At 71.6% G+C, this 55596-nt stretch carries 51 protein-coding genes, 1 tRNA gene and 1 pseudogene (1 of these 53 only partly in view); 24 read left to right on the top strand and 29 right to left on the bottom strand.

The genetic code is table 11. The features are described from left to right. From GTW43_RS25555 to GTW43_RS38245, 7 genes are all read right to left on the bottom strand, one after another. On the bottom strand, nucleotides 1-1614 hold the 5' portion of the coding sequence (locus GTW43_RS25555) for an FAD-binding dehydrogenase (protein ID WP_161300604.1). 72 nt of this gene lie to the left of the window's left edge; 1614 of the gene's 1686 nt are visible here — the first part of the coding sequence; the start codon lies at nucleotides 1612-1614; its stop codon lies off the left edge, out of view. Continuing rightward, the gene (locus tag GTW43_RS25550; RefSeq protein ID WP_161300605.1) at nucleotides 1611-2249 is read right to left on the bottom strand and encodes a TetR/AcrR family transcriptional regulator; all 639 of its coding nucleotides are present in this window, start codon (nucleotides 2247-2249) and stop codon (nucleotides 1611-1613) included. Before GTW43_RS25550 ends, GTW43_RS25555 begins: the two co-directional genes overlap by 4 nt. A 135-nt stretch (nucleotides 2250-2384) precedes the next feature. After that, complete coding sequence (locus GTW43_RS25545; RefSeq protein WP_161300606.1) at nucleotides 2385-2972, bottom strand: TMEM165/GDT1 family protein; 588 nt, start codon at nucleotides 2970-2972, stop codon at nucleotides 2385-2387. A 244-nt stretch (nucleotides 2973-3216) separates the two neighbouring features. Beyond that, a complete protein-coding gene (locus GTW43_RS25540) occupies nucleotides 3217-4227 on the bottom strand; it encodes a DUF4436 family protein (RefSeq protein WP_161300607.1) in 1011 nt (336 codons plus the stop codon). Nucleotides 4228-4273: 46 nt separating this feature from the next. Beyond that, nucleotides 4274-4702 (bottom strand): glyoxalase, encoded by a 429-nt coding sequence (locus GTW43_RS25535; protein ID WP_161300608.1) that lies wholly within the window; start codon nucleotides 4700-4702, stop codon nucleotides 4274-4276. A 144-nt stretch (nucleotides 4703-4846) separates the two neighbouring features. Then, nucleotides 4847-5275 carry an RNHCP domain-containing protein gene (locus tag GTW43_RS25530; RefSeq protein WP_161300609.1) on the bottom strand — a complete coding sequence of 143 codons (429 nt, stop codon included), beginning with the start codon at nucleotides 5273-5275 and terminating at the stop codon, nucleotides 4847-4849. A 39-nt stretch (nucleotides 5276-5314) separates the two neighbouring features. Beyond that, nucleotides 5315-5683 (bottom strand): RNHCP domain-containing protein, encoded by a 369-nt coding sequence (locus tag GTW43_RS38245; RefSeq protein WP_161300617.1) that lies wholly within the window; start codon nucleotides 5681-5683, stop codon nucleotides 5315-5317. A 373-nt stretch (nucleotides 5684-6056) separates the two neighbouring features. On the opposite strand from GTW43_RS38245, the gene GTW43_RS25520 reads away from it, so the two are divergent. Next, the gene (locus GTW43_RS25520) at nucleotides 6057-6434 is read left to right on the top strand and encodes a hypothetical protein (RefSeq protein ID WP_161300610.1); all 378 of its coding nucleotides are present in this window, start codon (nucleotides 6057-6059) and stop codon (nucleotides 6432-6434) included. Between the two features lie 165 nt (nucleotides 6435-6599). On the opposite strand, the gene GTW43_RS25515 is transcribed toward GTW43_RS25520, so the two are convergent. Together GTW43_RS25515 and GTW43_RS25510 are read right to left on the bottom strand one after the other, a co-directional pair. Further along, complete coding sequence (locus GTW43_RS25515) at nucleotides 6600-7250, bottom strand: superoxide dismutase (protein ID WP_161300611.1); 651 nt, start codon at nucleotides 7248-7250, stop codon at nucleotides 6600-6602. Nucleotides 7251-7354: 104 nt separating this feature from the next. Beyond that, the gene (locus tag GTW43_RS25510; RefSeq protein ID WP_161300612.1) at nucleotides 7355-7522 is read right to left on the bottom strand and encodes a hypothetical protein; all 168 of its coding nucleotides are present in this window, start codon (nucleotides 7520-7522) and stop codon (nucleotides 7355-7357) included. 38 nt (nucleotides 7523-7560) lie between these two features. Between GTW43_RS25510 and tsaD the strand changes: the two genes are divergently transcribed. Next, nucleotides 7561-8631, top strand: a complete 1071-nt coding sequence (tsaD, locus tag GTW43_RS25505; protein WP_343246113.1) for a tRNA (adenosine(37)-N6)-threonylcarbamoyltransferase complex transferase subunit TsaD — start codon at nucleotides 7561-7563, stop codon at nucleotides 8629-8631. A 34-nt stretch (nucleotides 8632-8665) separates the two neighbouring features. Here the strand turns inward: tsaD and GTW43_RS25500 are convergent, their stop codons facing one another. Further along, entirely contained in the window at nucleotides 8666-9436 is a 771-nt protein-coding gene (locus tag GTW43_RS25500; RefSeq protein WP_161300613.1) for a MerR family transcriptional regulator, read from the bottom strand. 274 nt (nucleotides 9437-9710) lie between these two features. On the opposite strand from GTW43_RS25500, the gene GTW43_RS25495 reads away from it, so the two are divergent. Continuing rightward, entirely contained in the window at nucleotides 9711-10220 is a 510-nt protein-coding gene (locus GTW43_RS25495; RefSeq protein WP_161300614.1) for a DinB family protein, read from the top strand. Between the two features lie 10 nt (nucleotides 10221-10230). Here GTW43_RS25495 and GTW43_RS25490 read toward each other — a convergent pair whose 3' ends face one another. Together GTW43_RS25490 and GTW43_RS25485 are read right to left on the bottom strand one after the other, a co-directional pair. After that, nucleotides 10231-10617 carry a hypothetical protein gene (locus GTW43_RS25490; protein WP_161300615.1) on the bottom strand — a complete coding sequence of 129 codons (387 nt, stop codon included), beginning with the start codon at nucleotides 10615-10617 and terminating at the stop codon, nucleotides 10231-10233. Between the two features lie 274 nt (nucleotides 10618-10891). Then, nucleotides 10892-11758, bottom strand: coding sequence for a GNAT family N-acetyltransferase (locus GTW43_RS25485; RefSeq protein WP_161304349.1), 867 nt, complete (start codon nucleotides 11756-11758; stop codon nucleotides 10892-10894). 244 nt (nucleotides 11759-12002) lie between these two features. Between GTW43_RS25485 and GTW43_RS25480 the strand changes: the two genes are divergently transcribed. Next, nucleotides 12003-13142, top strand: coding sequence for a hypothetical protein (locus GTW43_RS25480; protein WP_161304348.1), 1140 nt, complete (start codon nucleotides 12003-12005; stop codon nucleotides 13140-13142). 83 nt (nucleotides 13143-13225) lie between these two features. Here the strand turns inward: GTW43_RS25480 and GTW43_RS25475 are convergent, their stop codons facing one another. From GTW43_RS25475 to GTW43_RS25465, 3 genes are all read right to left on the bottom strand, one after another. Then, nucleotides 13226-16408, bottom strand: coding sequence for a type ISP restriction/modification enzyme (locus tag GTW43_RS25475; RefSeq protein ID WP_161304347.1), 3183 nt, complete (start codon nucleotides 16406-16408; stop codon nucleotides 13226-13228). 651 nt (nucleotides 16409-17059) lie between these two features. After that, nucleotides 17060-17133 (bottom strand) — tRNA-Pro (locus tag GTW43_RS25470). Between the two features lie 95 nt (nucleotides 17134-17228). Further along, a complete protein-coding gene (locus GTW43_RS25465; RefSeq protein WP_161304346.1) occupies nucleotides 17229-18170 on the bottom strand; it encodes a metallophosphoesterase in 942 nt (313 codons plus the stop codon). Nucleotides 18171-18246: 76 nt separating this feature from the next. Between GTW43_RS25465 and GTW43_RS25460 the strand changes: the two genes are divergently transcribed. Next, entirely contained in the window at nucleotides 18247-18711 is a 465-nt protein-coding gene (locus GTW43_RS25460) for a GatB/YqeY domain-containing protein (RefSeq protein ID WP_161304345.1), read from the top strand. Between the two features lie 110 nt (nucleotides 18712-18821). On the opposite strand, the gene GTW43_RS25455 is transcribed toward GTW43_RS25460, so the two are convergent. Beyond that, nucleotides 18822-21071 carry a transglycosylase domain-containing protein gene (locus GTW43_RS25455; RefSeq protein WP_161304344.1) on the bottom strand — a complete coding sequence of 750 codons (2250 nt, stop codon included), beginning with the start codon at nucleotides 21069-21071 and terminating at the stop codon, nucleotides 18822-18824. A gap of 452 nt (nucleotides 21072-21523) precedes the next feature. On the opposite strand from GTW43_RS25455, the gene GTW43_RS25445 reads away from it, so the two are divergent. Then, complete coding sequence (locus tag GTW43_RS25445; RefSeq protein WP_237536813.1) at nucleotides 21524-21892, top strand: WhiB family transcriptional regulator; 369 nt, start codon at nucleotides 21524-21526, stop codon at nucleotides 21890-21892. A gap of 231 nt (nucleotides 21893-22123) precedes the next feature. On the opposite strand, the gene GTW43_RS25440 is transcribed toward GTW43_RS25445, so the two are convergent. Both GTW43_RS25440 and GTW43_RS25435 read right to left on the bottom strand, forming a co-directional pair. Next, nucleotides 22124-23395, bottom strand: a complete 1272-nt coding sequence (locus GTW43_RS25440; RefSeq protein ID WP_161304342.1) for an ArsA family ATPase — start codon at nucleotides 23393-23395, stop codon at nucleotides 22124-22126. Further along, nucleotides 23392-24363, bottom strand: coding sequence for an ArsA-related P-loop ATPase (locus GTW43_RS25435; RefSeq protein WP_161304341.1), 972 nt, complete (start codon nucleotides 24361-24363; stop codon nucleotides 23392-23394). The genes GTW43_RS25440 and GTW43_RS25435 overlap by 4 nt, the downstream gene beginning before the upstream one ends. An 85-nt stretch (nucleotides 24364-24448) precedes the next feature. Here GTW43_RS25435 and GTW43_RS25430 point away from each other — a divergent pair, with 85 nt between their 5' ends. The 4 genes from GTW43_RS25430 (at nucleotide 24449) to GTW43_RS25415 (ending at nucleotide 26874) form a co-directional block, all read left to right on the top strand. Then, nucleotides 24449-24613 (top strand): DUF4177 domain-containing protein, encoded by a 165-nt coding sequence (locus GTW43_RS25430; RefSeq protein ID WP_073494871.1) that lies wholly within the window; start codon nucleotides 24449-24451, stop codon nucleotides 24611-24613. After that, complete coding sequence (locus GTW43_RS25425) at nucleotides 24610-25077, top strand: RidA family protein (RefSeq protein ID WP_161304340.1); 468 nt, start codon at nucleotides 24610-24612, stop codon at nucleotides 25075-25077. The genes GTW43_RS25430 and GTW43_RS25425 overlap by 4 nt, the downstream gene beginning before the upstream one ends. Nucleotides 25078-25162: 85 nt before the next feature. Next, nucleotides 25163-26038, top strand: a complete 876-nt coding sequence (locus GTW43_RS25420) for an NUDIX hydrolase (RefSeq protein WP_161304339.1) — start codon at nucleotides 25163-25165, stop codon at nucleotides 26036-26038. Further along, complete coding sequence (locus GTW43_RS25415) at nucleotides 26035-26874, top strand: MBL fold metallo-hydrolase (RefSeq protein WP_161304338.1); 840 nt, start codon at nucleotides 26035-26037, stop codon at nucleotides 26872-26874. The genes GTW43_RS25420 and GTW43_RS25415 overlap by 4 nt, the downstream gene beginning before the upstream one ends. A gap of 18 nt (nucleotides 26875-26892) precedes the next feature. Here the strand turns inward: GTW43_RS25415 and GTW43_RS25410 are convergent, their stop codons facing one another. After that, entirely contained in the window at nucleotides 26893-27795 is a 903-nt protein-coding gene (locus GTW43_RS25410; RefSeq protein WP_161304337.1) for a sigma-70 family RNA polymerase sigma factor, read from the bottom strand. 106 nt (nucleotides 27796-27901) lie between these two features. Next, nucleotides 27902-28576 carry a Crp/Fnr family transcriptional regulator gene (locus tag GTW43_RS25405; protein WP_161304336.1) on the bottom strand — a complete coding sequence of 225 codons (675 nt, stop codon included), beginning with the start codon at nucleotides 28574-28576 and terminating at the stop codon, nucleotides 27902-27904. A gap of 200 nt (nucleotides 28577-28776) precedes the next feature. On the opposite strand from GTW43_RS25405, the gene nth reads away from it, so the two are divergent. From nth to GTW43_RS25390, 3 genes are all read left to right on the top strand, one after another. Beyond that, the gene (gene nth / locus GTW43_RS25400; RefSeq protein WP_343246112.1) at nucleotides 28777-29751 is read left to right on the top strand and encodes an endonuclease III; all 975 of its coding nucleotides are present in this window, start codon (nucleotides 28777-28779) and stop codon (nucleotides 29749-29751) included. Nucleotides 29752-29894: 143 nt separating this feature from the next. After that, entirely contained in the window at nucleotides 29895-30671 is a 777-nt protein-coding gene (locus GTW43_RS25395) for a CoA pyrophosphatase (RefSeq protein WP_161304334.1), read from the top strand. 13 nt (nucleotides 30672-30684) lie between these two features. Next, nucleotides 30685-31884, top strand: a complete 1200-nt coding sequence (locus tag GTW43_RS25390; protein WP_161304333.1) for a MarP family serine protease — start codon at nucleotides 30685-30687, stop codon at nucleotides 31882-31884. Between the two features lie 26 nt (nucleotides 31885-31910). Here GTW43_RS25390 and GTW43_RS38240 read toward each other — a convergent pair whose 3' ends face one another. The 6 genes from GTW43_RS38240 to GTW43_RS25360 all read right to left on the bottom strand — a co-directional run bounded on the left by GTW43_RS38240 (nucleotide 31911) and on the right by GTW43_RS25360 (nucleotide 40045). Continuing rightward, a complete protein-coding gene (locus tag GTW43_RS38240) occupies nucleotides 31911-32096 on the bottom strand; it encodes a hypothetical protein (RefSeq protein WP_161304332.1) in 186 nt (61 codons plus the stop codon). Nucleotides 32097-32224: 128 nt separating this feature from the next. Next, nucleotides 32225-33178, bottom strand: a complete 954-nt coding sequence (locus GTW43_RS25380; RefSeq protein WP_161304331.1) for an alpha/beta hydrolase — start codon at nucleotides 33176-33178, stop codon at nucleotides 32225-32227. Continuing rightward, nucleotides 33175-33684, bottom strand: a complete 510-nt coding sequence (locus GTW43_RS25375) for a phage holin family protein (RefSeq protein ID WP_161304330.1) — start codon at nucleotides 33682-33684, stop codon at nucleotides 33175-33177. The genes GTW43_RS25380 and GTW43_RS25375 overlap by 4 nt, the downstream gene beginning before the upstream one ends. Before the next feature lie 57 nt (nucleotides 33685-33741). Then, on the bottom strand, nucleotides 33742-35166 hold the full coding sequence (gene nhaA, locus GTW43_RS25370; RefSeq protein WP_161304329.1) for a Na+/H+ antiporter NhaA: 1425 nt from the start codon (nucleotides 35164-35166) through the stop codon (nucleotides 33742-33744). A gap of 211 nt (nucleotides 35167-35377) precedes the next feature. Next, nucleotides 35378-37369: an acetate--CoA ligase gene (gene acs, locus GTW43_RS25365; RefSeq protein ID WP_161304328.1), complete on the bottom strand. Its 1992-nt coding sequence runs from the start codon at nucleotides 37367-37369 to the stop codon at nucleotides 35378-35380. 213 nt (nucleotides 37370-37582) lie between these two features. Continuing rightward, nucleotides 37583-40045, bottom strand: a complete 2463-nt coding sequence (locus GTW43_RS25360) for a SulP family inorganic anion transporter (RefSeq protein WP_161304327.1) — start codon at nucleotides 40043-40045, stop codon at nucleotides 37583-37585. A 364-nt stretch (nucleotides 40046-40409) separates the two neighbouring features. Between GTW43_RS25360 and GTW43_RS25355 the strand changes: the two genes are divergently transcribed. Continuing rightward, complete coding sequence (locus tag GTW43_RS25355) at nucleotides 40410-41768, top strand: hypothetical protein (protein ID WP_161304326.1); 1359 nt, start codon at nucleotides 40410-40412, stop codon at nucleotides 41766-41768. A gap of 76 nt (nucleotides 41769-41844) precedes the next feature. On the opposite strand, the gene GTW43_RS25350 is transcribed toward GTW43_RS25355, so the two are convergent. Next, entirely contained in the window at nucleotides 41845-42834 is a 990-nt protein-coding gene (locus tag GTW43_RS25350; protein ID WP_161304325.1) for an ATP-binding protein, read from the bottom strand. Between the two features lie 101 nt (nucleotides 42835-42935). On the opposite strand from GTW43_RS25350, the gene GTW43_RS25345 reads away from it, so the two are divergent. Further along, nucleotides 42936-43760 (top strand): oxidoreductase, encoded by an 825-nt coding sequence (locus GTW43_RS25345; protein ID WP_161304324.1) that lies wholly within the window; start codon nucleotides 42936-42938, stop codon nucleotides 43758-43760. A 409-nt stretch (nucleotides 43761-44169) separates the two neighbouring features. Here GTW43_RS25345 and GTW43_RS25340 read toward each other — a convergent pair whose 3' ends face one another. Beyond that, entirely contained in the window at nucleotides 44170-45021 is an 852-nt protein-coding gene (locus GTW43_RS25340) for an HAD-IB family hydrolase (protein ID WP_161304323.1), read from the bottom strand. A 568-nt stretch (nucleotides 45022-45589) separates the two neighbouring features. Here GTW43_RS25340 and ssd point away from each other — a divergent pair. The 7 genes and pseudogenes from ssd to GTW43_RS25300 all read left to right on the top strand — a co-directional run. Further along, complete coding sequence (ssd, locus tag GTW43_RS25335) at nucleotides 45590-46687, top strand: septum site-determining protein Ssd (RefSeq protein WP_161304322.1); 1098 nt, start codon at nucleotides 45590-45592, stop codon at nucleotides 46685-46687. Nucleotides 46688-46707: 20 nt separating this feature from the next. Then, nucleotides 46708-47847 carry a TadA family conjugal transfer-associated ATPase gene (locus GTW43_RS25330; protein ID WP_202501921.1) on the top strand — a complete coding sequence of 380 codons (1140 nt, stop codon included), beginning with the start codon at nucleotides 46708-46710 and terminating at the stop codon, nucleotides 47845-47847. Between the two features lie 46 nt (nucleotides 47848-47893). Then, a complete protein-coding gene (locus GTW43_RS25325) occupies nucleotides 47894-48775 on the top strand; it encodes a type II secretion system F family protein (RefSeq protein WP_161304320.1) in 882 nt (293 codons plus the stop codon). A 216-nt stretch (nucleotides 48776-48991) separates the two neighbouring features. After that, nucleotides 48992-49822, top strand: a complete 831-nt coding sequence (locus GTW43_RS25320; RefSeq protein WP_237536812.1) for a type II secretion system F family protein — start codon at nucleotides 48992-48994, stop codon at nucleotides 49820-49822. Nucleotides 49823-49987: 165 nt separating this feature from the next. After that, a complete protein-coding gene (locus tag GTW43_RS38710) occupies nucleotides 49988-50713 on the top strand; it encodes a DUF4244 domain-containing protein (protein ID WP_343246111.1) in 726 nt (241 codons plus the stop codon). Continuing rightward, complete coding sequence (locus GTW43_RS25310) at nucleotides 50700-51086, top strand: TadE family type IV pilus minor pilin (RefSeq protein WP_161304318.1); 387 nt, start codon at nucleotides 50700-50702, stop codon at nucleotides 51084-51086. The genes GTW43_RS38710 and GTW43_RS25310 overlap by 14 nt, the downstream gene beginning before the upstream one ends. A gap of 515 nt (nucleotides 51087-51601) precedes the next feature. Further along, nucleotides 51602-51901, top strand: a pseudogene (locus GTW43_RS25300) (Rv3654c family TadE-like protein); the annotation flags it as partial. On the opposite strand, the gene GTW43_RS25295 reads toward GTW43_RS25300, so the two are convergent. Then, nucleotides 51787-54336, bottom strand: a complete 2550-nt coding sequence (locus GTW43_RS25295; protein ID WP_237536810.1) for a DEAD/DEAH box helicase — start codon at nucleotides 54334-54336, stop codon at nucleotides 51787-51789. The pseudogene GTW43_RS25300 and the gene GTW43_RS25295 overlap by 115 nt on opposite strands. 163 nt (nucleotides 54337-54499) lie before the next feature. Here GTW43_RS25295 and bldG point away from each other — a divergent pair, with 163 nt between their 5' ends. Beyond that, on the top strand, nucleotides 54500-54841 hold the full coding sequence (bldG, locus tag GTW43_RS25290; protein ID WP_003975386.1) for an anti-sigma factor antagonist BldG: 342 nt from the start codon (nucleotides 54500-54502) through the stop codon (nucleotides 54839-54841). Between the two features lie 126 nt (nucleotides 54842-54967). Continuing rightward, nucleotides 54968-55399 (top strand): ATP-binding protein, encoded by a 432-nt coding sequence (locus tag GTW43_RS25285; protein ID WP_161304317.1) that lies wholly within the window; start codon nucleotides 54968-54970, stop codon nucleotides 55397-55399. Nucleotides 55400-55596: the final 197 nt, after the last annotated feature.

The following is a 55596-nucleotide window of genomic DNA, read 5'->3' as shown; positions in this document are numbered from 1 at the left end:
CTCGAGCGCGTTGTAGCCGTGCACGCCGCCGCCGCCGAACCCGGCCACCTCGCCGGCCGCGTACAGGCCGTCGAGGACCGTGCCGTCGGGGCGGACGACCTGCGAGTCCAGGTTCGTCTCCAGGCCGCCGAGCGTCTTGCGGGTCAGCAGGTTCAGCCGGACGGCGATCAGCGGGCCCTGCGCCGGGTCGAGCAGGCGGTGCGGCTTGGCGACGCGCGTGATGCGGTCGGGCAGGTAGGAGCGGGCGTTGCGCACCGCCATGAGCTGGAGGTCCTTCGAGTAGCCGTTGCCGACCTCGCGGTCGCGGGCCACGATCTCCCGCTCGACCTGCTCGTAGGCGACGGGCGCGTCGGGCGTCAGCTCGTTCATGCCCGCGACGAGGTCCTTCAGGTTGTCGCGCACGACGAAGTCCTCGCCGTGGTCGAGGAACGCCTGCACGGGGCCGGGCGCGCCCTTCTTGACGCGCTGGAGCACCAGCTTGAGGTCCTTGCCGGTGATGTCGGGGTTCTGCTCCGAGCCGGAGAGCGCGAACTCCTTCTCCACGATGGCCCGGGTCAGGACGAACCACGTGTGGTCGTGCCCGGTCCCGGTGATGTGCTTGAGCGTGGCGAGCGTGTCGTGCCCGGGGAACAGCGGCGCGGGCAGCCGCCTGCCCTCCGCGTCCAGCCACAGCGAGGACGGGCCGGGGATGATCCGGATGCCGTGGCCGGGCCAGATCGGGTCCCAGTTCTTCAGGCCCTCGGTGTAGTGCCACATGCGGTCACGGTTGACGAGGGACGCGCCCGCGCTCTCGCTGATCTCCAGCATGCGTCCGTCGACGTACGCGGGAACGCCGGTGACCATGGAGGCGGGCGCCGGGCCCATCCGCTCGACGGGCCAGTTCTTCCTGACCAGTTCGTGGTTGGCGCCGATGCCGCCGGAGGTGACGACGACGGCCCGGGCGCGCAGCTCGAAGTCGCCGACGGTCTCGCGGGAGGAGGCCACGCCGCGCGGTTCGTCCGACGGTTCGAGCAGACTGCCGCGCACGCCGACGACGGCCCCGTCCTCCACGATCAACTCGTCCACGCGATGGCGGTACTTGAAGGTGACGAGCCCGCGCGAGGCGGCCTCCAGGACCGGCTCCCGGAAGACCCGCACGACCTCGGGTCCGGTGCCCCAGGTGAGGTGGAAGCGCGGCACCGAGTTCCCGTGCCCGGTCGCGGTGCCGGAGCCGCGCTCGGCCCAGCCCACGTTGGGCGTGACCTTGAGCCCGAGCCCGTTCAGGTAGTCGCGCTTCTCGCCGGCCGCGAACCGCACGTACGCCTCGGCCCACTTGCGCGGCCAGTGGTCCTCGCGCTCGCGGTCGAAGCCGGCCGAGCCGAGCCAGTCGGCGAGCGCCAGTTCGTAACTGTCCTTGATCCCCATGCGCCGCTGCTCGGGGCTGTCCACGAGGAAGAGCCCGCCGAGCGACCAGAACGCCTGGCCGCCCAGGTTCGCCGCGTTCTCCTGGTCGACGAGCAGGACGCGCTTGCCGGCGCGGGTCAGCTCGTAGGTGGCGACGAGCCCGGCGAGCCCGGCTCCGACCACGATGACGTCCGCGCGGTCCGCGCCGTCCGGGGCACTGGTGTCACTCACGGGGTCTCCCTAGGGGTGCTGTAAGCGTTCAGTACGTTCATGAAGAGGGCGCGGCGCCGGTCGCGCACGGCCGGGTCGCCGGGCTGCATCAGGACCTGGACGGCCGTCCCGTCGTGCACGGCGACCAGGGCGTCGCCGAGGGCCTCCTCGTCGGGCACGCGCCGGCCGAGCCGGTCCAGGGACGCGACGAACACGGGCAGGAGCGCCTCGCGGATGGCGCGCTCGCGGGCGGCCATCACACGGCGCAGGCCCGGGGTGCGCAGCGCGTGCGCGGTGAACTCGGCGGTGATCCGGTACCAGGCCTCGTCCGGCGGCGTCGCGTCGACCGCCGCCCGCACGCCGGCCTCGGGGCCGCGCGCGCCGACCCCGGCGAGGGCGGCCCGCAGGTCGTCGAGCATGCGGGCCGAGCGCTCCTCCCACAGGGCGAGGAACAGCTCGTCCAGGGAGGAGAAGTTCGAGTAGAAGGCACCGCGGGTGAACCCGGCGCGGTCACAGACCTGCTCGACGGTGGTGCGGCCGAAGCCCTCGCGCGCGAACACCTCGAAGGCGGCGTCGAGCAGCCGCTGCCGGGTGCGGGCCCGGCGCCGGGTGACGGTGCCGGCCGTGGCGCCGGTGCCGTCGGGTGTGCCGGTCATCGTCGCCGCCTCCTGATCGGATGATCGGATACAGGAACGTATTCGATACGTTCATGTATCCACAAGAGGTGTGCACGGCACCGGGCACCGCCATCAGCGCCGGGCCGGGCCCGGTCAGGGCGTCCCGGTGGGGGATCAGCCGGTGAAGATCTCGATCAGCGACCACACCGCGAGCAGCAGCATGCACACGCCGCCCACCCGCTGCACGGTCTTCAGCGGCACCCGCTTGGCGATGAACCGGCCGGCGACCAGCGCGAGCGCGGACACCGACATGAGGGCGGCGGCGGAGCCGATGGCCGTGGACCAGGTGCCGTTCGTCGCGGCGAGGTTCGCGGTGGTGATCTGGGTCAGGTCGCCCCACTCGCTGATGAAGACAGCCGTGAACGCGGTGCCGTAGACCGGCCAGAACCCGGTGACGGTCCGGCCGCCCGCCTCGTCGTCCTCGTCGTCGTCGCCCCCGCCGCGCAGCAGCATGAACGCGCCGAAGCCGAACAGCAGCGCCGACACCAGCTTCACGATCCAGCCGGGCAGCAGGGAGAGCAGGGAACCGGCACCGACGGCGATGGCGACATGCACGATGAACGCGCTCGAGGTCCCGAACCACACGTACAGCGGCTTCATCCGCGTACCCATGGCCAGCGAGGCGAACATGGTCTTGTCGGGCAGTTCGGCCAGGAAGATCAGCCCGAAGGCGGTGACGATCGCCAGGGGGTCGAGATGCATCGGGGGGACTTTCTGTGGGGGCGGCCGGATCGCCGTGAACCCACCCACTGCGCGGGGAGGACCACTCGACCCGGCAGCGTCGGACACACGGCACACAGGGGTGTGCGCCGCGTCGTACTGCTACTGCCTGGTCGAAGGTCTCGCCCGCCCGCGCCGCATCCGGCACGGGCCCGGCCACCGGGAACCCGGGGGTTCCAGTGTGTCGACGACCGGTTCGCGGGGCTACTCCCCTTCGCTTGCTCCGTCAAGGGTACACGCCGCCGTCCCGCCCGCCGCCGCGCCGCAGCCGCGCACGGGCCCCCGCGGGCACCCCGCGCCGCCGCCGCACCTGCGGCCGTACGGGCACCGGCTGCGGGCTGACCGGGCCGCCCGTGTGGTGCTCGATGTGGATGCCGTGGAACACGAGCCGGGTCAGGCTCAGCGCGATCAGCGCCTCCGCCCAGTAGAAGGCGGCGTAGTCGAGGACCGAGCCGTTGGGCGGGCTGCCCGGCGCCGCGCTCCGCAGCCCCACCAGCGCGAACAGTGTCGCCGCCATCCAGCCGAGCGCCGGCCACACCAGCCCGCGCCGCTGCCGCACCACGAGCTGCGAGGCCAGCAGCACCGAGAGCGCGATCGCCCACATCGCCGTGATGATGAACCACGCCATGATGAACGTGGACCGGGACCGCCTCATCTGCGTGTCGATCAGCGCCACCCCGGCCTCGTACCGCTTCGCCCGCGTGTCCAGCGAGAAGTTGGGGTCCGTGTCCCGCACCGTCAGCCGCAGCGGCACCGCCGTGCGCGCGTCCCCGCCGAGCGTCGCGGTGAGCCCGAGCACCGCCGTGTACCGGTCGAACGGGTAGTCCGACAGAGCCCCGGCGGTCAGCGGCACCGCCACCTCGCGCAGCAGCGTCACACTGCTCTGCTTGAACGTGACCTCCTCCTGGCCCGGCGCGTTCGTCACGAGCACGACGTCCTTCTTCGGCAGGCCCTGCGCGTCGGCGAACCGCCCGGTCGCCGACACGGTCAGCTGGATCCGGGCCACCCGCTCGCCCGGATCGGTGCGGCGCACCTCGGCCGCCACCTCGATCCGGTCGGCGGCCCTGCTGCCCACGACGAGGGCCCGCTCGCGCGCGTCCCGCTCGTCGAAGTAGAGCGCGATACCGGCCGCGATCAGCGCGATGAGGCACAGCATCCCGACGGCCCCCCACGACCACCAGCGCCGTCGCTGCCGGGCGCCGACTGCGCGGCGGGGCGGGCGGGTCGGGGGAGGCATGCTCCGATCCTGGGCACGCGGGGCGCGGCCCGCCACACGGAGGGCGTCAATCGTGGCGTCGGGCGGCGTGCGGTTCGAGGAACTCCAGCCGGTTGCCGAACGGGTCCGCCGCGTAGAAGCGGTCGTGCCCGGGGAACGTGTCGTCCCACGTCACCTTGTGCCCGCCCGCCTCCAGCCGGGCGGCGAGCGCCCGCAGCGAGCGGACCAGGATCCCCGGGTGCGCCTTGCGGGCCGGGGCGAAGTCCCGCTCCACCCCCAGATGCACCTCGAGGCCGCCGCCGCGGAACCAGCATCCGCCGCGCGCCGCAAGGACCGGCGGCTTCGTCAGCTCCGCCATGCCGAGCACCCCGCCCCAGAACTCGCGGCACCGCTCCTCCCCGCCGGCCGGGATCGCCAGCTGGACGTGGTGCAGCCCGACGAACCCGGGCTCGGGCGTCTCCGGTTCTGCGGGGGCCGGAGTGCGGGGTGCTGTCATGGCGGGCTCCTCGGGGCGTGTGTCGTGGTGTCCGTGCTGGTGTCCGTGGTGGGGTCCGTGGGGGTGTCCGGGCTGGTGCCGACGTAGGGGACGTGTCCGCGGGCGCGGCGGTTCACACGCCGCGCCCGCGGCGGGCCCGTCGCGTCACAGGCCGCCGAGCACCTGGTGGGCGAGCAGCCCGGTGCCCGCGTCCCGGAACGGCCTGAGGGCCAGCCGTATCAGGGCGAGCGGATGGTCGTCGCCCGCGACGCGGTTGGTGCTGAGCACGCCGCAGCGCAGACACCGGTGCACCAGCAGCCACTCCCCGTCCGGCCGCACCGCGACGCACAGCGCCTCCATCCGCCCCCGGCATCCGGCGGCGCGGTCGCCCGGGGTCCGGGCGTCCACGTGCAGGCTGGTCAGACAGGTCGGGCAGTGGTTGCGGTGCCCGGTGCCGGGTGCGTCCGGCGACACGTCGAGCCGGCACCCGGCGCACCGGAAGGCGTGCGCCCGGTGCCCGCCGCGCGCATGGAGCACGTCCTTGCGCCGCTGCGGCCGGCGCCGCCCGTCCTCAGGCCGCGTACGTCGGGCCATGCCGCTCTCCTCCCTCTCCGCGCTGCGCTCCCGGCCCCCTCACAGCGATCCGAACGGCTCGAGCGGGAACGGAGGCTGGGCGAGCGGGCGGACGGCCATGCGCATCAGCACGAGCCGGTTGTCGTCCCGGCCGACCGGCCGCGAGGTGAGCGCGTCGCAGCGGACGCAGCGGTGGATGACCGTCCAGTCGCCCGTGGGCAGGACGGCGATGGAGATCGGCACCATCCGGCCGTGACAGCCGCCGGAGGTGTGCCGGGCGTGCAGACAGGACGGGCAGTGGTGGCGTGCCGGGGCGACGGCAGGTGCGGTCAGCCCGCACCAGGCGCAGACGAATCCGTCGCCGTGCGACGTGCCGGTGGTGGGGTGCGGGGCGGGGCGCTGGGTGGGGTGCGGAGTGGTGTGACGGATGGACACCCGGTGGGCTCCTTGCTGAGAGACGAGGCATGACAGCAAGAGCAGGCCGAGCGGTCTCGACGGGCGCAGGCCCGTACGGACGCGCACGCGTGGTGCGACGGATCCGGACGAACGCTCACACGGAGCTGCGAGGCGCGCTCGGCGCGGGCCGGGTCATCAAGACACCCCTCCAAGGGCACGGAACGAGAAAGCCGATCGGGACGACCGGCCCACCGTAGGCCCGCGAAGACCCCCCGGGCCACTGCTTTTCCGGCGTCCCGGCCGCCCACCGGGATGCGGCACCGCCGGCTCGGCACGCCGCCGTGCCTCGGCGATACTCGACAACGACCGCACGCAGCAGGACCGCCGACGACGGGGGAGTACGACCATGAGGGCCAAGGCACGAACGACCGCACTGATCACGCCGGTTGACCCGGAAGCACAGAACGAGGCGAAGGCCCTCGCGGCCGCGGGCCACACCGTCAAGGCCGTCCGCCGCCTCCGCAAGGGCTCCGAACTGAGCCTGCTCACGGCCACGGTGGCGGTGGACCTCCTGACCGAGGGCCACACCCTTCCCACGACCTACGCCGAGGCCGCCGACGCCCTGCCCCTCGCCGACGCCCCCCTGGCCGCGGAACTGACCTCCCTGCTCGCCGAAGCCGACACCAACGCCGCGATCAGACGCCTCCGCGAACGAACCGACCTGGACCTCCTCGGCGGCCACCACCTGGTCACCGAGCTGAACGGGCGCAGGGACACGCCGTAGCCACCCGCTCGCGGCCGGCCCGGCCCGGGGTCACCCGCAGGCCGTCGTCGCCGCGTGAACGGCGAAGGGCTCCCGCCGACGCGAGGTCGGCGGGAGCCCTCGGCTTGCCTGCCGGTGAAGGGTGAGAAGACGATCACGAGCAGGACATCAGGTTCCCCTGTGCGGTCAGGGGTTGAGCAGCAGCGCGTTCGTGCGCTCCTTGGCGGCGGCGTAGCGCTTGGCGACGTCCTGCCAGTTGACGACGGCCCACATGGCCTCGATGAAGTCGACCTTCTGGTTCTTGTACTGCAGGTAGAAGGCGTGCTCCCAGGCGTCGAAGACGAGGATGGGCGTGGAGCCCTGTCCGACGTTGCCCTGGTGGTCGTAGACCTGCTCGACGATCAGGCGGCCGGAGAGCGGCTCGTAGGCGAGGACGCCCCAGCCCGAGCCCTGCGTCGTGGCGGCGGCCTTGGTGAGCTGGGCCTTGAAGCCGGCGAAGGAGCCGAAGTACTCGGTGATGGCGTCCGCGAGCTCGCCGACGCCGTCGGCGGCGGTCGGCTCGCCGCCGCCGCCGTCCTTCGGGCTGTTCATGTTGTGCCAGTAGATCGAGTGGAGGATGTGGCCGGAGAGGTGGAAGGCGAGGTTCTTCTCCAGGCCGTTGATCGAGCCCCAGGATTCCTTGTCACGCGCTTCGGCGAGCTGCTCCAGGGTGTCGTTGGCACCCTTCACGTACGCGGCGTGGTGCTTGTCGTGGTGCAGCTCGATGATCTGCGGATTGATGACCGGTTCGAGCGCCGCGTAGTCGTACGGAAGCTCCGGCAGCGTGTAGATCGCCATCTCCAACACCCTCACGTTATTGCGACTGGTATGCAGCTGCACGCTAGCAGCAGGAAAGACGCGGTGCGATGCGGCGTTGGACCTAGGACCAGGGGGGTGCGCTGTCACGGGCCGTGCGGGGCCTGCGCGGACCGGTCGCCGGGTGCGGGGCTCGCCGCCTGCGCCTTGGGGTGGTGCGAGGCCACGGTGAACAGGCGCGGCTGCACGTCGGTGGCGACGAGCTGCATCCGGCTGCTGGACGGGCGGTCCGCCGCCTCCGTCTTGTTGCACATATATTGCAAGTGCAGGTTGCATGCAGAAGGAGGCCGTGGTGAGCGCACCGGTGGTGCTGGGGATCGAGTCGTCGTGCGACGAGACCGGCGCGGGCATCGTGAGGGACGGAAAGCTGCTGGCCCACGTGGTGGCGTCGAGCATGGACGAGCACGCGCGCTTCGGCGGCGTGGTCCCCGAGATCGCCTCGCGCGCCCACCTCCAGGCGTTTACGCCGGTCGTGCGACAGGCCCTGTCCGAGGCCGGACTGCGCCTCGGCCAGATCGACGCGGTCGCCGTCACCACCGGACCGGGCCTGTCGGGAGCGCTCCAGGTCGGGCTGGCCGGGGCGAAGACCCTCGCGTACGCGGCCGGGGTGCCGCTGTACGGGGTGCATCACCTGGCGGGCCACGTCGCCGCCGACACCCTGGAGCATGGCCCGCTGCCCGAACCCTGCGTCGTCCTGATCGTCTCCGGCGGGCACACGTCGCTGCTCCTGGTCCGGGACCTGGTGCGCGAGCCGATCCTGCACCTGGGCGACACCCTCGACGACGCGGCCGGCGAGTGCTTCGACAAGGTCGCCCGCATCCTCGGCCTGCCCTACCCGGGCGGCCCCGCCATCGACCGCGCCGCGCAGACCGGCGATCCAGGCGCGGTCGCCTTCCCCCGCCCCCTGACGAAGGGCGGCGACGACCCGTACGCGTTCTCCTTCTCCGGCCTCAAGACGGCCGCCGCCCGCTGGGTGGAACAGCACCGGCAGCGCGGCGAGGAGCCGTCGGTCGCCGACGGCGCGGCCGCGCTCCAGGAGGCGGTCGCCGACGTCCTCACCCGCAAGGCCGTGCGCGCCTGCCGCGACCACGACGTGCGCACCCTGATCGTCGTCGGCGGCGTGGCCGCGAACTCCCGGGTCCGCGCGCTGGCCGAACAGCGCTGCGCCGCGGCCGGGATCGAGCTGCGGGTGCCGCCGATGACGCTGTGCACGGACAACGGCGCGATGATCGCGGCGGTCGGCGACCTGCTGGTCCGCTCCGGCGCCCGCCCGGCCCCGCTGGAGGTGTCCATCGACCCGTCCGCCCCCCTGGAGTACGCCTCCCTGACCCCGCTCCCCGCCCCGGCGCCGCGAGCCGCCTGATGACCGCAGCCGTGCGCGCCGGGGACACCGGGGGTCAGGCGCCGGGAGCGAAGAGCTCGGCGAGGAGTGCTGCGCCGTCTGCGGGGGCGCGCACCTCCATGTGGAGGTGCGGACCGTCAAGGTGGAGACGGAAGTCGAAGAAGGGGCAGCATCGCTGCTCCGCAGCGGCCAGTTCGGCCACCTTCGCCGCCCGTGCGACGGGCAGCGTCAGCCGCAAGCCCTCCGGTATCGGTGAGCGGGCCGCACCGTCCACTGCCTCGCGCCATTGAGCGGCTCGCTCCTCCAAGCCGTTGCCGTCCAACGAGCAGGCGACCGGGGCGGTACGCCACGGCTCGGCCTCGGTGGCGCGCCGACTTGGAGAGAGTTCCGCGTCCACCGGCCCACTGCCGGCTGCCGCGCTCGGTGAGAGGAAGCCGCACTCGGGGTCGCAGCGGCCGGTGCGATCAGGGAGCGCGTCCAGGTGCCTCAGCGCCTGGTGCAGCGAGGTGGTCAGAGCGGCCAGTTCCGTGAGGCGAAGCCGCGCTTCCGTCAGGCGGGCGGCGATCCGCGGGCGCAGGTCTTCCTTCACGTCCTTGCAGGCGCCTGCCTCCCAGACCGAGAGCAGCTCCCCGATCTCGTCGAGCGGTAGGCCCAGGTGCTTGGCCGCGCCGATGAACGCCAGGCGCTCGACGGCGTCCTCGCCGTACACGCGGTAGCCAGAAGCTGTCCGACCGGCTGGCAGAAGCCCGGCGTCGTCGTAGAAACGCAGGGTCGTGGCCGGTACGCCGGAGCGCTCGGCGAGCCGGGAGATCCGCATCGTGCTCATGCCTCCGACGGTAGAGCCTCGACCCGGGTCGAAGGTCAAGCCCGCATCCGGCATCCGGGCCCGATCGGGAGAGACGGCAGTGCGCCGGGGGCGGACAGGACAGACCTGGCGAGCTACGGCCTGAGGAAGCGGGGCAGGCTGAGGCGCATGGTCACCGCCGCCCCGTTGTCGTATCCCCGGTGTAGCGTCCGGGCCGAAGTCGGGTTCATGTTCTGCGGTCGACGGAGGCGGGCGGATGACGAGTACGGCAGGCGTCGGAGGACAAGCGCGGCGGGTGAACGCCGAACTCGACGCGCTCAAGGGTGCGTTGGACCACCAGCGCGCGCACGTCCTCGGGATCCTCGAAGGGCTCTCGGAGGATGATCTGCGGCGGCCGGTGCTGCCCAGCGGCTGGAGCTGCCTGGCCTTGCTGCGCCACCTCACCCTGGATGTCGAACGTTTCTGGTTCCCCGGGGTGATCGCGGGCGAGCCGGATGTGGCTGGGCAACTCGCGGCAGGGGCGGAGGCGCACTGGTACGTGCCCGAGGGGATGACCAGCGGCGAGGTCTTCGCCGACTACCGGGCGGCCATCGCCCGCGCGGACGCGGTGCTCGCCGCTGCCGGCCCGGAGCAGGAGCCCGCCGCGTGGCCCGTGGAGATCTGGCCGGCCTGGCGGCTGCCTGACGTGCGGCGCATCGTGATCCATGTGCTCACCGAAGTCGCCTGCCATTGCGGCCACTTGGACGCGGCACGCGAACTCATCGACGGCACCACCTGGCTCGGCGGCAACCCTTACGCCGGATAGTCCTGTGACGTCACGCCCTGATCAATCTGGGACGGGCCTCTGGACGTCCGTATTGAAGGATGCGCGGTAGAACTTCACGCATGCGCGCCAAGTCCTCTGCCGGGGCACGAAGCAGCGCCTCGACGACAGGGTCGGTCAGTCCGATGGCGTCCAGCGACTCCGGATCCAAGGTGACCCGCAGCATGTCGTCGTCCAGCTGCACCTCACGTACGCAGCCGTAGGCAGTGCCCTGGTCAGGTGTGACGAGACAGTGCGTGTCGGGCTCGTCGACGTCGCACATGAACATCAGCGAGAACCCGTCCTCGTCGTCCGACTCCGCCACGCCTGCCATCAGGCAGTCATCCATTTCTGGATCATCGAGTCCGCACGCCACCAGCGCCGTGAACCTGTACGTCATGCAGGCGTTCTAGCACTGAGGTCCGACGGTCGGCAGGGGGTGGCTCATCACGCTCGCCATGATGTGCCCGCGGCCGGGAGCGGCGCCCCCACGCACCTGGTGCCGGCCGATCCTCCGCCGGAGGCATTGCCCGTGAGCCGCGAGCGCGTCGGGTGCTCGACTCGTGATCCCCGGGCCGAGCCACAGTGGGCGGGCGTCGGCGCAGCAGGGAGGCACGCACACAGAAACAGGTCAGGCGCCTCCTTCAATCGGTGGCCAACTCGAAGAAGCTCAGTCACGCATCGGCCTGGTTGACGAACCCGAGAGACGTCAGCCCCTCCGCTGAGCACAGCCGATCGGATGCCCCGCCGACCTCGGTCTGGAGGAGCTGGTACGCCGCACCGTGCCGGTGCCCCCAGTGCATCGCCGCCCGCCACAACGCCCGACCGTACCCATGCCCGCGGTGCCGGGGCAGGACGCCAAAGTACTGGGGCAGGAGGCGCGCGCACCCCCGGGCGTCGCGCATGGTCTCCATGGGCCCGATGGCGCCAGCCACCCTTCCCTCGTGGAGCACGGTGAGGACGGGGCCCACCGTGCCGGCCCGCATCTGGCCGTGCAGGAAGGCGAACCCGTCCCCGGCCATCTCCTCGGCGAACGCACCGAACCCGACCTCCTCGGGCAGCCCTTTGTGCTCCTGCACCGGCACGCTCGGTGCGGCGCCGGGCCCGGCTGTGAAGTCCTTGAGCTGGACGCGCGTCCCCCGCGCATAGGCGTCGGGCTGGTCGGCCCCCAGGAACCACACGATCCGAGCCTTCGCCGCGCCGTGGGTGGCGGCCAGCTTCCGGGCCAAGTCGGAGCCGGTGGACAGGCTGTCAGGCGCCGCCCCGAAGACGTGGACCTTGATGGTGCCGCCACCGCGCTCGACGAGAGTCGGCACGAGCGTCTGCACCTGGTCGTGCTCGATCGCGTCGACGAGAACCCGCTCCGTCTTCTTCTCGGCCCAACGGCGGTCCTTGTCGTGCGGGAGGAAGCGGCCTGACCCGGAGACGTCGACCACGGCCTCCCAGAGGGCGTCGAGCGGCTCTCCCCAGCGCGCGGGTCCGAGGGTGGGCACGTACGGCACGGGCATCACGGGCTCGATCCAGCCCCAGCGGAAGCGCATGGCCGCACGCTACTCACGCCGCGCACACGCCGCAGGCCCCGCCGGAACTTGCTGAGGAGCAGTGGGAGGTGGCCCTCGACGTCCGACGCGCGATGGGTCCCAGCTCTCCCGTGCGCGTACTCAACGAGCTCCTGCACGTACGTTGAGCCGCTCAGCAGTGCCTCGCAGTTCTGCTGCGGGGCACTGCGGGCGTGTAAGCGGAAACTTCCCCGTCCCCCGGCATATCGCTGCCAGGATCAGTCGTGTGACATACGTAGTGACTGTGGACGCCGTCATACCCAAGACCGCTTCAGAGATGGACCCACTTCAACGCGCCGGCGCGGTGGCGCTCATCGAGGATGGTTTTGCCTCCGTCGGGGCGATATCGGGACCCGACGGCATGGAAGTCGACCTTCTCGACACCATCGTGGCCGTCTACCCAGGCGGCGCACTTCTGAAGGTGTTTGTGGATGCGGCGGCTCTGGAGTTCGCAGAGGAGGCCGTACGGTCGGTGGTGGGTGAACTGCTCGAACGATCCGAGCTGTTGGCTGACTGGCAGGTCGAGCGATGTGAGGTCGAACTGCACCCGGAGCTCGCCCAGGAGAGTCTCGCCGCTGCAGACGGTCCCGATATCCCGCCCGATGATCTGGCAGACCGTAAGGCGCGGCATACCGAGCGCCCCACGCCCGAGGGCGGGAGTGACGGCTACGACGCCGAGGCGCAAGCGGAGTTGGTACGCGGTCAGATGCTGGCACGGGCAGATCAACTGCGCTCCTTCCCGCCCGTGATGTTCGGCGTCTTGGACGCCGAAGACGACGATGAAGAAGGTGCCATCGAGTTCGCCACCTCGCCGGAAGACGCCAAACTTGCTGCTGGCGCCTTGGTCTACGCGACGGACATCTTGGTGGACGAGCTGTTCCAAGACGTGCAGACCCTGACGGAGGAGGACACCACCGCTGCTGAATGCGACAGTCCCCTGTGGCACTTCGAGGATCTTCCCGAGCGATACGCCCTGCAGTACGACGCTCGTTTCGCTCGCAGCTTCCTGGTGACGGTGATCGCCATGACTACCCGTTTCACGGACGGCAGCTTCCAGCAGCTGAGCTGCGTCGCTGAGGAACTCGCGCTGAAACTGCTGCTAGCTGAGACGAACGTGACCCTGGAGACTTTCGGATTGCTCGACGACGGCGTCTTGGCCGCACTCGACTCGTTCGCTGACAACGTCTACGAGGACATGGACCACGAGTGGCTTTACGACGACTCCATGGACGGCATCGACGAGAGCGCCGTCGGAGAGGCTCTCGGCGTGGCACCGATGGCGTTCAGGGCCTGGTTCACCCCGTTTAACGAGGGCAGGTACGTCCACCCGTCTGCCGCTGATGAGCCGGCGGGAGCAGCGCAGTGAGTTGTCCTGCTGTCTGAACTCCGTTACGAGGCCAGGTTCCGCCAGAGCCACGGCATGACAGTGGAGACGAGCGGCTGCTGCGCTCACAGGTCGAATAGTGCGTCGCCCGCGTCCGACGTCGCTTTCAGTGCCTTGGCCGCCTCTGTGGGCACAGGATGGATGCCTGCCGTGGTCAGGTCTGCCACCGTGATCAGTGGGCCTGCGCACACCTCGTTGACGAGATCGGCCTGTGCTGGCTCTTCGCGCACAAGCATGCCCAGGACGTTCAGCAGCTCCAGCAGTTCCGTGGTCCATGAGGGAAGCCAGCGCTGAGCGAACTCATGGTCCAGTTCGAGGCGTCGTTTACCGGCGGGATTCCTTCGGCGGTAGCCAAACCACTTGTCGAGAACGTTCATCCCGGACACTTCGTACTCCCGGACTGCGCGAGGCACCGGACTAATTCGTCCACTACCGACCCAAAGGTCCTGTGTCACGGGGTCGTACGCCAGCCTCTCCGGCATGGATTCGGCCGCGTCTGGAATCTCCGCGACGCAGCGTGGTCGGTCACGCGGCAGCAGCACCCTGCCGTATGGCCTCTCAGCAGTGTCGTCGGCGTATCGCTCACCGTAGGCGTGCAGCCACAGGACACGCTGGCCGATTGCAACCGCCCGCTCCCACAGGCAAGGGTCAGCGGTGAGAGGTATTCGTGCGCCAGGGACTTCGAGGTCCTCCTGGAATCGAGCCGTGTACTCCGGGTGGGAGGCGATCGCGGCGATGTAGGCCAAGAGATCTTCGGCGACGACCTGAGTGCCGAGCCGCCCGGAGAGCAGGAGGAGCAGTCCGGGCGTGACGTTGGGCAACGTACCGGCGGCGTTGCGGTAGAGCGGACGGGCGCACCCGCTGCGGTTGTTGAAGTAGTGCATGTCGGGAATGAGGGCGCTGAACACCAGTGCCGGCCCGTTGACCACCGGGTGGGCATTCTGCTCGATGGTGTAGATCTGGCGATCACTGCGGACCCGCCAAAGGTCTGCCCTGCCTCGCTCCATCAATCGGCTGTCCGGCAGTGCATATTGCCGGTCGAATGACCGGAATCCGATGCGTACCGTTTGAGGGCTCGTTCTGTGCTCGGCCGCGAGCGGTATCCGTTCGTGAGATGCGACCCCTGGCAAGGGCGGAACAATGTCCGCGGGAGTTCGCTCACCAGAGTGTCCGAGCATTTCGGCGCGTCGCTCGGTATCCGCGGCGAGCAAGCGCTGCCACCGTCTGTGTAGTGTCCCTTCATCCGGTGCATAGACCCACATCCGCCCGGGCGTGACGCCACGCGACGACCACGGCATCAGATCCTTCAGCTGCGGGCAGGACTCCCACAGGTCGCCACCGGGCGGTAGGAAAGCATCCGTCTTGCCCGTGGCGCACTCGCGCCATTCGGAGTCGTCGAGCCGGAGTGCCATCAGACGTTCGATCTTCTCGTCGCGGCGCCCGGCGATTTTGAGGTGTCTGACCTTTGCGGTCTGCTGCTCTGTCCGCGGCCGCGGGCTGTTCCGCCATCGTACAAAGATCGCGATGCACAACTCCTGGGCGACCTCGGGAAAGATACGGGTCGCGACATCAGCTCGATGGCCCTCCGGCGACATGTCTATGATCCAGCCCTCGTCGGCGGTTTCACGCAGATAGCGCCGCATTCCGGCGAACGCCCGCCCTTTGAGCCATGCCTTAGGAGTGATCAGCGCAACCACGCCGAAGGGCGCGTCGTCATGAGCGTCGAAGACCTTCCAGGTGGCCCAGCGCCAGAAATAGACGTAGAGGTTGGCCATCTTCGACTCGTACCTGCCGTTACCGGGTTGCCGGAAGGCCCCCAGCGGGGCTGGGATGTCCGCCTCGGGTTCCCCTCGCTCCACCCACTTGCCCGCACCCCGTTTCACGGCGTCATGGGGCGGGTTACCCATGACGACCATGACACGCTCGTCTCTCTTCACCTGGTTGGCCTGACGGCGGGAATCTGCGAGCGCTCGGTAGGTGTGGGGGATCCAGTTGAACTCGGCTGTCGGGCTGTCCAAGGCATCGGCCACCAGCAGCCTGAGCCCCTGGGAGGGGGCCGCGGACCCGTACTGCTTGAGCATGGCGTGCATGCGCAGTTCTGCGACGGCGAACGGGCCGGCCTGCATCTCGAAACCGACCAGCCGACGCCCCACCATCTCTCGCAGTCGGGGGCCCACCGCGCCAGGGCCCTCTTCGTCAGCGATGGTTTTGGCGGCGAGCTCCAGCGCCGACAACAGGAAGGTGCCGGTGCCCATAGCCGGATCGACAAGGACCACATCTGGAGAAGCGAAGCCGGACGGGATATGGAAGCCGTCCCGTCTCAGCACGTCCTCGACCAGCCTGGCCATGGCTGAGACGACTCCATGCGGTGTGTAGTACGAGCCAGTGCGTATCCGCAGCTCCGGGTCGTAGATGTGCAGGAAGTGCTCGTAGAGCAGGAAGTAGGCGTCGCCTGTTCCGTCGTCCAGCACGTCCCAGCTGACCGCGCCGATGACACGGAGCAGTGTGTTGAGCGTGGTGGCGAGTCCAGCGACCGAGTCACCCGCGAGCACATCCAGCGCCTGGCCCATCAATGAGTGCTTCTTGCCCAGCTTCGTGGCGATACTGTGCACGGTCTCGCCCTCGAAGGCGATCTCCTCCACTCGAGCGAGCAGAAGCGCGAACACGACGGCTTGACCGTACTGTTCGATGAATTCGGCGTCGGTCGCCTCTGGGAACAGCAAGTGTCGCCAATCCTTAGCCAGCTTTGTGAAGGCTGGCTGACGGCGTCGGCTCTTTTCCTGCGCGATCGCCTCACCGACCTCTTCCGACAGCAGTTGGCACAGTCCTGCGACTGCTCGAATGAGCTGGCTCGTGGTGCGGGGCGTCTGCGGTTCCCAGGTAAGGAAGTCGTATAGAACCCGCGCAAGCGCCCCGTCAGAGGGAGCAAGCTGAGCGCCGGCGGTGAGGACCGAGCCGCGAAGGCGTGCCACTTCTCCGACCTGCTGGCCCTGCTGGTGGACAGAAAACTCGTTTCCGTCACAGAGCAATACGTTGTTGAGCAGCCGCAGTTTCGCCCACTGCCCCGCGTTGCGGCCCGTGTAGACGGATGGATCGGCCTGGGTGCCCGGCTTCTTCAGCTCGATGTAACCGACGAGAGCGCCACCTACCTCGACCGCGTAGTCAGGACGGGCTCCCATGTCCACGAGCGGAACCTCGCCGACGAGGGTGACATCCAGACCGAGGCCACGGCATACGGACCGGATCATGTTCTCCAACGGTCCCCGGAGCTGGTCCTCCTGCCACCCGCTGCCTCTCAGCTTCGGCCTGACCTCCGCTCCGAACGCGGACACAGCGGCCTGGACTGCCTGTTCGAAGCTGTCATGAATTCTGCGTCGAGCACTCATACCGCCCCATCCCCCAAGGCGGGCAGATCCGGCCGACGCCAGGTCGGTGCGGCTATCTGCCGCACCTTGCTCCCGTCGGGGTCGGACTTCGTTCCGGCCCTCGCTGTCTCATGACCGTAAGAGGGGAGTGTGGGGCGCAAGGAGGGTGCATGTGAGGGCGCGTGGAGGCGCGTGTGTAGGCGCCCACGCGCTGGTCCTTGACTGGACTGAGGCGATAGATGTGGCCGGTCGAGATCGTCGCGAGACGATGGGTGTGGTCCAGGAAGATCGTCTGGTGTTCATCCGGATCGCCGAGACGAGTCAGCAGCGCGACTCCAGAGCCCGTGGCGCCCAGTTCACGAACGCGCACATGCGAGGGGATGCGGGGATGCGGCGGTCAGGTGGGTTCGACTGCTGCACGCTGGGAGACCCCGACCAAGATCTTCTCCCAGATTTCTCCCAAACGATCACCGGAGATACAGAAAGAGCCTGACCCTCAGAGAGGATCAGGCCCTTGACCTGGTGTTTCAGCTGTCGGGGTGGCGGGATTTGAACCCACGACCTCTTCGTCCCGAACGAAGCGCGCTGCCAAGCTGCGCTACACCCCGATGTCGTGCTCCGCGGCCTGCTGTCCTGCTGGTCGCGGCGACATCGATTACTTTAGCGGACCGAGGGCCTGAGACGAAATCCGGTTTTCCCGGGGTCAGCCGCGGGCCGCTGTGAGGGTCAGGAGCGTGGCCTCGGGCGGGCAGGCGAAGCGGACCGGGGTGTAGCGGTTGGTGCCGCAGCCGGCGGAGACGTGCAGGTAGGACGTGTGGCCGTCCGCCTCGTGCGTGGAGAGGCCCTTCACGCGGTCGGTGTCCAGGTCGCAGTTGGTGACGAGGGCGCCGTAGAAGGGGATGCAGAGCTGGCCGCCGTGGGTGTGGCCGGCGAGGATCAGCGGGTAGCCGTCGGCGGTGAAGGAGTCGAGGGTGCGCAGGTAGGGCGCGTGCACGACGCCGAAGGAGACGTCGGGGCCGGTCAGCGGGCCGCCCGCGACCGCGGCGTACCGGTCGCGCTTGATGTGCGGGTCGTCCAGGCCGGTGAGGCCGATCTCGACGCCGGCGACCTTGAGGGTGCCGCGGGTGTTCGTGAGGTTGAGCCAGCCGGCCTCGTCGAAGCCGTCGCGCAGGCCCTCCCAGGGGTTGTGGACGACACCGACCGCCGGGGCGTTGCCGTTCAGCCCGTGCCGGCCGGAGGTCTTCTCGAGCAGGTACCGGGCCGGGTTGCGCAGCCTGGGCCCGTAGTAGTCGTTGGAGCCGAAGACGTACGCCCCGGGGAACTCCATGAGCGGGCCGAGCGCGTCGAGCACCTCGGGGACGCCCTCCGGGTCGGAGAGGTTGTCCCCGGTGTTGATCACGAAGTCGGGGCGCAGCCCGGCCAGCGAGCGCAGCCAGCGCTGCTTCTTGCGCTGCCCGCTCACCATGTGGATGTCGGAGACCTGGAGGACCCGCAGCGGCCGCATGCCCTCGGGCAGTACCGGGATCGTCACCCGGCGCAGGCGGAAGGAGCGGGCCTCGAAGCCTGCCGCGTAGACCAGTCCGGCGGCCCCGGCCGCCGCGATGCCAGCTGAGACCTTCAGGGGAATCCCGTATCGCGCGCGCATACGCCCATCGTGTCAGACGGGGCGAGGCGCGGAAATCCGCGGGCGCCGGTCCTGTGGCACCTGCGACAATCGAGTCATGACCACGCTCAAGTCGAAGCTGCAGGACGATCTCAACGCCGCGATCAAGGGGCGTGACGAGCTGCGCTCCTCGACGCTCCGGATGACGCTCGCCGCGATCACGACCCAGGAGGTCGCGGGCAAGGAGAAGCGCGAGCTCGCGGACGACGAGGTGCAGGCGGTGATCGTCAAGGAGGCGAAGAAGCGCCGTGAGGCGGCCGAGGCCTTCGAGAAGGGCGGGCGCGCCGAGTCCGCCGCCCGCGAGAAGGCCGAGGGCGAGGTGCTCGCCGAGTACCTGCCGCAGCAGATGAGCGACGCCGAGCTGGAGCAGATCGTCTCGCAGGCGGTCGAGGAGGCCAAGGCGGCCGGTGCCGAGGGCGGCCGGGCCATGGGCCAGGTCATGAAGATCGTGAAGCCGAAGGTGGGGGACAAGGCCGAGGGCGGCCGGGTCGCCGCGACGGTGAAGCGCCTGCTGCTCGGCTGACCCCGAGGCCCGAGGCCCGAGGCCCTGACGCAGAAAAGGAGGGGCGCCCCCAGCCGGGGGCGCCCCTCCTTCTGCTCTGCTCTGCTCGGTCCGGGCAGGGCCCGGAGGGCTCAGTGGCGCCAGCCGCCGTTGCCCCCGTTCCCGTTCCCGCCGATCAGGTCCGGCGGGAGGGAGACGTCGGGGAACGGGTCGTCGTCGTGGCCGCCGTCGCCGGGCTTGGCGTCGTCGTGGCCCTTGTCCCGGCCCTTGTCGCGGTCCTTGTCCTTGTCCTTGTGCTTGTCGGGGTCCGGGATGTCGACCTTGTTGAAGGTCGGGGCGGGCCGGTTGGCCAGTGCGCCCGTCATCGCGTCGCGCCAGATCGGACCGGGGACCTCGCCACCGAAGACCTGTGCCTGGAAGACGCCGCCGATCGGGATGTTCTCCATCTTGACCGTCTGGCTGGGGCTGCCGACCCAGACCGCGCCGGAGAGGTTCGGCGTGTAGCCGACGAACCAGGCGTTCTTACGGCCGTCGGTGGTACCGGTCTTGCCCGCGTTGTCGCGGTCCGAGAGGCCGGCCTTCTGACCCGTACCGGAGTCGGTCACGCCGCTCAGCAGAGTGTTGATCTTGTCGGCGGTGGCCTCGGACATGGCCTTCGAGCACTGCGTCTGCGGGACCTTGCGGGACTTCCCGTTCGGCCCGGTGATCGACTCGATGGCGACCGGCGTGCAGTACGTGCCGCGGTTCGCGAACGCCGCGTACGCGGAGGCCATCGTCAGCGGTGACAGACCGGTCGAACCGAGGGTCATCGAGGACGGCACCTCGGGGACCTTCTGGCCGTTGCCCTGGACCACGCCCAGCTTGTCGGTCATCTGGACGACGGGGCACATGCCGGTGTCGCCCAGCATCTGCACGAAGTAGGTGTTGACCGACTTCTCCATCGCCTCCTTGAGGCGGTAGGGGCCGACCTCCGACTCGTTCTCGTTCTCCACCTTGTAGCCGCCGTCGTTGACCCACGGCTTGCCGCTGCACGTCTGTACCTGCTTCGGGTACGGCATGTCGTACGGCGCCGGGTACTCCTGCGTCACCGGCTTGCCGTTCTCGAGCGCGGCCGCGGCGAGGAACGGCTTGAACGTCGAACCGGTCGGGAAGCCGTAGTTGGAGCCACCGAACGCGGCGTTGGCCGAGTAGTTGTACTCGGTCTGGTTCGACTTGGAGTCCGAGCCGTACGGGCGGGACTGACCCATGCCGAGGATCTTGCCGGTGCCGGGCTCGACGAGCGTGACGGCTGTGGCGACCTTGTCCGACTTGTAGACGTGGCTCTTGACCGAGGCCTGGACGGACTCCTGGGCCTGCGGGTCCAGCGTCGTCTTGATCGTCATGCCGCCGCGCTGCCAGACCTTGACGCGGTCCTCGCGGGTCTTGCCGAAGACCGGGTCGCTCAGGAAGACGCGCTTGACGTAGTCGCAGAAGAAGGCGGCGTCCTTGACGGCGGTGATGCAGCCGTTCTGCGGGCTCTTCACCTTCAGGCCGAGCGGGCTCTCCTTGGCCTTGTCGGCCTCCTGCTGGGAGATGTCCTTCACCTCGGCCATGCGCTGCAGCACCACGTTGCGCCGGCGCTTGGCCTCTTCCTCGTCGTTGACGGGGTCGTAGCGGCTCGGGGACTGCACGATGCCGGCGAGGAGGGCGGACTCCTGCACGTTCAGGTCCTTGGCGTGCTTGGAGAAGTAGCGCTGGGACGCGGCCTCGACGCCGTAGGCCTGCTGTCCGAAGTACGTGATGTTGAGGTAGTTGGCGAGGATCTTCTTCTTGCCGAGCTCCTCCTCCACCTGGATCGCGTACTTCAGCTCCTTCACCTTGCGGCCGATGGTCTGCTGCGTGGCCTGCGCGACCTTGGTGGGGTCGTCGCCGGCCTCCTCGATGAAGACGTTCTTGACGTACTGCTGGGTGAGGGTGGAGGCGCCCTGGGAGACGCCGCCGTTCTGCGCGTTGGCGTTGATCGCGCGCAGGATGCCCTTGGCGTCGACGGCCCCGTGCTCGTAGAAACGGGAGTCCTCGATCGCGACGAGCGCCTTCTGCATGTACGGCGAGATCTCGTCGAGCGGGACGACCGTGCGGTCGCGCGCGTAGACGGTCGCGATCGTGCCGCCCTTGGCGTCCAGGATCGTGGTGCGCTGCATGAGCGGGGGCGTCTTCAGATTGGCCGGGATGTCGTCGAATCCCTCGACCGATCCCTTGGCCGCGAGGCCCAGCGCGCCCGCCGCGGGCAGTGCGATTCCGGCGAGGACGGCTCCCGCGAGCACGCTGACGCCGAGGAACTTGGCGGCCTGTTGGGCCGGCGACAGACCGCCGCCGCCACCGGCCGAGCGCTTCTTTCCCATGGGGGGCAGCCTACGTTCTGATTCTCCGGACAGGCGTATATGCCTTGGCCTAAGCTGCACTCAACTGTCACAGCAGTGCGGTCTCGTATCAAGACGTGGGACGACCCCGAATCGTTCCCGGCACTTTTTTCCGTGCTTCTTGTAGTCATTTCCACCCCTGCCCGCGTGCCCGGAAGCAGGGGCTCCGGAGGTGTCCGAATCCGCCCCGTGTGTCACTCGATGCCCGTTGTGGCGCAAGTGAACTGTCCCGTTTTGCCGGGGTAATGAGGCATGTCCCTCGGTCACTCCGTCGGGTGATCTGCCGCTTACGCATAGTCCGTTCGGACCATTCAAGATTGGGCCCGAAGGGGGTGTTGCGCTGTGCCCACCTTCCGTAACGTCCTCAACTGGCGGCGGTGAATATGCCGCTGCCGCCGTGGGGGAGCCTCGATTCGGGAGAGGACGGCGCCGGTATGGGCTGGGTAGTCGACTGGAGTGCGCAGGCGGCCTGCCGCACTACCGATCCGGATGAACTGTTCGTTCAAGGAGCAGCGCAGAACCGGGCGAAGGCGGTGTGCACGGGATGTCCCGTGCGGACCGAGTGCCTCGCCGATGCGCTGGACAATCGCGTCGAGTTCGGCGTGTGGGGCGGCATGACGGAACGGGAGCGTCGCGCGCTGCTGCGCAGGCGGCCGACCGTGACCTCGTGGCGCCGGCTGCTTGAGACGGCGCGTACGGAGTACGAGCGCGGGGCGGGGCTGCTGCCCGCCGAGCTCGCGGAGGAAGCGGCGGACGCCTCGCACGAGTACTGCGAGGACGACCGGTACGCGGCCGTCGGGTAGAGAAGCCGGACGACGCGTACGCGGCCGTCGACGACGACGGCCGGCAGGGACGAGGGAAGACGGCCGGTCGCCGTGCGCGGCCGGGCGGGCGAGCCGTCGTGCGCCGAGGCGCCGCCGTGCTCCGACGCGTGGCCGTCAGCGACGACGGCCGCCCGTGAGCCGGTGACCGGGCCGGTGGGTGACACCCGCGCGGGCGCACGCGCCCCGTGCTGCTCAGGCGGTACGTACGGCTCAGGCGGACCCCGTCGGCGCACCACCGGCCGCGAGCCGGTCGCCGATGTCCCGCAGGCCCGACAGGTCGTGGACGTCTCCGGGCAGCGCCGCGACCTCGGTCACGGCGACCTCGGGGTGCAGGGCGGTGAAGCGGTCACGGGTGCGCTGTTCGCGCGCGACCACCTGCATGCGCTCGGCGTGCAGCCGCAGCAGGCCCGCGGTCAGCTGCGGCACGGTGGGCGAAGCCTCGGGTGACGGCTCGGGCGAAGCATCGGGCGACGGCTCGGGGGAAGCCTCGGTACGAAGCTGTTCCTTCCCGCCCGTCTGATCCACAATGCCGGACTCGTCAAGATTTTCTGCGGCGGCGAGCGCGCGCTCGGCCGACAGCCGGCCGGCGCCGCTGCCGTGCACGCGGTTGAGCACGAGACCGGCCAGCGGCATCTGCTCGGCGGCCAGGCGCTCGACGAAGTACGCGGCCTCGCGCAGCGCGTCCCGCTCGGGCGCCGCCACCACGAGGAACGCTGTCCCGGGTGCCTGCAGCAGCTTGTACGTGGCGTCCGCGCGCGTCCGGAAACCGCCGAACGTGGTGTCCATCGCGGCGACGAACGTCTGCACGTCCCGCAGCAGTTGACCGCCCAGGAGCTTGCCGAGGGTGCCGGTCATCATCGACATCCCGACGTTCAGGAACTTCATGCCCGCGCGGCCACCGACCTTCGCCGGGGCCATGAGCAGCCGGATCAGCTTCCCGTCGAGGAAGGAGCCGAGCCGCTTCGGGGCGTCCAGGAAGTCGAGCGCGGAGCGCGACGGCGGGGTGTCGACGACGATCAGGTCCCACGCGTCCCGCGCGCGCAGCTGGCCGAGCTTCTCCATCGCCATGTACTCCTGCGTGCCGGCGAAGCCCGCGGAGAGCGACTGGTAGAAGGGGTTGGACAGGATCGCCTTCGCGCGCTCCTCGTCCGCGTGCGCCTCGACGATCTCGTCGAAGGTGCGCTTCATGTCGAGCATCATCGCGTGCAGTTCGCCGCCCTCCGCGCCCTCGGCGGTGACGATGCCCTTCACCTGGCGCGGTGTGTTGTCCAGCGAGTCGATGCCCATCGACTGGGCGAGCCTGCGGGCCGGGTCGATGGTCAGCACCACGACCTTGCGGCCGCGCTCGGCGGCGCGCAGGCCGAGCGCCGCGGCGGTCGTGGTCTTGCCGACGCCGCCGCTGCCGCAGCACACCACGATGCGGGTGTCCGGGTCGTCGAGCAGCGGGTCGACGTCGAGCGCGGTGCGTGGTTCCAGCGTCATCGGGGCCCCTCCGTCCCTTGCCGGCGCAGTTCCCTGGCGAGCCGGTACAGGCCCGCCAGGTCCAGGCCCTCGGTGAGCAGCGGCAGTTCGCGCCGGCCGAGCCCGGCGTCGGCGAGCAGCTCGCGCTGGGTGCGCTCCAGGGCGTACCGCTCCGCGTACTCCCCGGCCTGTGTCAGGAGCGGGCCCGCGAGCCGCTTGGCGCTGCCGATCCCGGCCGCGGTCAGGGCCTCGGCCACTGCGGGGCGGACGGACTTGTCGCGGGCCAGCGCGAGGGCGTCCTCGTCGAGGAGCGCGGGACGCACCATGTTGACCATGATCTGTCCGACGGGCAGCTTCGCCGCGCGCAGCTCGGCGACCCCGTCGAGCGTCTCCTGGACCGGCATCTCCTCCAGGAGCGTGACCAGGTGCACCGCGGTCTCGCGGGACTTGAGGACGCGCATGACCGCCTGCGCCTGGTTGTGTATCGGGCCGATCCGGGCGAGCCCGGCCACCTCGTCGTTCACGTTCAGGAAGCGGGTGATGCGACCGGTCGGGGGCGCGTCCATGACGACGTGGTCGTACACGTACCGCCCGCTCCTGTCCTTGCGGCGGACGGCCTCGCAGGCCTTGCCGGTCAGCAGGACGTCCCGCAGGCCGGGCGCGATCGTCGTCGCGAAGTCGATCGCGCCGAGCTTCTTCAGGGCGCGGCCCGCGCCGCCCAGCTTGTAGAACATCTGGAGGTAGTCGAGCAGCGCCAGCTCGGGATCGATGGCGAGCGCGTGCACCTCTCCGCCGCCCGGAGCGACGGCGATCTTCCGCTCCTCGTAGGGGAGCGTCTCGGTCTCGAAGAGCTGTGCGATGCCCTGCCTGCCCTCCACCTCCACCAGAAGTGTGCGCTTCCCCTCGGTCGCGAGGGCGAGCGCGAGTGCGGCGGCGACCGTGGTCTTTCCGGTACCGCCCTTGCCGCTGACGACCTGGAGCCTGCTCACGTATGCGAGCCTAACCAGTAGGTGCCCGGATCACGCAGGAGCCTCCGGAACGTCGCGGGTGGGTTCGGCGGCTACAGTCGCCCCCATGGCAAAGAAGTGGGAATACGCGACCGTGCCGCTCCTCGTGCACGCGACGAAGCAGATCCTGGACACGTGGGGCGAGGACGGCTGGGAGCTGGTCCAGGTCGTGCCGGGGCCGAACAACCCGGAGCAGCTGGTGGCGTACCTGAAGCGCGAGAAGCAGGCATGAGCGCGGTGGAGGCCCGGCTGACCGAGCTCGGGCTCACCCTGCCGCCCGTCGTGCCGCCGGTCGCCGCGTACCAGCCGGCCGTGCAGTCCGGCGTCCACGTGTACACGGCGGGCCAGCTGCCCATGGTCGACGGCAAGCTGCCGCTGACCGGCAAGGTCGGCGCCGAGGTCACCGCCGAGGAGGCCAAGGACCTGGCCCGTACCTGCGCGCTGAACGCGCTGGCGGCGGTCAAGTCGGTCGCCGGTGACCTGGACCGCGTCGCGCGCGTCGTGAAGGTCGTCGGGTTCGTCGCCTCCGCGCAGGACTTCACCGGCCAGCCCGGAGTGATCAACGGCGCGAGCGAGCTGCTCGGTGAGGTCCTCGGCGACAAGGGCGTGCACGCCCGCAGCGCGGTCGGTGTCGCGGTGCTGCCGCTGGACGCCCCGGTCGAGGTCGAGATCCAGGTGGAGCTCACCGAGGCGTGAGCGGGACCGTCCCGCGGCGGGCGGATGCCGGGGAGGCCGCCGGATGCCTCTCGAACATCCGCCCGTCGCGGGATAGCCTCCGGCCATGGCAAACGGGCAGTGGTATCCCCCCGAGTGGCCGGACCGGATCCGCGCTCTCGCCGCCGGCACGCTGACTCCCGCGACGCCCCGGCGCGCGGCGACCGTGATGCTGCTGCGCGACGCGGGCGGCGTCGAGGTCCACATGCTGCGCCGGCGTACGTCGATGGCCTTCGCTGCGGGTGCCTACGCCTATCCCGGCGGCGGCGTCGACCCGCGCGACGAGGACCGTCAGGTCCGCTGGGCCGGCCCCTCCCGCAAGGAGTGGGCGGTGCGCCTCGGCGTCGCCGAGCGGGACGCCCAGGCGATCGTGTGCGCGGCCGTGCGGGAGACCTTCGAGGAGGCGGGCGTGCTGCTCGCCGGGCCCACGCCGGACAGCGTCGTCGACGACACGACGGGCGCCGGGTGGACCGCCGACCGGCAGGCGCTGGTCGACCGGGAGCTGTCCTTCGCCGAGTTCCTGCGGGGCCGCGGGCTGGTGCTGCGCTCCGACCTGCTGGGCGCGTGGGCCCGCTGGATCACCCCCGAGTTCGAGCCGCGCCGCTACGACACCTGGTTCTTCGTGGCCGCGCTCCCGGCGGGCCAGCGCACCAGCGACGACTCGTCCGAGGCCGACCGCACGGTGTGGATCAGGCCGGGTGAGGCGGCGGCCTCCTACGACCGCGGGGAGCTGTCGATGATGCCCCCGACGATCGCGACGCTGCGCACCCTCGCCGCGCACGGGTCGGTGGACGCGGCGCTCGCCGGGGCGGGCGGCCGCGATCTGACCCCGGTCCTCGCACAAGCCCGGCTGGACGGCGACGAGTTGGTGCTGTCCTGGCCGGGGCACGACGAGTTCACCAAGCACATCCCGACCGGGAGCACAGGGGGAGACGGATCATGACGGACGCGGCAGCCCTGCCGGGGCAGCCCCGCGGCGGGGTGCTCTCCGGCCCCGCCACCGCCCGCGCGGTCAACGTGCTGGCGCCCAACGCCTCCGCGATGACCCTCGACGGGACCAACACCTGGATCGTCGCCGAGCCGGACAGCGACCTCGCGGTCGTCATCGACCCGGGCCCGCTCGACGACGCGCACCTCACGCACGTCGTGGCGAGCGCCGAGAAGCTCGGCAAGCGCGTCGCGCTGACCCTCCTCACGCACGGCCACCCCGACCACGCCGAGGGCGCGGGCCGGTTCGCCGAGCTGACCGGGACGAAGGTCCGGGCGCTCGACCCGGCGCTGCGGCTCGGCGACGAGGGCCTGGCCGCGGGTGACGTCGTCACGACGGGCGGCCTGGAGCTGCGGGTCGTGCCGACGCCGGGCCACACCGCCGACTCGCTCTGCTTCCATCTGCCGGCCGACCGGGCCGTGCTGACCGGCGACACGATCCTCGGGCGCGGCACGACCGTCGTCGCGCACCCCGACGGCCGGCTCGGCGACTACCTCGACTCGCTGCGCCGGCTGCGTTCGCTGACGGTCGACGACGGCGTGCACACGGTGCTGCCGGGCCACGGGCCGGTCCTGGAGGACGCGCAGGGCGCCGTCGAGTTCTACCTCGCGCACCGGGCGAACCGGCTCGCGCAGGTCGAGACGGCCGTGGAGAACGGGCTGCGCACCGCGTCCGAGGTCGTCGCGCACGTCTACGCGGGCGTCGACCGCTCGCTGTGGCCGGCGGCCGAGCTGTCGGTCCTGGCCCAGCTCGAGTACCTGCGCGAGCACGGGCTGATCCAGGCGCCGTAGCCCTGGCCCGGGACGGCCCTACTCGGGCCAGCGGGCGTCGATCCCGGCCAGCCGCTGCGGGTCGACGATGATGTCGATCTCCACGATCCGCCCGCCGCGCACGGTGAGCGCGAGGACCGAGGTCGGCGTCCCGTTCGGCACGGCCACGACGCCGAACCCGTCGCCGACGACCGCCGCGTACGAGAACGGGGCGAGACGGCCGTACAGGGCGGCCTGCCCGGCGACCTCGAGTGCGCCGCGCACCAGCTTCGAGGCGGTGCCGGGGCCCGCGTCGACCCGCAACAGGACGTCCGGGTCGAGGAGTTCGAGCAGGGCCTCGAAGTCGCCCGCGCGCGAGGCCGCCACCCAGGCGGCGACCACCTCGCGCTGGCGGGCCAGGTCCGTGTCGGGAGGCGGCACCTGACCCTGCACGCGGCGCCGGGCCCGGCTGGCCAGCTGCCGGGTCGCGGCCGGGGTGCGCTCCACGATCGGCGCGAGGTCCTCGAACGGCACGGCGAACATGTCGTGCAGGACGAACGCGAGCCGCTCGGCGGGCGCCAGCGTGTCGAGCACGACGAGCAGCGCGAGCCCGACGGAGTCGGCCAGCTCGGCCTCGTGCACCGGGTCCAGGGGCCGTACGACGGGGTCGGGCACGTGGATCTCGGCGGCGCCGCCCTCCTCGAGCGGGTCCTCCCGGCGCGAGGTGCGGGTGCGCAGCATGTCGAGGCAGATCCGGCCCACGACGGTGGTCAGCCAGCCGGACAGGTTGCGCACCTCGGCGGCGCCGTCGCGCTGGAGCCGCGGCCACGCCTCCTGGACCGCGTCCTCCGCCTCGCTGAAGGAGCCCAGCATCCGGTACGCCACGGCCCGCAGCCGGGGCCGCTCCGCCTCGAAGAGCACGGCGAGCGCGGCGTCGTCCCGCGGCGGGGGAGTCGAGGTCATGGCGGGCGTCTCTCCGTCTCTGCGAGGCCGTGCGGGCGGGCCCACGACGACGGGTCCCGCCACCGTGGAGTGGCGGGACCCGTCGTCGCAGGCCGGGGCGTGCGGATCAGCGCGAACGCTTGGCGAGGCGCTCCACGTCCAGAAGGATCACCGCGCGGGCCTCCAGGCGGAGCCAGCCGCGGCCCGCGAAGTCGGCCAGCGCCTTGTTGACCGTCTCGCGGGAGGCGCCGACCAGCTGGGCCAGCTCTTCCTGCGTGAGGTCGTGCACGACGTGGATGCCCTCCTCGGACTGCACGCCGAAGCGGCGCGACAGGTCGAGCAGCGCACGGGCGACACGGCCCGGCACGTCGGAGAAGACCAGGTCGGACATCTGGTCGTTGGTCTTGCGCAGTCGGCGGGCGACGGCGCGCAGCAGCGCGGAGGCCACCTCCGGGCGCGCGTTCAGCCAGGGCTGGAGGTCGCCGTGGCCGAGGCCGAGGAGCTTCACCTCGGTCAGCGCGCTGGCGGTCGCGGTGCGCGGGCCGGGGTCGAACAGGGAGAGCTCGCCGATGAGCTCGCCGGGACCGAGCACGGCCAGCATGTTCTCCCGGCCGTCCGGGGAGGTGCGGTGGAGCTTCACCTTGCCCTCGGTGACCACGTACAGCCGGTCGCCGGGGTCGCCCTCGTGGAACAGCGCGTCGCCGCGTGCGAGGGTCACCTCACTCATGGAGGCGCGGAGCTCCGCGGCCTGCTCGTCATCGAGCGCCGCGAACAGCGGGGCGCGCCGCAGAACGTCGTCCACGAGTTTCTCTCCTATGTCGCCTGCACCGTGGGGCACGGTGTTTACCGGTCCCCATTTTGCCGGACGGTCCAAACAGTGTGATCAGTCACTCAGACACAAGTCTGCCGCACGCGCGTCACAACCCGAGGGGGAGGGGGCCAATCGGGGGCCGATCCGGTGGCTCACCGACGGATGTCGGTGGCTCCCTTTAGGCTGGCCGGGTGTCCAGAACGCCCGTGAGACCGCAGGTGGAGGGGGTCGGCGCGGTGCCCGCCCACCCCGATTCCGCTGTGGGCGAACAGGCGTGGAACCACCCTTCTGTCCGCCCAGGGAAGGCCGTCCAGCCGATGCCAGCGAAGAAGACCCCGGCCGCGAAGAGCCCGGCCGCGAAGGCCCCGGCCCGGAAGAAGGCCGCGCCGAAGCCCGAGAGCAGGGTCGCGCTCGTGCGCCGGGCGCGGAAGATCGACCGGGAGCTCGCGGAGACGTACCCGTACGCCCACCCGGAGCTCGACTTCGAGAACGCGTACCAGCTGGTCGTCGCCACGGTGCTGTCCGCGCAGACGACGGACCTGAGGGTGAATCAGACGACCCCCGCGCTGTTCGCCGCGTATCCGGCTCCCGAGGACCTCGCGGCGGCGAATCCGGAGAAGGTCGAGGAGTTGATCCGGCCGACCGGCTTCTTCCGCGCCAAGACGAAGTCGATCATGGGCCTCGCGAAGGTGCTCACCGAGGAGTTCGGCGGGGAGGTGCCCGGCCGGCTCGAGGACCTGGTCAAGCTGCCCGGCGTCGGCCGCAAGACGGCCTTCGTGGTCCTGGGCAACGCGTTCGGGCGCCCCGGCATCACGGTCGACACGCACTTCGGGCGCCTGGTGCGGCGCTGGAAGTGGACCGAGGAGACCGATCCGGACAAGGTAGAGAAGGCGGTCGGCGAGCTGTTCCCGAAGAGTCAGTGGACGATGCTCAGCCATCACGTGATCTTCCACGGCCGCCGGATCTGCCACGCCCGCAAGCCGGCCTGCGGCGCCTGTCCGATCGCCCCGCTCTGCCCGGCCTACGGGGAGGGCGAGACGGACCCGGAGAAGGCGAAGAAGCTGCTCAAGTACGAGAAGGGCGGCCTGCCGGGCCAGCGCCTCAAGCCGCCGCAGTCCTACCTGGACGCGGGCGGGCTGCCGGCCCCGCCGCTGGGATCCTCCTGACAGGGATCCTCCTGGGCCGGGGGTCCTCCTGGGGCTGGGGGGCCTCCTGGCCGGGGGTCCTCCTGGTCCTCCTGACGGGTGACGGGGGAACGAACGAAGGGCGGTCGGGCGTTGGGCCCATCACGAGAGTCATGGGGGCGGCGATGAAGCACGTGAGCGAGATCCGCGGGACCGGCGGCGACACCGGCAGGGGCGGCAGCGGCGGTCCGCACGAGGGCGCGGCCGGGCCGGTCGCCGGACCGGTCGCCGGTGCGGACGTCACGCTGCGCACGGCGGGCCTGCCGGACTGGCTCGACCCGGTCGCCGAGGCCGCCGCGACGGTCCGCGGCGAGCAGCTCAGCCGCTTCCTGCCGCCCGCGGACGGCGCGGGCCGGCAGTCCGCGGTGCTGATCCTGTTCGGTGAGGGCGAGCGAGGCCCCGAGCTGCTGCTGATGGAGCGGGCGGGCTCGCTGCGCTCGCACGCGGGCCAGCCGTCGTTCCCCGGCGGAGCCCTCGACCCGGAGGACGGGGACCCGCGCGCCGAGGGCCCGCTGCGGGCCGCGCTGCGCGAGGCCTGGGAGGAGACGGGCCTGGACCCGAGCGGCGTCCAGCTCTTCGGCCAGCTCCCGAAGCTGTACATCCCGGTGAGCGGGTTCGTCGTGACGCCGGTGCTCGGCTGGTGGCGGGTGCCGACGCCGGTCGCGGCCGTGGACCCCGCGGAGACGGCCCGGGTCTTCACGGTCCCGGTGGCCGATCTCACGGACCCGGCGAACAGGGCGACGGCCCGTCACCCCAGCGGCCACCACGGCCCCGCCTTCCTGGTGGAATCCGCCCTGGTCTGGGGTTTCACGGCCGGCGTGATCGACAGACTGCTGCACTTCGCGGGATGGGAGAAGCCCTGGGACCGGGAGAAGTCGGTCCCGCTCGACTGGCGCTCATGACAGGGTGGCCCCCGTGAATGTGCTGGACATCCTGTTGCTCGCCGCCGCCCTGTGGTTCGCGATCGTCGGTTACCGCCAGGGGTTCGTCGTCGGCATCCTGTCGGTGATCGGATTCCTCGGCGGCGGACTCGTCGCGGTCTACGTGCTCCCCGTGATCTGGTCGGCGGCCACCGACGACGCACAGGTCACGACGGCGGCCGCGGTCGTCGCCGTGATCGTGGTGATCGTCTTCGCCTCGGTCGGCCAGGCCTTCACCACACACCTGGGCAACAAGCTGCGCCGGTACATCACCTGGTCCCCCGCCCGTGCGCTGGACGCGACGGGCGGTGCCGTGGTCAATGTCGCGGCGATGCTCCTGGTGGCCTGGCTGATAGGTTCCGCGCTCGCCGGGACGACGCTGCCGACGCTGGGCAAGGAGGTCCGCAGCTCCAAGGTGCTGCTCGGGGTCTCGCAGGCGCTGCCCACCCAGGCGGACACCTGGTTCGCGGACTTCTCCTCCACCCTTGCGCAGAACGGTTTCCCCCAGGTCTTCAGCCCGTTCGCCAACGAGCCGATCGCCGAGGTCCGCCCGCCGGACCAGGCCCTCGCCAAGAGCGCCGTCGCGACCTCCGCGAAGCGGTCGATCGTCAAGGTCGTGGGCCAGGCGCCCAGTTGCGGCAAGGTCCTGGAAGGCACCGGCTTCGTCTTCGCCGACCGCCGCGTCATGACGAACGCGCATGTGGTCGGCGGGGTCGACGAGCCCACCGTCCAGATAGGCGGCGAGGGCGTGCGCTACGACGCGAAGGTCGTCCTCTACGACTGGAAGCGCGACATCGCGGTCCTCGACGTGCCGGAGCTGAAGGCGCCCCCGCTGCGTTTCACACCGACGGACGCGCAGCGCGGCGGCGGCGCCATCGTCGCCGGCTTCCCCGAGAACGGCGCGTACGACGTGCGCCCCGCCCGCCTGCGCGGCCGCATCACGGCCAACGGGCCGGACATCTACCACCGGGGCACCGTCCAGCGCGACGTGTACTCCCTGTACGCGACGGTCCGTCAGGGCAACTCGGGCGGCCCGCTGCTGACGCCGGACGGCCAGGTCTACGGCGTGGTCTTCGCCAAGTCCTTGGACGACGCGGACACGGGATACGCCCTGACCGGCGACGAGATCCGCAGCGACATCGAGCAGGGCCGCTCGGCGGTCCAGGAGGTCGACACGGACGCCTGCGCCCTGTGAGGACCGGTGGCCCGCGGTGCGAGGGGTCAGTCGCGGCTGCTGTGCCGGAGCCGGGCGGACACCCACCGGGCCCTGCGCCGCAGGATGCGCGGAATACCCAGCCGGGGATCGTGCGCCGCGAGGTCCTGCGGCGCTCCCCTCCGGGGTGAGCCCAGCGTCATCGCGGGGCGGCGGGTGCGTGCTGCGTCACTGTAGTCGTGCGTCCAGCCCATACCCCGACGTGTGCCCGGGCCTCATGGTCGGTAACCTCCCCGGCCGCGCCCAATTGGCTTATGCGCCGGGCAATTGGCTGTTCGTAGGACAGGTGTTCCTCCCCGGACACCGGACGCCCCACATGCGGCTACCGGTCCGGCTCGGGGTCCTTCAGCCAGTTGACCAGCTCGTTGGAGAACGCCACCGGGTCCTCCTCGTGCGGGAAGTGCCCGAGCCCGTCGAACAGCCGCCAGCGGTAGGGGGCTTCGACGTACTCGCCGGAGCCCGCGGCACTGCGCGTGCGCATCACGGGGTCGAGCGAGCCGTGCAGATGCAGGGTCGGTACCCGCACCGGACGCTTCATGCGCCGGTAGAACTGGATGCCGTCCGGCCGGGCCAGCGAGCGGACCAGCCAGCGGTACGGCTCGACCGAGCAGTGCGCGGTGGAGGGGATGCACATGGCCTGGCGGTAGGCGTCGACGGCCTTGTCGTCCGGCTGGTTCGGCCCCGACCAGTCGCGCACGAGCCGGCCCACCAACGCCCCGTCGTCCGCGACGAGCTGACGCTCGGGCACCCACGGCCGCTGGAACCCCCACACGGAGGAGCCGGCCGAGGTCTGCTTGAGGTCGGAGAGCATCGCCGAGCGCCAGCGCCGCGGGTGCGGCATCGACGACACGACGAGCCGGCGCACCAGCTTGGGCCGCATCGCCGCCGCGGTCCAGGCGAGGTAGCCGCCGAGGTCGTGGCCGACGAGCGCGGCGTCCGGCTCGCCGAGCGAGCGCACGACGCCGGTGATGTCGAGCGCCAGGTTCGCCGGGTCGTAGCCGCGCGGGGTGCGGTCGCTGCCGCCCACGCCGCGCAGGTCCATCGCCACGGCCCGGAACCCGGCGTCGGCGAGCGCGACGAGCTGGTGCCGCCACGTCCACCAGAACTGCGGGAACCCGTGCAGCAGCAGCACGAGCGGCCCGTCACCCAGCTCGGCGATGTGGAAGCGCGCGCCGTTGGCCGCGACGTCCCGGTGGTGCACTTCCATGCCGCCGGGCACGTCGAGTCGTACGACCGAGGTGGGCGGCTGGGCCGATGGGGTGGCGGGGTCCGTCATGAAGACGAGCGTGCCACAGCCTCGATGGCCTCGGGGACACGGTCGCCCGGCGTCACCTGTCGGGGGTGCGGCTTGGCGTTCTGGAGTACGCCCGCCGTCTCCTTGACCGAGGAGGCGACCTTCTGCGGGCCCTTGCCCTTCTTCGCCTTCTTGGCGAACACGGCACCGATGGCGCCGAGCAGGCCCGCGAGGAGGAGGCTGCCCGCGAAGGAGAGCAGGAAGCACCAGGCGAGGTTCCAGCCGCCGTCGCCGTTGTGCCCGCCGGTCCAGGCGTTGATGCCGTAGGCCAGGGCGAAGCTCAGCATCGGCAGCGAGAAGATCAGTACGGTGGCGGCGACGATGAACGCGACACCGCCCATGGCCCCGCGCTTGACGTCCCGCTTCAGCTGCACCTTCGCGAGGGCGATCTCGTCGTGCACCAGTGCGGACATCTCGGTCGTCGCCGAGGCGAACAGCTGGCCGATGCTGCGTTCGGCGCCGACCGGGCTGCCGTCGGGTGCGCTCATCGCATACTCCCTGTTCTTCTGTAGCGGATGCTTCCGTGGCGGACTGTAGGTCTCAGATCATGCCGGACGCTCGTCGTCGTCGCCTGCCCCGCCCGCCACTTCGGCACGCCTTCGGTGTTCCGCGGCCTTCCTCTCGTGGATCTCGGCCATCCGGAGGTGGTACGCCGGATCGTCCTGTTCGTAGATGTCGGGCACCCCGCTCTCGTCGTCGTCGCGCTCCTCGTCCTCCCACAGCGCGCGGTACTTGGCGTTGCGGATCTTCAGCAGGACGGTGGCGAGGAGCGCGGCGATCAGCGAGCCGCACAGCACCGCCGCCTTGACCTCGTCGGTCAGGACGGGGTCGTCGGTGAAGGCGAGTTCCCCGATCAGCAGGGACACCGTGAAGCCGATCCCGGCGAGCGTGGCGACCGCGAAGACGTCCGGCCAGGCCAGCTCGTCGGACAGGGACGCCCGGGTGAAGCGGGCGGTCAGCCACGTGCCGCCGAAGATGCCGAGGGCCTTGCCGACGACGAGGCCGAGCACGACGCCGAGCGTCTCCGGCTGGGTGAAGACGTCGCCGAGCGCGCCGCCCGAGACCATGACACCCGCGCTGAACAGGGCGAACAGCGGTACCGCGAGTCCCGCCGACAGCGGCCGCACCAGATGCTCGATGTGCTCGCCGGGGGAGTGCTCCTCACCGTCGGTGCGGTGGCAGCGCAGCATGAGGCCCATCGCGACGCCGGCGATCGTGGCGTGGACGCCGCTGTTGTACATGAGGCCCCAGATCACGAGCGCGAGCGGCACGTACACGTACCAGCCGCGCACCCCCTTGCGGAGCAGCAGCCAGAAGACGGCGAGACCGAGGAACGCGCCGCCGAGCGCGGCGAAGTTCAGGTCGCTGGTGAAGAACACCGCGATGATCAGGATCGCGAAGAGGTCGTCGACGACCGCGAGTGTCAGCAGGAAGGCGCGCAGCGCGCTCGGCAGGGAGGTGCCGATGACGGCGAGCACGGCGAGGGCGAACGCGATGTCGGTGGCGGTCGGCACGGCCCAGCCGCCGAGCGATCCGTCGCCGACCGTGTTGACCAGCGTGTAGACCAGCGCGGGCACCGCCATGCCGCACAGCGCGGCGACGACCGGGAGGACGGCGGCGCGCGGATCGCGCAGGTCACCGGCGACGAGTTCGCGCTTGAGCTCGATGCCGGCGACGAAGAAGAACACGGCGAGGAGACCGTCGGCCGCCCAGTGCTCGATCGACAGGTTCAGGCCGAGGGCGCCGGGGCCGAGGTGGAAGTCGCTGACCGTCTCGTAGCTGTGGTGCAGCGCCGGCACGTTGGCCCAGACGAGGGCGGCGACGGCCGCGACGAGGAGCAGGACGCCGCCGACGGTCTCGGTGCGCAGGGCGTCGGCCACGAAGGTGCGCTCCGGCAGGGAGAGCCGGCCGAGGGCCTTCGGGGAACTCTTCGCCGTCTCGTCGGACGGCTTCTTCGTCGGCGCGCTCACGGGGTGGAACCTCCGGTCAGGTACGGCTGTGGACACCGCCGACCAGACTTCCCGGCACACCCTGTGGACATCATGACGCGTTCTTGACGCGAACGTCACCCTACCGGGTGGAGGCGGGGCGTGCTGGTGTTCGTCACGATACGCACGAAACGGGCATCCGGCGCGTTCGCCGGATGCCCGTTCCGAAGGGCTGCGGGGGGTGCCGCCGAGGTCAGTCCTCGCTGGGCGCCGCGGGCAGCTTGGTCTGGATGAGGTCCATCACGGAGGAGTCGGTGAGCGTGGTGACGTCACCCAGCTCCCGGTTCTCCGCGACGTCGCGCAGCAGACGGCGCATGATCTTGCCGGAGCGCGTCTTGGGCAGCTCGGCGACCGGCAGAACCCGCTTGGGCTTGGCGATCGGGCCGAGCGTCGTGCCCACGTGGTTGCGCAGGTCGGCGACGAGCGACTCGTCCTCCGCGTTCGCGCTGCCGCGCAGGATCACGAAGGCGACGATCGCCTGACCGGTCGTCTCGTCCGCGGCGCCGACCACGGCGGCCTCGGCGACGGCGGGGTGCGAGACGAGCGCGGACTCGACCTCGGTCGTCGAGATGTTGTGCCCGGAGACGAGCATGACGTCGTCGACCCGGCCCAGCAGCCAGATGTCGCCGTCGTCGTCCTTCTTCGCACCGTCACCGGCGAAGTACTTGCCCTCGAAGCGGGACCAGTACGTGTCGATGAACCGCTGGTCGTCGCCCCAGATGGTGCGCAGCATCGACGGCCACGGCTCGGTCAGGACCAGGTAGCCGCCACCGCCGTCCGGCACCTCGTGCGCCTCGTCGTCGACGACCGTCGCGGAGATGCCCGGCAGGGCGCGCTGGGCGGAGCCCGGCTTGGTCTCGGTGACGCCCGGCAGCGGCGAGATCATGATCGCGCCGGTCTCGGTCTGCCACCAGGTGTCGACGACGGGGCACGTGTCGGCGCCGATGTTCTTCCGGTACCAGACCCAGGCCTCGGGGTTGATCGGCTCGCCGACCGACCCGAGCACCCGCAGGCTCGACAGGTCGAACTTCGCGGGGATGTCGTCGCCCCACTTCATGAACGTGCGGATCGCGGTGGGCGCCGTGTAGAGGATCGTGACGCCGTACTTCTGCACGATCTCCCAGAACCGGCCCTGGTGCGGGGTGTCCGGGGTGCCCTCGTAGATGACCTGCGTCGCGCCGTTCGAGAGGGGGCCGTACGTGATGTAGGAGTGGCCGGTGACCCAGCCGATGTCGGCGGTGCACCAGTAGACGTCGCTCGAAGGCTTGAGGTCGAAGACGGCGTGGTGGGTGTAGCTGGCCTGCGTCAGGTAGCCGCCGGACGTGTGCAGGATGCCCTTCGGCTTCCCCGTCGTCCCGGACGTGTAGAGGATGAAGAGCGGCTGCTCGGCGTCGAAGGCCTCGGGCGTGTGCTCCGTGGACTGCTTGCCGACGACGTCGTGCCACCACACGTCGCGGCCCTCGGTCCAGGCGACGTCCTGCTTCGTGCGCTGCACGACGAGGACCCTGTCGACCGACACGCGGGTGAGCGCCTCGTCGACGGCCGGCTTGAGGGCGGAGGGCTTGCCCCGGCGGTAGCCGCCGTCGGAGGTGATAACGACCTTCGCGTCGGCGTCCTCGATGCGCTTGGCGATGGCGTCGGCGGAGAAGCCGCCGAAGACGACGGAGTGCGCGGCGCCGATCCGGGCGCACGCGAGCATCGCGATGACGGCTTCCGGGATCATCGGCAGGTAGACGGCGACGCGGTCGCCGGCCTCGACGCCCAGCTCGGTCAGGGCGTTCGCCGCGCGGCTGACCTCGTCCTTGAGCTCGGCGTAGGTGATGGCCCGGCTGTCGCCCGGCTCACCCTCGAAGTGGATCGCGACGCGGTCGCCGTGGCCGGCCTCGACGTGGCGGTCGACGCAGTTGTACGCGACGTTGAGCTTGCCGTCCGCGAACCACTTCGCGAAGGGCGGGTTCGACCAGTCCAGCGTCTCGGTCGGCTCGGTGGCCCAGCTGAGGCGGCGGGCCTGCTCGGCCCAGAAGCCGAGCCGGTCAGCCTTGGCCTGCTCGTACGCCTCCGCCGTGACGTTGGCGCTCGCGGCCAGGTCAGCGGGCGGCGCGAAGCGTCGCTCCTCCTTCAAGAGGTTGGCCAGGCTTTCGTTGCTCACGACATCTCCCTTGCGGTGCTTTGCCCGGGGCGACATTTGTGTCCCAGGCCACAGCTCATCAGACGGCGACCCCTGCTGACAAGGGCCGCCAGGAAAATGGTTTAGACCTGTTGTCGCCGGGGTGCCGGCATGGATCCGGTACCCCGGCGCGGCCGTTCCGCACCGGTTCACACGTGCGGAACGGCCGCAGGGTTCAGCAGGTCACGCGAGCTGTCGTGCGAGCGCTCGTTCGGGAGAACGCCGCCGTGGTCACGCGAGGCTGGGCCTTCGCACCTCCTCCTCGGTACCGGGGGTGCCGGGGGTGCCCGGGGTTCTGCCGGTGTTCTCGGTGGGGGCGGGGGCCTCGGGGTTCTCGGGGTTCTCGGAGCCCCCGGTCTGCTCCGTGCCGTCGACATGGCCGAAGACGGGGTCGCCCTCGGTGAGGAGGTAGGCCTGCGCCTCACCGACGTGGAAGTACATGCCGTGCAGCTCGAGCGCGCCGTCCTCCAGGGCGCGGGCCACCGAGGGGTGCGCCCGCAGGTGCTCCAGCTGCTGCACGACGTTGGTCAGGCACAACTGCTCGGCCGCGTCCGCCGGCTCCCGGCCCGCGAGCCGCGCCCCGGGCCGCTCCGTGTCCGCGGTCCGCGCCAGGCTCGGCAGGCCGTGCCGCAGCCAGCGGGTGAGCGGAGTGCGTGCCGCCCCGTCGGGCGGCCCCGCGAGCAGCGCCTGCATCGCGCCGCACCCGGAGTGCCCGCAGACGGTGACCGACTGCACCTTCAGCACGTCCACGGCGTACTCGATGGCGGCGGCCACCGAGTCGTCCCCGCTCTCCTCGCCCGGGAGCGGGACGAGATTGCCCACGTTCCGCACGACGAACAGGTCGCCGGGGCCGCTCGACGTGATCATCGACGTGACGAGCCGCGAGTCGGCGCAGGTCAGGAAGAGCTGGGTGGGCTGCTGGCCCTCACGGGCGAGCCGGGCCAGCTCGCCGCGGACCAGCGGGGCGGTGTTCCGCTGGAACGCGCTGATACCGCTGGCCAGTTGGTGCCCACCGGTCCGCGGTCGGTCCGAGGTCTGCTCGGGGGCGGGTGCGGACTGCGGACCGTCGCAGTGGTGATTGCGCCAGGGGGTCCACGGGCGGCAGCAGGTGTGCGCGGCGCTCGCGGGCTCCGCGATGCGTGCTCCGGCCCGGCCGGCGACCTCCACGGTGCCGCCCTGCCCGGTGTGCGCGTGCTGCCAGTCCTGCAGCGCCTCGAAGGCGGCATGGTCCATGAACGACCCGTCCAGCTCCACGACACAGGCGGCGCCCTGCGGGACCTGGTGCAGCGTACGGCTCAGCCGCGGCACGGCCAGGAAAGTCAACTGCCCCCGGACGCGCACATGGTGGACGCCCTGGGTGTCCTGCGTGTGCGTGATACGGGTGCGGGCGAGCCGGTGCAGGGCGACGCCGACCGCGACCGCCACCCCGAGGCCGACGCCCTCCAGTACACCGAGGGCGACGACACCGAGCGTGGTGACGACGTACACCAGGACCTCACGGTGGCGGGTGACCGTGCGGATGTGGTGCAGGGAGACCATGCGGATCCCGACGGCCATCACCAGGGCGGCGAGTGAGGCCAGCGGGATCAGCTCCAGGAGCGGGACGAGGAGCAGCGTGGCCGCTACTACCCAAACGCCGTGCAGCATCGTGGAGTTCCGGCTGACCGCGCCCGCGTTCACATTGGCCGTCGAGCGGACGGCGACGCCGGCGACGGGGAGTCCGCCGAGCGAACCGGACACGATGTTCGCCGCGCCCTGGCCGAGCAGCTCGCGGTCCAGGTGGGAGCGGCGGGCGGCGGGCGGCAGGTCCGTGCGCGCGGTCGCCAGCTTGTCCACGGCGACGGCGCCGAGCAGCGACTGCACGCTGCACACCAGTGTCGTCGTCAGGACGGCGGCGAGGATGCCGAGCACCGGCCCCTCGGGCAGTCCCGCGAGTGCGTGGCTGCTCCAGGAGGGCAGGTCGACCTCGGGCAGCGTCAGGCCGAGCGTGACGGTGGCGGTGGTGGCCGCGGTCACTGCGACGAGCGCGGCGGGCACCTTGCGGGCGATGCGGCCGGCTCTGCCGGGGAGCCGGGGCCACAGGACGAGCAGTCCCAGCGTGAGTCCGCTCATGGCGAGGGCGGCCGGGTGCACCCGGGCCAACTGGTGCGGCAGCGACGCGATGTTGGCGAGAACGGAGCTGTCGGGCGTGCCGCCGAGGACGATGTGCAGCTGGGCGACGGCGATGGTGACGCCGATCCCGGCGAGCATGCCGTGCACGACGGCGGGGCTGACGGCGAGCGCGCTGCGCGCCACGCGCAGGCAGCCGAGACCGAGTTGGGCGAGGCCGGCGAGAACGGTGATGCCGCACGTGGTGCGCCATCCGTAGCGCTGGATCAGCTCGGCGGTGACCACGGTCAGGCCCGCGGCCGGGCCGCTGACCTGGAGCGCCGAGCCACCGACGAATCCGGCGACGAGTCCGCCGACGGCGGCGGCGACGAGCCCGGACTCGAGGGGCGCGCCCGTCGCGAGGGCGATGCCGAGGGACAGCGGCAGGGCGATCAGGAAGACGGACACGGACGCGGAGAGGTCGGCGCCGGCGATCCGGAAGCGGCGGTGCGGTGCGGGCGGTGGACTGTGCGCCTTCCGCACGGAGGCCGAGGGCTCGGCCGTCCGGTCGGGGTCGTCGGCGCGGGTGGGTACGCAGGCTGACATGTTCCCGTCTCCTCAGGGGTGCAGCGCGGTCGCGGAATGTGGGGGACGGACCCCTCGGCGGTGGCCGGGGTCGCATCGCGGCCGTGGTTCACGGCGTGCAGCGGCGGGATGAAGCAATGAACAGGTGGTCGATCAACGCTCGGTAAACGGATCGTAATGCAGAGTAAAGAGCAGGGAAGGGCTAATGGTGCAAATAGGGCAATGCTTCACCTGGGGGAGTGAATAAGATTCTTGATCGGCTTGTCGGATTAATTCCGAACGGAGCGCATGCGACCTTGGCGGCGAACTCGACCTTTCAGGACATTTCGCGCGCTCTGCGTGTCTCGTCTCGCAAGCCGACCCCCAGGAAGAAGGTGGGCGGAAGATGGCCGCCACCCCGTGGACCGCCACTCGCAGGACCGCCACCCGTCGGGCTGCCACTCGCAGGACCGCCACCCGTACGGCCACCGCGCGCAGGGCTCTCGCGTGCGTCACCGCCGTCGCCGCGTGCACCGCCGTCCTCGCCGGCTGCGCGTCCGACGACACCGCACCCGCACCGCACCGCAAGGGCGCCCCCGGCCCGAAGAAGGCCGCGCCGGCCGCGCCCGGCAGCGTGCTGCGTCTGATCGGCGACGGCTCGACGGCGTACACCGGGCAGCAGCCTCACCTGTCGCGCCCCGAGCGCCTGAAGCCCGGTCAGAAGCCGCCGCAGTTCGTCGTCTTCTCCTGGGACGGCGCCGGCGAGGACAGCCAGAAGCTGTTCTCCCACTTCCGCTCGGTCGCCAAGGCGAACAACGCGACGATGACGTACTTCCTGAGCGGCGTCTACATGCTCCCCGAGGACAAGAAGGACCTCTACCACGCCCCCCAGCACTCGGCGGGCAGTTCGGACATCGGCTTCAACGACACTCAGGGAATCAGGGACACCGCCGAGCAGGTGCGTGCCGCCTGGCTCGAGGGCAACGAGATCGGCACCCACTTCAACGGCCACTTCTGCGGCAAGGGCGGCGGCGTCGGCGAGTGGTCGGTGGCCGAGTGGAAGAGCGAGATCCAGCAGGCCAAGAGCTTCGTGAAGACGTGGAAGACGAACGCGGGCCTGAAGAACATGCCGCCGCTCCCCTTCGACTACGACAAGGAGCTGATCGGCGCCCGCACCCCCTGCCTCGAAGGCCAGAAGAACTTCATGCGGGCGGCGAAGGAGCTCGGCTTCCGCTACGACACGAGCGGGGTCAACGACCAGGTGTGGCCGAAGAGGAAGAACGGCCTGTGGGACCTGTCCATGCAGCTCGTCCCCTTCAAGGGGCACAAGTACGAGCAGCTGACCATGGACTACAACTTCATGGTCAACCAGTCGGGCACCAGCACTCAGGGCGACCCGGACATGCGGCAGTACTGGGGTGACCAGATGCGGGACAGCCTGCTCGCGGGCTTCGACCGCGCCTACACGGGCAACCGCGCACCCCTGGTCATCGGCAACCACTTCGAGTCCTGGAACGGCGGCGTCTACATGCGTGCCGTCGAGGACACCGTGAAGACCGTCTGCGGCAAGCCCGACGTGCGCTGCGTCTCCTTCCGCCAGCTCGCCGACTGGCTCGACGCGCAGGACCCGGCGACCCTCGCCAAGCTGACGAAGCTCGGCGTGGGCCAGGCTCCCGGGCAGGGCTGGGCGTCCTACCTGACCGGGAAGCCGGCGCCCGCACCCGCGAAGGGCTCGGGCACCCCGGCGTCGGCATCGACCTCCTGAACCGGCCGCCTGGACAGGACGGTTGAGTCGGTCCGACCCGGCCGACCCGGCTGACCCGTCCGTCCGGGTGGACGGGTCAGGCCGAGGCGACCGCCGTCGGTGTGCTCTCCCGCAGGACGAAGCCGGGGTCGATCTGTGCCGCGAGGTCGGCCCCCGTCTTCTCGTTGCCCCAGCTCTGCGCGTTCTTCAGGTGGAAATGCACCATCTGCTGCGTGTACCGCTCCCAGTCGCGGGCGCCGTACGTCGCGTCGGCGGCGGCCCGCAGAGTGGCGAGTGCTGTCGCGTTGGCCGTCTCCAGGAGGTCGAAGCGGGGCGGTCGCCCCTTCTCCATGGCGCGCACCCAGTCCGAGTGCCCGACGGTGACGAGCAGGTCGTCCCCGACCTCGGAGCGCAGGAAGTCGAGATCGTCCTCGCCCTGCACCTTGTTCCCCACGACCTTCAGGGCGATGCCGAAGTCCCGTGCGTACTCCTTGTACTGGCGGTAGACCGAGACCCCCTTCCGTGTCGGCTCGGCGACGAGGAACGTCATGTCGAAACGGGTGAACATGCCGGAGGCGAAGGAGTCCGAGCCCGCGGTCATGTCGACCACCACGTACTCGCCGGGGCCGTCGACGAGGTGATTCAGACACAGCTCCACCGCTCCGGTCTTGGAGTGGTAGCAGGCGACACCGAGATCGGCTTCGGTGAACGGCCCGGTGACCATCAAACGGACGGTCCCGCCGTCGAGTTCCACCGGCCGGGCACAGGCCTCGTACACCGGGTTGCTCTCGTCGACCCGCAGCAGGCGTGAGCCCTCGCCGGGCGGGGTGGTCTTGATCATCGTCTCGGCGGACGCGATGCGCGGGTTCGATCCGCGCAGGTAGTCCTTGATGAGCGGCAGGCGCGCCCCCATGGCCGGCAGGGCCGCGGCCGTCTCGTCGTCGAGTCCGAGCGCGGGGCCCAGGTGCTGGTTGATGTCGGCGTCGACGGCGACGACCGGCGATCCCGTGGTGGCGAGGTGTCGGATGAAGAGCGAGGACAGCGTGGTCTTGCCGCTGCCGCCCTTGCCCACGAAAGCGATCTTCATGTTCACGAAGAGTAGTGGGAACGTCGCTTTGAGTGGTGTCCAGGCGTGAAGAAGACCACTCCTTCGTGGGGCGGCGCCCCACGGCCCGTAGGGTCGTACGCATGAGTACGACAGCCGATCCCCTCGCCGCGCTGGCCGACCTGCCGGGCGTGGCCGACTCCGTGGCCTCCGTGCGCAAGGCCGTGGACCGGGTCTACGGGCACCGTGTCATGCGGCGCCGCAGCAACGAGGTGACCTCCGAGGCCGCGCTGCGCGGCGCCCGGGGCAGTGCGGCGCTGTCGGGCGCCGACTGGGCGCTCGAGGAGGTGCGCCGGCGCACCGACTTCAGCGGGGGCGACGGCGACCGGGAGGCGCCGGTCATCGGCGCCGCCCTGCGGCTGACCGCGGAAGCGGGTCAACTCCTGTCCATCTGGCGGCAGTCGCCCCTGCGCGTCCTCGCGCGCCTGCACCTGGTCGCCGCCGCGGACAACGGCGCGGCGGTGGGCCGCCCCCGGCAGGCGGGCGAGCCGGTCGACGAGCCGCTCGTCGAGCTGCCGCTCCCGGGCGCGGACGAGGTGGCCGGACGGCTCGAGGGGCTCGCACAGCTGATCATCGCGGGCGGTGAGGCGCCGGCGCTGGTGACGGCGGCCGTGGTGCACGGCGAGCTGCTCGCCCTGCGTCCCTTCGGCTCGCACAACGGTGTGGTGGCGCGGGCCGCCGAGCGCATCGTTCTGGTGGGCAGCGGCCTCGACCCCAAGTCGATCTGCCCGGCGGAGGTGGGTCACGCGGAGCTGGGGCGCGCCCAGTACGCGGCGGCTCTGGAGGCCTATGTCTCCGGCACTCCGGACGGCATGGCGACATGGATCGCCCACTGCGGCAAGGCCGTCGAGCTGGGGGTCAGGGAGTCGACCGCGGTCTGTGAGGCGCTGCAGCGCGGCGCCGCCTGAGTCCGGCAGGGGCCGGACAAGGGTTGCGGCGGTACGAGTCCTCGTACCGCCGCTGGCATGGCCACCGGGTTACCAAGCGTCCTCGATGTGTTTGCCCATCAGGTCGGGAACTTCTGCCCGTCACCTGGTGCGGCTGGCCCGTAATCGACGGGTCGACGTCGCGTGGGTGCCCTGTGTTCATGCGTCGGTCCGTGGGGCCTGGTTGCGTGTGAAGGTGATCCTCTCGGATGTCCTTGGTCTCGCGGGCCGTTGACTCCTTTCTACTCCACCCCCGCAGTGATCGGTAGTCCTGGCCACACTTCTTTACTTTTACGTTCAAACAGGGCGAAATCGGGCGCTGCCTGGTCGGTGGCCCAGCGGGCCCGGCGGGCAGCGGTCCAGGTGGGCAGCAGTTCAGGCGGGCAGGGGTTCAGACGGCCGGGGCGGCGGCGCGGCGCCGGCTGGCGTACCAGACCAGTCCCGCCGTGGCTGCCGCCGCGCCGAGGGCGACCGCCGCGGCCACCGCCGGCCGGGACGGCGCCGACAGGTGCGGCAGCCGCTGCTTGAGCCGGACGGGCTTGCTGAAGTCGAGAATCGGCCACTCGCGCGCGATGGCCTCGCGCCGCAACGCCCGGTCCGGGTTCACCGCGTACGGGTGCCCGACCGTGCTCAGCATCGGAACATCGGTCGCCGAATCGCTGTACGCGTAGCAGCGCGACAGGTCGTACCCCTCGCTGCGCGCCAGTTCTTCGACCGCCTCCGCCTTCGTGGGGCCGTACGCGTAGTACTCCACCTCACCCGTGAAGCACCCGTCGTCGCCGACGACCATGCGCGTGGCCACCACCCGGTCCGCCCCGAGCAGCTCGCCGATCGGCTCGACCACCTCGGCGCCGGATGTCGAGACGATCACGACGTCGCGGCCCGCCGTGTGGTGCTCCTCGATGAGGGACGCCGCCTCGTCGTAGATGATCGGGTCGATCAGGTCGTGCAGCGTCTCGGCGACGAGCTCCTTCACCTGCTCCACGTTCCAGCCGCGGCACAGCGCGGAGAGGTACGCGCGCATGCGCTCCATCTGGTCGTGGTCGGCGCCGCCCGCGAGGAAGACGAACTGCGTGTACGCGGTCCGCAGCACCGCCCTCCTGTTGATCAGCCCGCCTTGGTAGAACGACTTGCTGAAGGTGAGCGTGCTCGACTTTGCGATGACCGTCTTGTCCAGGTCGAAGAAGGCCGCCGCGCGGGGCATGGAGTGCGTCAAGGAGTGGTTTTCCACGAGCCCGAGCATAGGCGCCCACCATTCGGCGTAAGGTCGGGCGCGTGGGTTTGCCTGAGAAGGCTCTCGGGTACACCATGGAAGTCACGGATCGTTCGCGACCGTGCTAACCCGGTCTGGCTCCTCCCCCCCCGAGTCGGACCGTGGGGACGACCCCCGCTCTCCCCCCCGGCGGGGGTCGTCGCATGTCCGGACCCGTTTTCGGGTCCTTTTTTCTTGTCTGTTCAACCGTGTCGCCGGGCCCCGGCGCCGTGAGCTGCACTCCTCCCGTTCGTCACGCTGTGTGACCGTCGAGCTGCTGTGCGGAGAACCGGGGAGTGGTCCCGATGCCTCACCGGTTTGGGTGACGGAGATATTCACAAGCGTTCTCCTGTCCACAGTTATTGACCAAGATCCACACGATTTCCGGGATGGCTGCACGGTGATTCCGCAGGCGGAGTTCCGGTTCGTGCCGATGGCCGGTTCGTTTTGGCCGGACTGCGTGGGGTGACCGGTATTCGGTGCTCCGCGCAGCCGGGGCTCCGCCGCGGTTCGGACCGTCCGCGGGTGCGGGCGGACGCGGCGAGAGGGGGATCGGATCATGACGGGGACGAGGACGCAGGACCCGGCGCGGGACGCCGGCGGAGCGGGACGTGCACCGCTGATCGTGACGGAGGACGTGGGGCTCCTGGACGACCTGCTGCGGCTGTGCGCGGCGGCCGGTGTCCGGCCCGAGGCGGTGCACGGGGCGCCGGGCAGCCGTGGGAGCTGGGAGGGGGCGCCCCTGGTGCTCGTCGGGGACGACGCGGCCGGACGGCTGCGCGGTGTCGCCAGGCGGCACGGGGTCGTCCTCGTGGGCCGTGACCAGGACGACCCCGGGGTGTGGCGGCGGGCCGTGGAGATCGGCGCCGACCATGTCCTGATGCTTCCGGACGGGGAGCAGTGGCTGATGGACCGGATCGCCGACGTCGCGGAGGGCGTCGGTCGGCCCGCGCTCACGGTCGGCGTGCTCGGCGGCCGCGGCGGCGCCGGAGCGTCCACGCTGGCCTGCGCGCTCGCCGTGGCGTCCGCGCGCACCGGCCGGCGCACGCTGCTCGTCGACGCGGACCCGCTGGGCGGCGGGCTCGACGTCCTGCTCGGCGGGGAGGCGGCGGACGGGCTGCGCTGGCCGGCCTTCGCCCAGTCCCGAGGACGGGTCGGCGCCACGGCCCTGGAGGAGTCGCTGCCGAGCCTGCACGGACTGCGGCTGCTCAGCTGGGACCGCGGCGACCTGGCGGCGGTGCCGCCCGAGGCCGTCCGGGCGGTGCTCGCCGCGGGTCGGCGCCGTGGCGGCGTCGTGGTGGTGGACCTGCCGCGGCGGATCGACGCCGGGTCCGTCGAGGCGCTCGCCCAGCTCGACCTGGGGCTGCTCGTGGTGCCGACCGAGCTGCGTGCCGTCGCGGCGGCCCGCCGGACGGCGGGAGCCGCCGGCATGGTGCTCCGCGACCTCCGGGTCGTCACGACGGCCGGGCGGGGCGCTGCCGACCTGGACGCGGACGAGACGGCCCGGCTGCTCGGCCTGCCGCTCGCGGGCGAACTGCCGCTGGACGGCGGGGTGTCGCGCGGCGGACCACCCGGCGCGGGCGGCCGCCTCGGCCGCTTCTGCGAGCAGTTCTGGGAGCGCGTGACCGTGGGAGCGGACACCGGAGGCCTCGCGTGAGCGCCGTGGTCGGGGCGCGGATGCTCGACGGCGTCCGCCAGTGGCTCGCGGAGAACGGGGCGGAGGCGACCCCCGCGCGCGTGACCGAGGCGCTCAGGGCACAGGGCCGGATCCTGGGCGACACCGAGGTGCTCGGCGCGGCCGGGCGGCTCAGGTCGGAGCTCGTGGGCGCCGGGCCGCTCGAGCCCCTGCTCGGCGACCCCGCCGTCACGGACGTGCTGGTCTCGGCGCCGGACCGGGTCTGGGTCGACCGCGGCGGGGGCCTGGAGCCGGCGGGCGTCGCCTTCGAGAGTGCCGCGGCCGTCCGCAGGCTGGCCCAGCGGCTCGCCGCCGTGGTGGGCCGGCGTCTGGACGACGCCCGCCCCTGGGTCGACGCACGGCTGCCCGACGGGACGCGGCTGCACGCCGTGCTGCCCCCGGTCGCGGTCGGCTGCACGTGTCTGTCGCTCAGGGTCGTGCGGCCCCGCGCCTTCACGCTGGAGGAGCTCGTCGCGGCGGGCACGGTGCCTCCCGGTGGTGACCGGGTGCTGCGCTCCCTGCTGGACGCCCGACTGTCGTTCCTCATCAGCGGCGGCACGGGCACCGGCAAGACGACCCTCTTGTCGGCGCTGCTGGGCCTGGTCGGCCCGCAGGAGCGCATCGTCCTGGCGGAGGACTCGGCCGAACTGCGCCCCGACCATCCGCACGTGGTGCGCCTGGAGTCCCGTCCTGCCAACCAGGAGGGCGCGGGCGCCGTCGGTCTGGACGACCTGGTCCGTCAGGCTCTGCGGATGCGCCCCGACCGGCTCGTGGTCGGGGAGGTGCGCGGCGCCGAGGTCGTGTCCCTGCTGGCCGCGCTCAACACGGGACACGAAGGAGGTTCGGGCACCCTCCATGCCAACGCGGCACGGGACGTCCCCGTCCGCCTCGAGGCGCTCGGCACGGCGGCCGGACTCGACCGGGCCGCGCTGCACAGCCAACTGGCGGCGGCGGTCTCGGTGATCCTCCACCTCGTACGGGACCGGAGCGGGCGGCGCCGGGTCGCCCAGGTCCACGTCCTGGAGCGGGACCCGCACGGCTGGACACGGACCGTCTCGGCTCTGGAGTGGGGCGAGCGGGGGTTCGTGCCGGGGCCGGGGTGGGCGCGCCTCGGTGCGTTGCTGGGGGTGCGGGAGCCGTGACGGATGCGAAGGCCGCCCTCGAGATGCGTCCTGGGGGAGGCGCCGGATGAGCGCAGTGGTGGCGGTGGCGCTGATCGGGGCCGCGGCGGTGGCCTGGGCGGTGCGTGCCCGGGAGGTCGAGGTGCGGCGGGCGCGGCGGGTGCTGGGCGGGGTTCCGGCGCCCCGGGGCGCGGACGTGGGCGCCGGGGCGGGCGCGGCGGCGGTCAGGGATGTCGGCCGGTGGGCGGTGCCCGGCCGGTGCTGGGCCTGGCTGCGGGCGCGGCCCGAGTGGGGGTGCGGGGCGGCGGGCCTGACCGTCGGGGCGCTGGGGTCCTCCCTGCTGCCTCTGGTGCTGGGGGTGCTCGCGGTGCCGGCTGCGGCGCGGGTGCGCCGGGCGCGGGACGCGCGGCGCGAGCGGGGCAGGCGTGGCGACGCGGTGATCCGGCTGTGCGAGGTGCTGGCCGGTGAGGTGCGCGCGGGCCGTCAGCCTGGCGGCGCGCTCACCGTCGCCGTACGGGAGACGGGTGCACCGGGTGGCGCCGCGGTCCTGGCGGCGGCACGGTTCGGCGGTGACGTCCCCGCGGCACTGGGCGCGGCGGCGCGCGAGCCGGGCGCGGAGGGACTGCACGGGCTCGCGGCGTGCTGGCGAGTGGCGGTGGACCGCGGCGCGGGCCTCGCGGTCGGCGTCGACCGGCTGGCGGACGCGTTGCGCGCGGAGCGGGACCAACGGGCCGATCTGGGTGCCCAATTGGCCGGCCCCTGGTCGACGGCGGTCATGCTCGCCGCCCTGCCGGTGCTGGGCCTGCTCCTCGGATCACTGCTCGGGGCCCGGCCGTTGCGGGTGCTGCTGCACACCGGCCCCGGGCTGGGATGCCTGGCGGTCGGCGCGGTGCTGGAGGCGGCGGGGCTTTGGTGGGCGGTGCGGATCGTGCGCAGGGCGGAGGGATGAGGGGGCGGTGCGGCTGAGCGGGCCCGGGGCGGAGATGGGCTGTGCGGGGCCAGGTCGGGGCTGGGCCAGGTCGGGACGGAGATGTGCCGGGCCGGGGCCGGGGCCGGGGCTGGGCCAGGCCGGGACGGATATGGAGGAGGCGCGGAGTGAGGCGAGTTGCCGGATTGATAGCGGATTGCCGGGCTGGAGAAGGGGGTGATGTGGATGGTCGGGTCGATGGTGGAAGTTGTCCACAGGCTGGGGGCAGTGCTGTGCGTGATCGCGCTGAGCGTCTGGGCGAGTACCGCGGTTCTGACGAGGTGGCGGTCGCGCGGGGTGCGCAGGCGGGTGCGGGCGGTCTTGGCGACGGTACCGGTGGAACGCCGTCGGGATCGGGTGCGACTGCCTGCGGCGCTGCGCCGGTGGATGTCGGCGACCGGCGCCGGGTGCGCCGGATATGTGCTGGTCGGAGGAGCGGCGGGGCTCCTCGTCGGGGTGGTGGCGGCCGGGCTGGTGTGGCGTCGGCGCGGTGATGGACGGCGATCGTCGGCCGATGCGGGGCTGGGCGGTGGCCGTGGCGGCGGTGCGGATGCAGAGGTGGACGCGGTCGCCCGGGCGGAGGCCGAGCGACAACTGCCCCTCGCGGCAGAGCTCCTGGCGGCGTGCCTGGCGGCCGGGGCCGATCCGGTCGGGGCCGCCCGCGCGGTCGGGGAGTCGCTCGACGGGCCGGTGGGGCGGGCCCTGGCGCGTGGCGCGGCGCAGGTTCGTCTCGGCTCCGCACCTGGCTTCGCCTGGCGGGAGTTGGCGGCGTTGCCCGGAGCCGGCGGACTGGTCCGTCTCCTTGAGCGCGCAGGCGAGTCGGGGGCGCCGGCAGCCGTACCGGTGGCGAGATTCGCCGCGGAGTGCCGGGCCGAGCGGGGCAGACGCGCGACGGCGGTGGCGCGGCGGGCGGCGGTGATCATCACGGCGCCGGTCGGCCTGTGCTTCCTGCCCGCGTTCCTGGTGGTCGGTGTCCTGCCCGTGGTGATCGGCCTGGCGGGTGGAGTGCTGAGCGGAGGGGGTGGGTGAGGCGGAGCCGAGGAGGCGAACGAGCCGAGTTGAGGGAGGCGGGGCGCCGGGGAGGCCGGTGTAGCTGGTGTGGGTGGGCTGAGCGCAGAGGGGAGGGGGCGTGGTGCCAGCGCGCTGAAGAGCGGCTTGGAAGGGCGAACAGGTGTGAAAGGAGCGGAGGTTGTGATGGCGGCAGATGTGGGCGATGGGCGCGGGCGAGCGGTGTCAGGCGGATCGGGCACGGGCCCGGGATCGGTCTCTGGCCAGAGGTCGTACCTGGGGCCGTATCTGAGGTCGGACCCGGGGTCAGAACCGGGTTCGAACCCGGGGTCGGCTCCGCGAACTGGAGGGAAGCCGAGGAGCGATGTGGAGCGAGGGCCGCGAGTGAAGCGTGAGGTCGCGACGGGGCGAGTAGCTGCGGGGGAGCGGGAGTCGGGCGTGGGGCGTGAGGTGTCTGAAGCGGGAGTGACGGATGGTGAGCCAGGGCCAGGGCCAGGGCCAGGGCCAGGGCCAGGGCCAGGGCCAGGGCCAGGGCCAGGGCCGGGTGCGGCGGTGGCTGTGGGGTGTGCGGCCCAGAGGGAACGGGGGTCGGACGTGAGGCGTAGTGCGTCGGGAAGGGCGGTGGCGGTGAGCGGGCGAAGGGGGACGGACGTCGGGCGATGCGTGTCGGCGAGCCAGGCGGCCGGGAATGCCGTCGCAGGGCCGCGGTTGGGCGTCGGAGGGCGGATGCGGAGGTGGGCGCGGGCCGTTCGGGCGGCGCGGTCGGATGCCGGGATGGTCAGCGCCGAGTACGCGGTGGGCATTCTCGCGGCCGTGGGGTTCGCCGGACTGCTCTACAAGGTGATGACGAGCGACCCGGTGCAGGCGACTCTGCAGTCTCTGGTGGGGAAGGCGCTCAATGGGTCGTTCTGAGCGGAGTGCCGGGCGCCGGTTCGCGCGGGGCCCCGACAGAGGGTTCGTGACGGCGGAGGCGGCGGTGGTGCTGCCGGTGCTCGTGGGGTTCACGCTGGCGCTGGTCTGGGCCCTCCTGGCGGTGTCGGGGCAGATCCGGTGCGTGGACGCGGCGCGGGCCGGGGCCCGCGCCGCGGCCCGGCAGGAGCCGGCGGATGCCGCGCAGGATGCCGCCCGACAGGCGGCACCGAGCGGGGCGCGGGTCGACGTGAGCCGGGAGGGTGACCTGGTTCGGGTGACGGTGTCGGCCCGGTCCGTGGGGCCGGGGCCCCTCTCGGTCGACCTGCGAGCGGAGGCTGTAGCGGCGGCCGAGGAGACGGTGGGGGCGACGTGAGGGGGCACGACGGAGGCGCCGGGCGTCGTTGCGCAGGTCGCCTCGACCGCGCAGCTGGGGCGAGCCGCACCGACCGCGCTGGCCGCGCCGATCGCACCGACCGCGCAGGCCACGCCGACCGCAGCGACCGCGCAGACCGCGCCGACCGCGCAGGCCACACCGGCCACACCGGCCGCACCGACCGCGCAGACCACGGCGTCCGCGCAGACCGCGGCGTCCACGCAGGCCACGCCGACCGCAGTGACCGCGCAGACCGCACCGACCGCGCTGGCCGCGCCGATCGCACGGACCGCGGCGACCGCACCGACCGCGCAGACCGCGCAGGCCACACCGACCGCAGTGACCGCGCCGACCGCACAGCCCTCACAGGTCGGTGGGCGGCTGTCCGGACCGGAGCGACCGCCCACCGCACAGCCCCCTCGGGTCGGTGGGCTGCCGTTCGGACGGGGGCGGCTCGGGGGCTCGGTCGGGGTGGGACCGGAGGCGGGTCCGGGGCGGACCGGGGGTCGGCGACGGTGTGGGTCGTCGTGGCGCTCGCCGCCGTCGGCGCGGTGTTCGGGGCGGTGCTGGCCCTGGGTCAGGCGGTTCAGGCCCGGCACCGGGCGGGCGGCGCGGCCGACTTGGCCGCGTTGGCCGCGGCGGGGCACTGGATGGAAGGAGGCGGTGAGGCGTGTGCCCTGGCCGGGCGGGTGGCCCGGGCTCAGGGGGCCCGGGTCGTGGACTGCGCGGTGCGCGGGGAGGAGGCCGAAGTGGTCGCTGCGGCGGGGTCCGGCCCGTTCGCCGTGGAGGTCCGCTCCCGTGCCGGGCCCGCGGGCCCGCTCCCCGAGGGGCCGGTGCCGGCCACGGGACCGGCCCCGGAGGACCCGGATCCCAGGTCACCCGTGGTCGGGGCGCCCCGGAGCAGCTCGGAGAGGAGACGTACGGCGCCTCGTTTGTGCAGCGGATCGTTGCCGTTGCCGCACTTGGGGGACTGGATGCAGGAAGGGCAGCCCGCCTCGCACTCGCACGCGGCGATCGCCTCGCGCGTGGCGGTCAGCCACTTCCGGGCGGTGTGGAAGGCCCGTTCGGCGAAGCCCGCCCCGCCGGGGTGGCCGTCGTAGACGAAGACCGTGGGGAGCAGCGTGTCGGGGTGCAGCGGGACCGAGACACCGCCGATGTCCCAGCGGTCGCAGGTGGCGAAGAGAGGGAGGAGGCCGATGGAGGCGTGTTCGGCGGCGTGCAGGGCGCCGCCGAGGATCTCGGGATTGATGCGGGCGGCGTCGAGCTGGTCCTCGGTGACCGTCCACCACACCGCGCGGGTGCGCAGCGTGCGGGGAGGGAGGTCGAGTTTGGTCTCGCCGAGGACCTCGCCGGTGATGAGCCGGCGGCGGAGGTAGCCGATGACCTGGTTGGTGACCTCGACCGAGCCGTAGCACAACCGGCCCTCGCCCCACGGGACTTCGACGTCGGTCTCCAGGACGGAGATGGCCGTGGTGTCGCGGGCGGTGGTCGAGTACGTGGGGCTCGCGGGTTCGACGAGGGCGACGTGGTCGTCGAGGTCGAGCTGCTTCACGACGTACGTACGGCCCTGGTGGAGGTGGACGGCGCCGTCGTGGACGGTGGTGTGGGCGGAGGCTGCGTCGACCGTGCCGAGGAGCCGCCCCGTGCTCGCCTCGACGATCTGCACGGGGGTGCCGCCCCCGCCGCGGATGTCGGCGAGGTCGGCGGCGGACTCGCGGCGCGTCCAGTGCCAGGCCTTCGTGCGCCGGCGCAGCAGCTTCGCCGCCTCGAGCTGGGGGAGCAGGTCGGCGGTGGCGGGGCCGAAGAGGTCCAGGTCCGGTGCGGTGAGCGGGAGTTCGGCCGCGGCGGCGCACAGGTGCGGGGCGAGGACGTACGGGTTGTCGGGGTCGAGGACGGTCGATTCGACGGGCTGGTCGAAGAGGGCCTCGGGGTGGTGGACGAGGTAGGTGTCCAGGGGGTCGTCGCGGGCGACGAGGACGGCGAGGGCCCCCTGCCCGGAGCGCCCGGCGCGGCCGGCCTGTTGCCAGAGGGAGGCACGGGTGCCGGGGTAGCCGGCGATGACGACGGCGTCGAGGCCGGAGACGTCGATGCCGAGTTCGAGGGCGGTGGTCGCGGACAGGCCGAGGAGTTCGCCGGAGTGCAGGGCGGCTTCGAGGGCCCGGCGCTCCTCGGGAAGGTAGCCGCCGCGGTAGGCGGCGACGCGCCGAACGAGGGAGCGGTCGACCTCGGCGAGGCGTTCCTGGGCGATCACCGAGATCAGCTCGGCGCCGCGCCGGGACCGTACGAAGGCGACGGAGCGGATGCCCTGGACGGTCAGGTCGGTCAGCAGGTCGGCCGTCTCGGCGGTCGCCGTGCGCCGCACCGGTGCGCCCTTCTCGCCCTGCATCTCGGTGAGCGGCGGCTCCCAGAGGGCGAAGACGACCTCGCCGCGGGGCGAGGAGTCGTCGGCGACCTCGACGACGGGCAGGCCGGTCAGCCGGCGGGCGGAGGCGGCGGGCTCGGCGGAGGTGGCCGAGGCGAGCAGGAAGACGGGGTCGGCCCCGTAGCGCGCGCAGAGGCGGCGCAGCCGGCGCAGGACCTGGGCGACGTGCGAGCCGAAGACGCCGCGGTAGGTGTGGCACTCGTCGATGACGACGTACTCGAGGGCCTTGAGGAAGGAGGACCAGCGGGGGTGGGACGGGAGTATCCCGCGGTGCAGCATGTCGGGGTTGGTCAGGACGTAGTTGGCGTACTGGCGGACCCACTCGCGTTCTTCGAAGGGGGTGTCCCCGTCGTAGACCGCGGGGCGGATCGCGTGGCCGAGCGGTTGTGAAAGTTCCTTCACCGATCGGCACTGGTCCGCTGCGAGCGCCTTGGTGGGGGCGAGGTAGAGGGTGGTGGCCCCGCGGCCGTTCGGCGCCTCGGAGCCGTCCAGGAGGCCGGAGAGGACCGGGACGAGGTAGGCGAGGGACTTCCCGGAGGCCGTTCCGGTGGCGACGACGACGGACTCGCCGTCCAGTGCGTGCTCCGCGGCCAGGGCCTGGTGGGCCCACGGGTGATCGATTCCGGCCTTCTGTACGGCGGCGACGACCTCGGCGCGGATTCGATCAGGCCAGACGGCATGACGCCCCGTACGAGGGGGCAGGTGCTCCGTATGGGTGATGCGCGCAGCCCTGCTCGGACCCGAGGCGAGCCGTTCCAGGACCGCCCCGGGAGAGGGTCGGGAGCCCGTGGACGCCGCGGGTCGTTCGGATCGGTGATTCTTGGCCATCGGCTCCGAGTGTGTCACTGGCGTGACGGACAATGTTCCAAGGCGTCGTGCACGCCTGCCGGTAAGTGATTGAATGCCATCGCGGCTGGCGAACCGTCCCGGGGGATCAGGCCGAGGTGTCCCCGAGGGGCGACCGCTCGATTAGCAAGGTGCTGGAGGATCCGTGGACCTGTCCCTGTCGACCCGTACCGTCGGCGATCGTACGGTCGTCGAGGTCGGTGGCGAAATTGATGTGTATACCGCGCCCAAGCTGCGCGAGCAGCTGGTCGAGCTGGTGAACGACGGCAGTTTCCACCTTGTCGTCGACATGGAGGGCGTGGACTTCCTCGACTCCACCGGGCTCGGCGTGCTGGTCGGCGGTCTGAAGCGGGTGCGGGCCCACGAGGGCTCGCTGCGCCTGGTCTGCAACCAGGAGCGCATTCTCAAGATCTTCCGGATCACGGGTCTGACCAAGGTCTTCCCGATCCACACCTCGGTCGAGGAAGCCGTCGCGGCGACCGACTGAGCCGGTCCGGCCGGCGGCGTCGACCGCGCCGGCAGGACATCGGTAGAGATCCGGTAGAGATCCGAGGACCGGGCGGCTGTGGTCGGCCCGGTTCTCGAGAGGACGCCCGTCCTTAGAGGGGGATGCATGGCCACCGTCGAACTTCGCTTCAGCCCTCTTCCCGAGCACGTCAGGACCGCCCGTCTCGTGGCGGCCGCGGTGGCGCGCCGGGCAGGTGTGGACGAGGCGGTGCTCGACGAGGTCAGGCTCGCCGTGGGCGAGGCGTGCACCCGCGCCGTGGGGCTGCATCGCGGCAGCGACCTGTCGGCGCCGGTGCGAGTGGCCCTGATCGAGGAGGAGAAGCAGTTCTCCATCGAGGTGGGTGACGAGGCGCCGCGCGCGGCGGGCGCCTCCGAGACGGCCGGGGGCGGCGCCGCCGAGCCCGATGCCGACGGCGAGGACGACATGGGCCTCGCCGTGATCAGCGGTCTCGTGGACGACGTGGAGGTCACCGCCGACGAGCACGGCGGTCTGATCCGCATGAGCTGGCCGACCGCGCCGGACACCGAGCCCGTCTGAGACGCAGCACCGGCCGGTCGACGACCGGCCGTCGACTACTCGTCGCCACTCGTCGCCACTCGTCGGTAGTCCACCAGGGCCCTGTGCCCCGCGCGTTCGTCCGCGCGGTGAGCAGGGCCTTTCTGCTGTTCCCTGGCGTGCGCCGCAGAAAGAAAGATCGACCAGAACGTCGACCAGAACGTCGACCAGAACGTCGA

Origin of the sequence: Streptomyces sp. SID5785 (assembly GCF_009870065.1) — a bacterium.
In the GTDB taxonomy this organism is placed as follows: Bacteria; Actinomycetota; Actinomycetes; order Streptomycetales; family Streptomycetaceae; genus Streptomyces.
Note: the sequence above shows the minus strand (reverse complement) of the source record. Positions and strands in the feature narration are given on the sequence as shown.

Excerpts from the sequence above, each read along its gene's own strand:
- GTW43_RS25550 (WP_161300605.1), bottom strand. The coding sequence starts at position 2,249 with ATGACCGGCACACCCGACGGCACCGGCGCCACGGCCGGCACCGTCACC.
- GTW43_RS25545 (WP_161300606.1), bottom strand. The coding sequence starts at position 2,972 with ATGCATCTCGACCCCCTGGCGATCGTCACCGCCTTCGGGCTGATCTTC.
- GTW43_RS25540 (WP_161300607.1), bottom strand. The coding sequence starts at position 4,227 with ATGCCTCCCCCGACCCGCCCGCCCCGCCGCGCAGTCGGCGCCCGGCAG.
- GTW43_RS25535 (WP_161300608.1), bottom strand. The coding sequence starts at position 4,702 with ATGACAGCACCCCGCACTCCGGCCCCCGCAGAACCGGAGACGCCCGAG.
- GTW43_RS25530 (WP_161300609.1), bottom strand. The coding sequence starts at position 5,275 with ATGGCCCGACGTACGCGGCCTGAGGACGGGCGGCGCCGGCCGCAGCGG.
- GTW43_RS25520 (WP_161300610.1), top strand. The coding sequence starts at position 6,057 with ATGAGGGCCAAGGCACGAACGACCGCACTGATCACGCCGGTTGACCCG.
- GTW43_RS25515 (WP_161300611.1), bottom strand. The coding sequence starts at position 7,250 with ATGGCGATCTACACGCTGCCGGAGCTTCCGTACGACTACGCGGCGCTC.
- GTW43_RS25510 (WP_161300612.1), bottom strand. The coding sequence starts at position 7,522 with ATGTGCAACAAGACGGAGGCGGCGGACCGCCCGTCCAGCAGCCGGATG.
- GTW43_RS25500 (WP_161300613.1), bottom strand. The coding sequence starts at position 9,436 with ATGAGCACGATGCGGATCTCCCGGCTCGCCGAGCGCTCCGGCGTACCG.
- GTW43_RS25490 (WP_161300615.1), bottom strand. The coding sequence starts at position 10,617 with ATGACGTACAGGTTCACGGCGCTGGTGGCGTGCGGACTCGATGATCCA.
- GTW43_RS25485 (WP_161304349.1), bottom strand. The coding sequence starts at position 11,758 with ATGCGCTTCCGCTGGGGCTGGATCGAGCCCGTGATGCCCGTGCCGTAC.
- GTW43_RS25475 (WP_161304347.1), bottom strand. The coding sequence starts at position 16,408 with ATGATCCGGTCCGTATGCCGTGGCCTCGGTCTGGATGTCACCCTCGTC.
- GTW43_RS25465 (WP_161304346.1), bottom strand. The coding sequence starts at position 18,170 with ATGCGCGCGCGATACGGGATTCCCCTGAAGGTCTCAGCTGGCATCGCG.
- GTW43_RS25460 (WP_161304345.1), top strand. The coding sequence starts at position 18,247 with ATGACCACGCTCAAGTCGAAGCTGCAGGACGATCTCAACGCCGCGATC.
- GTW43_RS25455 (WP_161304344.1), bottom strand. The coding sequence starts at position 21,071 with ATGGGAAAGAAGCGCTCGGCCGGTGGCGGCGGCGGTCTGTCGCCGGCC.
- GTW43_RS25445 (WP_237536813.1), top strand. The coding sequence starts at position 21,524 with ATGGGCTGGGTAGTCGACTGGAGTGCGCAGGCGGCCTGCCGCACTACC.
- GTW43_RS25440 (WP_161304342.1), bottom strand. The coding sequence starts at position 23,395 with ATGACGCTGGAACCACGCACCGCGCTCGACGTCGACCCGCTGCTCGAC.
- GTW43_RS25430 (WP_073494871.1), top strand. The coding sequence starts at position 24,449 with ATGGCAAAGAAGTGGGAATACGCGACCGTGCCGCTCCTCGTGCACGCG.
- GTW43_RS25425 (WP_161304340.1), top strand. The coding sequence starts at position 24,610 with ATGAGCGCGGTGGAGGCCCGGCTGACCGAGCTCGGGCTCACCCTGCCG.
- GTW43_RS25420 (WP_161304339.1), top strand. The coding sequence starts at position 25,163 with ATGGCAAACGGGCAGTGGTATCCCCCCGAGTGGCCGGACCGGATCCGC.
- GTW43_RS25415 (WP_161304338.1), top strand. The coding sequence starts at position 26,035 with ATGACGGACGCGGCAGCCCTGCCGGGGCAGCCCCGCGGCGGGGTGCTC.
- GTW43_RS25410 (WP_161304337.1), bottom strand. The coding sequence starts at position 27,795 with ATGACCTCGACTCCCCCGCCGCGGGACGACGCCGCGCTCGCCGTGCTC.
- GTW43_RS25395 (WP_161304334.1), top strand. The coding sequence starts at position 29,895 with ATGAAGCACGTGAGCGAGATCCGCGGGACCGGCGGCGACACCGGCAGG.
- GTW43_RS38240 (WP_161304332.1), bottom strand. The coding sequence starts at position 32,096 with ATGGGCTGGACGCACGACTACAGTGACGCAGCACGCACCCGCCGCCCC.
- GTW43_RS25380 (WP_161304331.1), bottom strand. The coding sequence starts at position 33,178 with ATGACGGACCCCGCCACCCCATCGGCCCAGCCGCCCACCTCGGTCGTA.
- GTW43_RS25375 (WP_161304330.1), bottom strand. The coding sequence starts at position 33,684 with ATGAGCGCACCCGACGGCAGCCCGGTCGGCGCCGAACGCAGCATCGGC.
- acs (WP_161304328.1), bottom strand. The coding sequence starts at position 37,369 with ATGTCGCCCCGGGCAAAGCACCGCAAGGGAGATGTCGTGAGCAACGAA.
- GTW43_RS25360 (WP_161304327.1), bottom strand. The coding sequence starts at position 40,045 with ATGTCAGCCTGCGTACCCACCCGCGCCGACGACCCCGACCGGACGGCC.
- GTW43_RS25355 (WP_161304326.1), top strand. The coding sequence starts at position 40,410 with ATGGCCGCCACCCCGTGGACCGCCACTCGCAGGACCGCCACCCGTCGG.
- GTW43_RS25350 (WP_161304325.1), bottom strand. The coding sequence starts at position 42,834 with ATGAAGATCGCTTTCGTGGGCAAGGGCGGCAGCGGCAAGACCACGCTG.
- GTW43_RS25345 (WP_161304324.1), top strand. The coding sequence starts at position 42,936 with ATGAGTACGACAGCCGATCCCCTCGCCGCGCTGGCCGACCTGCCGGGC.
- GTW43_RS25340 (WP_161304323.1), bottom strand. The coding sequence starts at position 45,021 with ATGCTCGGGCTCGTGGAAAACCACTCCTTGACGCACTCCATGCCCCGC.
- ssd (WP_161304322.1), top strand. The coding sequence starts at position 45,590 with ATGACGGGGACGAGGACGCAGGACCCGGCGCGGGACGCCGGCGGAGCG.
- GTW43_RS25330 (WP_202501921.1), top strand. The coding sequence starts at position 46,708 with ATGCTCGACGGCGTCCGCCAGTGGCTCGCGGAGAACGGGGCGGAGGCG.
- GTW43_RS25325 (WP_161304320.1), top strand. The coding sequence starts at position 47,894 with ATGAGCGCAGTGGTGGCGGTGGCGCTGATCGGGGCCGCGGCGGTGGCC.
- GTW43_RS25320 (WP_237536812.1), top strand. The coding sequence starts at position 48,992 with ATGGTGGAAGTTGTCCACAGGCTGGGGGCAGTGCTGTGCGTGATCGCG.
- GTW43_RS38710 (WP_343246111.1), top strand. The coding sequence starts at position 49,988 with ATGGCGGCAGATGTGGGCGATGGGCGCGGGCGAGCGGTGTCAGGCGGA.
- GTW43_RS25310 (WP_161304318.1), top strand. The coding sequence starts at position 50,700 with ATGGGTCGTTCTGAGCGGAGTGCCGGGCGCCGGTTCGCGCGGGGCCCC.
- GTW43_RS25295 (WP_237536810.1), bottom strand. The coding sequence starts at position 54,336 with ATGGCCAAGAATCACCGATCCGAACGACCCGCGGCGTCCACGGGCTCC.
- GTW43_RS25285 (WP_161304317.1), top strand. The coding sequence starts at position 54,968 with ATGGCCACCGTCGAACTTCGCTTCAGCCCTCTTCCCGAGCACGTCAGG.